Source organism: Microbacterium sp. Ru50 (genome assembly GCF_002920555.1).
Taxonomy (GTDB): Bacteria; Actinomycetota; Actinomycetes; order Actinomycetales; family Microbacteriaceae; genus Microbacterium; species Microbacterium arborescens.
The window spans coordinates 1-57,671 of the sequence record NZ_PQSV01000006.1 but is presented as its reverse complement, the minus strand read 5'-3'; the positions used below and the strand labels follow the sequence as shown (position 1 = coordinate 57,671).

Here is a 57,671-nt window from a genome sequence, read left to right as displayed (position 1 = left end):
GTGGCGCGCGACCCCCGCGTCTCGGGAGAGTTCCTGTCGGCCGCTGTCGCGGCCGGCCTCGCCTCATCGGGCGTCGACGTGCTCGACGCGGGCGTCCTGCCCACTCCGGCCGCGGCGTTCCTCGTCGGTGACATCGACGCGGACTTCGGGGTCATGGTGTCGGCATCCCACAACCCCGCTCCCGACAACGGCATCAAGATCTTCGCGCGCGGCGGCGTCAAGCTCCCGGACGAGGTCGAACGCCGAATCGAAGAGGCCCTCACGGGCCCCAAGCTCCAGCCCACGGGCGCCGACGTCGGCCGCATCCGGGTGTTCGCCGACGCCGAGGACCGCTACGTCGTCCACCTGCTCGGCTCGCTGCCGCACACGCTCGACGGCATCCACGTCGTCATCGACTGCGCGCACGGCGCGGCGTCCGGGGTGTCCCCGCAGACGTTCCGCGACGCCGGCGCGAAGGTCACCGTCATCGGTGCCGACCCCGACGGCCTCAACATCAACGACGGCGTCGGGTCGACCCATCTCGACCGGGTGGCCGCCGAGGTCATCCGCACGGGGGCCGACATCGGCATCGCGCACGACGGCGACGCCGATCGCTGCCTCGCCGTCGACGCTGAGGGTCGCGTCATCGACGGCGACCAGATCATGGCCATCCTCGCGGTGGCGATGAAGCAGCGCGGACGCCTGCCCTTCAGCACCCTCGTCGCGACGGTCATGAGCAACCTCGGACTGCACCGCGCGATGGCCGAGCACGGCATCGCCGTCGAGCAGACCGCGGTCGGCGACCGCTACGTGCTCGAGCGCATGACTCAGGGCCGCTTCGGTCTGGGCGGTGAGCAGAGCGGGCACGTCATCATGAGTCGCTACGCGACGACCGGCGACGGTCTGCTGACCGGGCTCCACCTCGCTGCCGAGATGGCACGCCAGGGCAAGACCGCGGCCGAACTCGCGTCTGTCATGACCGTCTATCCGCAGGTGCTCGTCAACGTCCGCGAGGTCGATCGCGAGCGTGTCGCCAGCGACACGGGCGTCCAGGATGCCGTCGCCGCAGCGACCGCGCGCCTCGGTGATTCCGGTCGCGTGCTGCTGCGTGCCTCCGGTACCGAGCCGCTCGTGCGCGTCATGGTCGAGGCCACGACGGAGGACGAAGCCCGGGCCATCGCCGACGAGCTCGCGGCCGTCGTGGCCGACCGCCTCGCGCTCAGCTGATCCGGCCGCGCAGATCCGCCGTGCCGGTGGGCGACTCGGCGAGTACGAGGCGTGCGGCATCCGTGGCGCCGGCGACGTTCCAGAGCAGCACGCCCACCGGCGCGCCCGTCTGGTCGCGGTAGTACACCACCGTTCGCGGGCCCGATTCGTCCTGGCCGACGTCCACGATGAGCGTGTCGAGATCGGGGTCGAGGGTGCCGACGGCCTCCCACCGGACGCCGAACACCTGCGAGTAGAAGTACGGGGTGTGCCGGTAGGCCTCGCCGCTGCCCGCCATCGCCCGCCCGGCCGCGCGGCCCATCTCCTGGGCGTTGTCGACGTGCTCGACTCGGGTGCGGCCGAGCAGGCGGTCGGGGTACGAGGCGATGTCGCCCGCCGCCCAGATCGCATCATCGCTGGTAGCCAGCAGCTCGTCGACCACGACGCCGTCGGCGACGGTGAGACCGGCGGCTTCGGCGAGGTCCGTCACGGGCGAGACGCCGAGCCCGAGCACGATCGCGTCGCCGCGCAGGCGCGACCCGTCGTCGAGGAGGATTTCCAGAGCGTCGTGCGGTGACGCGCCCTCGACGACCTCGGCGACCCGACGTTCCGCGACCAGCCGGACGCCGGCCGCTCGGAACAGATCCTGGTAGCGCTCGGCCAGCTCGAGCGGAAACGTGCCGTCGCCGAGCACAGCGCTCGGGAAGACGAGGTCGACCGCGACGTCGTTCTGCACGAGCGCGGCCGCGAGCTCGGCGCCGATGTAGCCGCCGCCCACGACGATGATGCGCCCACCCGCGGCGGCGAGCTCGCGCAGCCGGCGGTAGTCGTCGGCTGAGCGGAAGAAGAGCACCCGGTCGCTGTCGGGCACATCGATCTCGTGCGGACGCGAACCGGTGGCGAGGAGCAGCCGGCGGTAGCCGATGCGCTCGCCGGCTTCGTCCTCGACCGTGCGGCCGTCGCGGTCGATCGCGGTCACGAGCGTCCGCAGCCGGATCTCGGCGCCGGTGTCGTCGGCCGTGCCGAGCGGAACCTGGTCCCAGGTGAAGTCCGGGTCGGTCCACAGCTTCTTCGTCAGCGCGGGGCGCGTGTACGGTTCGTCGACGTCGGCGCTGAGGATGCCGATCGTGCCGCTCTCGTCGAGTTCGCGGATGCCGCGGGCGGCCGCGTCGGCGACCATCCCGCCGCCGACGATCAGATAGTCGTAGCTCTGCATCGGGCCACCGTAGAGCGCGACGGCGCATCGATCCCACCGCCTGCCCTGCCCGCGGCGGAGGCGTATGATTCGCCGCCGGGGTCCACTGTCCGGACGCTCTTCCCCAATCGCGTCCGGACAGTGAGACTATCCGACACGCCGGCCCCAAACCGGCGAACGGATCCGAGTAGCGGGTCTCATCGGATGTCGACCCGGTCGGCCTCGGAACGATCTTCAGAGTATTGCGTCGCGTCGTGTGAAACGAGGGCTTCGGGCAACGTTGAGCCAACGTTGCGGTTGCCTTCGCATGGCCTTGCGCTTCGGGAAGACGCCGGAGCATTTGGTGCGGTCGATGCTTCGTGGCACACTCGTGGAGATTGCTGGGGGAGGGACTTGGCGGGCGGTAAGCGCTCGTCAAGGTGATTGTTACCCACGAGGAAGACATGAAACCCGACAATCAAGATCCCCACAGCTCGCGCCGACGACGTTCGGGGCGGGCAATTCTCGCGACCCTGTCCACACTCGCACTGCTGCTCGGCGGAACCAGCGCGGCTCACGCGTCGGGCGGCCACGTCGCCGAAGCGGCGACGCCGCGCCCGGTGACGGTCACTCTGTCCACGAGTGATACGGCCACCGTCTCGGCGCGCACGCCCCGGACCGTGCTGGGAACGCAGCCGCTCAGCGCGACCTCGACGCAGGACCGCAGCTATGCGCGCTTCACGTTGCCGGCCGATGTCGACACCACGCGTCCCGTCTCGGCATCGCTGTCTCTGACGGTGAGATACTCGACCGCGTCGACGGCCGGTGTCGACGTGTACGCCGAGCGCGGCTCGTGGGCCGGAGCGACTCTCACCTACGCCACCCGGCCCGCGGAGTCGGGTGACCTGCTCGCCGGGTCGACAGCGACGGCGCGTGCCGGCTCGTCTGTGACGGTGCCTCTCGGCGACGTCGCGCAGGTCGCGCAGGACGGCCAGCTGTCGGTCCGGCTGGCCTATCGGCAGAAGAGCGTCTCGACCACGTTCTTCCGCACGGGAGACAAGGCGCCCTCGTTGCGGTTGACGTACACGCCGAAGCCGGCCCCGGCCCCGGCCCCGGCCAGCGGGGCACGGATGGTGTTCGCGCACTACTTCCCGCCGTACCCGATCTCGATCGACAATCGGCCCGCCGACACCGACTACTACACGCGCAACTATCTGAGCCCCGATGGAGAGAACGGCAAGCATGCCGAGTACGGCGGGCTCCTGCGCGACCGTCCGCTCGGCGTCGCGCCATCGAGCTCCTCGTCCTGGAAGGTCGACAACCTGCGGCGCGAAGTCGCTCAGGCTCAGGGCGCCGGTATCGACGGGTTCACCGTCAACATCATGAGCGTCAGCGGCGGCAACTGGGACGCCACGAAGAACCTCTTCACCGCGGCCGAACGGCAGGGCGGCTTCGCCGTGGTGCCGATGGTCGACGCCTCAGCGTCGGTGGCCGCGGTATCCCCCGAGACCGTGGCGGACCGCCTGGCCGAGCTCTACCGGTCGAAAGCGGCTTTCCGCGTCGGAGACCGGATGCTCCTGTCATCCTTCGCCGCCGAGAAGCAGAGCGTGGAATGGTGGTCGCGGATCATCCAACGACTGCAGCGCACGCACGGTGTGCAGGTCACCTTCCAGGCCGTTTTCCTCAATCCCTCCGACGCCAACATGTCCGCCTTCCGCGCGATCGCCGACGGCTACGGCAACTGGGGTGTGCGCACTCCGTGGCACACGGCGAACGGCCCCGACTACGCGGCACGTGCCAGGGCTCTCGGGAAGACCTGGATGGCGCCGGTGTCGGTGCAGGATTACCGTCCGCGCGCGGGCGTGTTCGCCGAGTCGGGCAACACCGACAACCTGCGGGCCTCATGGCGCCGCGCGATCGATTCCGGTGCGCAGTACGTGCAGCTCGTCACGTGGAACGACTACAGCGAAAGCACGCAGTTCGCGCCGTCGGCCGACCACGGCGATACGTTCCTCGACATCAGCCGGCCGTACCTCGACTGGTTCCATGCCGGGGCGGAGCCGAAGGTGACGCAGGATCAGGCATTCCTCGTGCACCGTACGCAGTTCGCCGGCGCTCGTCCGAGCCTCGGTCACACGCTGGCCACCCCCACTCTCGGCGGCACGTCGAGCACGCCCACCGACGAAGTGGAGGCTGTGGTGTATCTGACCGCGCCCGCCACTGTGACCGTCACCGTGGGAGGCACCGCCACGCGATTCGACGCTCCCGCAGGTCGATCGGTCTACACGGTGCCGTTGCGACAGGGTGCGGTGTCGGCGAGCATCGATCGTTCCGGCAAGCGGGTGATCTCGCTGACGTCGCCGTACCGCGTCGTCGGCACGCCGCGTGTGCAGGACCTCAGCTACTACGGGGTCAGCAGCCTCGGCTGACGCGCTGCACGACGGATCAGCGGCGCCCCGCTGTCGAGGTCTCCGAGCGGAGCCCGTCGGCGGCGGGGCGGCTCCCGTCACCGGCTCCGGAGACGCGCGGCACGCGCGATTCGCGCGAACTGTTGCGCGTCGACGTTCGCGAGCCGTCCGCCCGTCCCTCTCGTCCGCTCTCCGGCACCATCGAGTACGTCGAGTAGCTGCGGCGGTCGGCTCGCGTCGGACGCGCCAGGTTGAGCACCGCCCCGTGGATCGTGGCTCCGACCGATGCCAGGCGCGCAACGGCGCGGCGCACGTCGCGCTCTCGGGCGCGCCCGGCACCGACGACCAGTACGGCGCCGCCGAAGACACGCGCCAGGACGGCGGCGTCGGTGACCGGATGCACCGGCGGCGCATCGATGATGACGATGTCATGGGCCGACCGCAGGCTCTCGAGCAACTCGAGTGCGCGCTCGGACTCGAGCAGCTCCGACGGGTTGGGTGGCACGGGGCCGGCCAGCAGGACGCGGAGCCGGTCCGGGCCCCAGGCGACCAGCGCGTCATCCAGCGTCGCCTCCCGCGCGATGACGCTCGTGAACCCGAGGTCGGGCGGGAGATCGAGGATGCGCCCGAGGCTGGGGCGGCGCAGGTCCGCCTCGACGAGACAGACCGACGCGCCGGTCGCGGCGAATGCCACCGCGACGTTCGCGGCGGTCGTGCTCTTGCCCTCGCTGGGGACCGACGAGGTGAAGACGAAGACGCGGTGATCCTGCGATGCCTGCACGAAACGCAGATTCCCGCGCAGGCGGCGGTAGTCCTCGGAGCGCAGCGACTGCGGGGCCGACATCAGGGCGAGGGGCGCGCGTTCGGCGGTGCGATCGGTGCTCACCGTACCGATGATCGCGGCGTCCGCCGCCTCTTCAGCCTGCTCGACGGTGCGCACGCGCGTGCCGAACGCCAGACGCAGGAGCACGACGGCGGCCGCGGCGACCAGGCCGCCGAGCGCACCGAGGATGACGAGCATCGGGATATGCGGAGCGGAGGGGAGGTTCGGCGGAACCGCGTTCTCGATGACGCGCAATCGAACCGGCGAGGTGCCGTCGACCTGGGGTGACAGTGTCGGCACGACCTCGGCGAGTTTGGCGGCGACGAGGTTGGCGATGCGCGCCGCTTCGCGCGGGGATGCGTCCACGGCCGAGATCGAGATCATCGAGGTGTTCAGCGGCACCGAGGTCGATACTCGGGAACGCAGCTTGGCGGTCGAGTCGGGCAGCCCGAGCTCGTCGATGACCGGGGCGAGCACGATCTCCCGCGTCGCGACGGTGCTGAGATTCCGTGCCTGCTGCTGAGAGAAGTTGCTCCCCTGGGCGAGTTCACCCGTCGTCGAGCTCCCCGTCACGGCGACGAAGACGTCGGCTCGCGCGGTGTACTCCCGCGGCACCGTCCAGGCGTATGCGAGCCCGATCGCGGCGCCGAGCGCCGTCAGCACGACCACCGTCATCCAGTGGTATCGGATCACCCGTAGAACACGGTTGGACTCCATAGCGTCCCCCATTCGCGCGTCGACGAATCGACGCGGCCCCAATATGCCGCGTGTGACCACGCGGACCCCCGTCTGCCATGATATGCGAGGGGGAGGCTCGTGGGGAAGCAGACCGGAACCATCGGCGACGCGGTTATCCGCGGTGGCGCCGAGTCGTCGCTGCGCGGTGGCGCGCGGATCGCCCTCGTCGCGCTGTCGATCGGTGTGCTCAGCATCGTGCTGCCGGTCGCCCTCGTCTCGGACATCCCTGACCGGGGACGCAGCGAGGCGTGGATCATCACGCTGCTGATCATGATCTACGGCGGCGTCCGGCTCTCGGCGTCGTGGGTGTCGGGGCGTCCTCACCTGTTCGACTTCTTCTTCTGGGTTTTCGCCTACATCTTCATGGGGCTGGCGCCGACGGCGCAGATCCGTGCCGACGCCGTCTCGACGACGACCCCGGGCATCGATCCGGCGTTCGACCTCCCTACGGCGGGGATCGTCGCGCTGGGCCTCGGCTGCTACGAGCTCGCTCGCGCCGCCTGGATCCTGCTGCAGCACGTACGTCCGCCGCGAGCGGCGGGCGTATCCCGTCCCGTGAGCGCGGCCCGAGCGATCGGACTCGCCGTCGTCGGGCTCGGTATCAGCGCGTTCTTCGTCGCCCAGCTCGGTCCTGCGGCCGCCCTCGGCAGCCGCGAAGCGGCCTTCGCCGCGCGTGAGGCGCGCTGGCCGGACCCGGCTCTCCGCGCCGTCATGTACGCCGCGTCGGTCTACCCGTTGCTCATCGCGACCGGGGCGCTGGCCCAGCTTCGACGAGTCGCCCGATCCCGAGCGGGTCGCGTCGGCTTCACCGTCGCGGCTCTCGCCGCCGCGGTCGTGCTCCTGCTGATCGTCAACCCGATCGCGAGCGCCCGTTACACCTTCGGAACCGTCGCGGTCGCCCTGGCCGTCTTCGCCGGCGCCGTCGCCACCCGTTCCCGGGCCCGCCTGACGATGCTGCTCGCGATCGCGGCCTTCCTGTTCCTCTTCCCGATCGCCGACGCGTTCCGCACCGACGAGGTGCGGGTGAATCGCACCAGCTTCTTCGGCGAGTACCTCGGCAATCCCGATTACGACGCCTTCTGGCAGGTCGCCAACTCGCTCGCCTACTGGCTCGACGGCCTCGTCGAGCCGGCGCGACAGTTCCTGGGCAGCATCCTGTTCTGGGTTCCCCGCGCGGTCTGGCCGGACAAGCCCACCGACACGGGCATCGTCCTGGCGGAGTATCGCGGGTACAGCTTCGACAACCTCTCAGCGCCGATGTGGGCCGAGGCGATGGTCAACGGCGGCATCGCCGGTGTCGTGGTCGTGTTCGTAGCGCTCGGCATCCTGCTGCGGGCGATGGACGTCAGGATCGCGACCGCCTTCGCCTCCGGCGGCGTCTGGGCCATCGTCGGTGCGGTGCTCCCGGTCTACATGACCATCCTCATGCGAGGCTCGCTGCTGCAGGCGACCGGTGCGACGACGGTGATGGTCGCGTGCCTCCTCCTCGTCGCCGGGCGTGGTCGTCCGCCCGGCGACGAGTCAGGCGGCGCGGAGCTCGGCGTGGCTGCGGCGGTACCAGGCGACCGTGCGGGCCAGGCCCCCGCGTAGTCCGACGCTCGGCGCCCATCCGGTCGAACGCAGCAGCGAGATATCCAGCAGCTTCTGCGGCGTGCCGTCGGGCTTCGTCGTGTCCCAGCGCGTCTCGCCGTGGTAGCCCGTGATGTGCGCGATCTGCTCGGCGACCTCGCGGATCGTCGTGTCCTGGCCCGTGCCGATGTTGACGTGCGATGCGCCGTCGTAGTGCTCCATCAGGTGCACGATCGCCGAGGCGAGGTCGTCCGCGTGCATGAACTCCCGCCGCGGCGTGCCCGACCCCCAATTGGTCACCAGCGGGCTGCCGGCGGCGGCTGCCTCGTCGTAGCGGCGGATGAGCGCGGGCAGGACGTGCGACCCGAGCGGCGAGAAGTTGTCGTTCGGGCCGTAGAGGTTCGTGGGCATGACCGAGATCCAGGGGAGCCCGTACTGTCTGCGCACGGCCTGGACATTCAGGATGCCGGCGATCTTCGCGATGGCGTAGGCATCGTTGGTCGGCTCCAGATGGCCCGTGAGCAGGCTGTCCTCGCGGAGCGGCTGCGGAGCGAGCTTCGGGTAGATGCACGACGATCCGAGGAACACCAGCCGCTCGACTCCCGTCTCGCACGCCGCGTCCATCACGTTGGACTGAATCCGGAGATTGACGCTCAGGAAGTCGACCGGGTACGTGCTGTTGGCGAGGATGCCGCCCACCTTCGCCGCCGCCAGGACGACGTAGCGCGGGCGGTGCGTGCGGAAGAAGCGGAAGACGTCGCCGCGTTCGGTCAGATCGAGGTCGGACGAGGCGCGGGTCAGGATCCGATCGAAACCCTCGGCCTCGAGACGACGGACCACCGCGCTGCCGGCCAGACCTCGATGCCCTGCGACGAAGAACGTCGCATGACGATCCAGGCGGCGAGGTGCGAACGCGCCCTCGTCGATCACGCTGCCCATCCCGAGAGGGCGACCGTGTCGATCCACGGCCGGCCCGCGAACTCGAGGGCCCGGATGTCGGCGTCCACCATGATCCGCGCCAGCTCGAGCGGGCCGACCGTGGCCTTCCAGCCGAGCTTCTCCTCGGCCTTGCTCGGGTCGCCGATCAGTGCGTCGACCTCGGTCGGACGCAGGTAGCGCTCGTCGAAGCGGACATGGCGTCGCCAGTCGAGACCGGCGTGGGCGAAGGCGGCCTCGAGGAAATCACGCACGGTGATGCCGATGCCGGTCGCGAGCACGAAGTCCTCGGGCTCGTCGGCCTGCAGCATCCGCCACATCCCCTCGACGTACTCGGCGGCATATCCCCAGTCGCGGACCGCGTCGATGTTGCCGAGGTACACGTGGTCCTGGACACCGAGCTTGATCGCCGCGACGGCACGGGTGATCTTGCGCGTCACGAATGTCTCGCCGCGGCGTGGCGACTCGTGGTTGAAGAGGATGCCGTTGACGGCGAACATGTCGTACGCCTCGCGGTAGTTCTTCGTGATCCAGTAGCTGTACAGCTTCGCGGCGGCATAGGGCGAGCGCGGGTAGAAGGGCGTGGTCTCGCTCTGCGGCGGGGGAGTGGCCCCGTACAGTTCGGAGGACGACGCCTGGTAGAAGCGGGTCTGCACACCCGACATGCGGACGGCATCCAGAAGCCTCACCGAACCGGTGCCGGTGGTGTCGGCGGTGTGCTCGGGCTCGTCGAACGAGACCCGCACGTGCGACTGAGCGCCGAGGTTGTAGACCTCGTCGGGCTGGATCTGCGCGAGCAGAGTCGTCATCCGAACGCCGTCGCTGAGATCGCCGTAGTGGAGGAACAGCCGTGCCCCCACCTCGTGCGGGTCGACGTACAGGTGGTCGATTCGCGATGTGTTGAACGTCGACGCCCGGCGGACCAGGCCGTGGACCTCATAGCCCTTCGCGAGCAGAAGCTCGGCGAGATAGGAGCCGTCCTGGCCCGTGATACCGGTGATGAATGCACGCTTCATGAGCGTTCTCCCCCAAAGCCTCGGCGCTGCAGCCCCGTCGCGCGACCCGAGCGGACCCCTCCGCTCGGCGCGTGCCGATCCCCAAATCGACGGTGGTGCGAGTATAGGGACGCCGAGCTCCTCACCACAAGCGCGCGTCACCGCGCATAGAGCTCGACGAGCCTCTCCGCGATCGCCGGCATCGTGAACCGCTCGCGCGTCATCATCCGGCCGCGCTGTCCGCGCCGGTGCGCATCCGCCGGGTCGGCGAGCAGCCGGCGCATCGCCGTGACCAGAGAGGAGAAGCCGCCGTCGGTGACGAACCCCGCCTCGGCGTCTCGTACGGCGGCCGCGAGCCCGCACGTGTCCGTGACGACGACCGGCAGACCCGCCGACATCGCCTCGAGGACCGACATCGGATAGGGCTCGTCGACCGCCGGGAGCACGTAGCCGCTGGCCCGCCGCATCCGCTCTCCGGTGCGGGCGGGCTCCAACGCGCCCTCCCAGCGAATGCGCTCGCCGTGTCCCGAGGCTTCGATCGCGGCACGGACGGCGTCGCCCTCGCCCTCGTCGGGGCCGACGAGGCGGAAGCGGGCGTCGGGGAACTCCGGCGCCAGCCGTGCAGCGGCCTCGACGAACTGCACCGGCCGCTTGCGAGCGGCGAGCCGGGCGAGGTAGAGCAGCTCGCGTCCCGTCGGGGAGGCTGCGGGTGCCTCCGGAACGCCGTTGGGCAGCTCCACCAGCCGCGCACGTCCTCGGCTGATGGTTTCGAGCGACGCGCGTTCCCGGGCGGTCAGGTAGGTCACGGCGCGAGCCGAAGCAAGCGCCGGACGAGTCAGCGCTGCGTCGAGGGGGATCGCGAGCGGATTCGCCGACTCGTCGATCATCCCGTGCGTCTGCAGCACGGTGGCGACCCCGCGTGCACCGGCGACGCGGGCCGCGGGCAGGGTGACGAGATCACGCGCAGCGTGCACATGCACGATGTCGAACTCACCCACGTGGCGCCGCAGCGAGCGCAGCAGCGCGGGTGACCCGATGCCCGCGAACCCGATGCCCGGGATCAGCGTGCGGGCGGGGAACAAGCGGGCGGGGATGCCGTCGACGTCGGAGGGGAGCGAGTCGTACCCGCGTGCTGCTCCCGCAATGACCACGTCGTGGCCCAGATCCCGCAACGCTGCGAGCTGATTGAGTGCGACCCGCACCGGCCCGCCGTACTCGCCGTGCGGGCTGACGAGAGTGACGACGCCGAGAACCTTCACGATCGCACGATCGCGGCGGGGGCGAGCACCGTCGCCCCGGCGGGCACGTCGCGAACCGCGAGAGCGGTCGCTCCGATGACGGCGTCGGCGCCTACCCGGACCCCCCGCAGCACCGTCGCCCGTGCGGCCACCCAGGCGCCGTCCTCGACGACGATCGGCGCGTTGTCGAACTCGAAGGTGGGGGATCGGCGGTCGTGGCTGCCGGTGCACAGCAGGGCGCCCTGCGAGATGCACACGTCGTTGCCGATCGTGACCGGCTCGAGGTTCAGGATCCAGACGCGCTCGCCGACCCAGGTGTCGTCGCCGATCTCGAGCTTCCACGGCCAGTGGACGCGCACGCCAGACCGCAGATTCACGCCGCGTCCGATGCGAGCGCCGAAAGCGCGCAGCACCGCGATCCGCACCGGCACCGGCACGAACCACGGCATCACCGCGATCGCCGATGCGAGCTGCCACGCCGCCTGCCAGACGGGCCCTCGGCCCTTGTCGTATCCCCTGCCGCTGAAGCCCGCCAGCCGTCGCCGTTCCCCCATGGCGCCTCATCGTACACACGGCTGCGGGATCGGTTGGAGACAGATGGGGGGCCGATGCGGTACCGTCTCCTCCGAACGGGCAGGCGTGGGGACGCGGCTCGGATTCGGGGGTATCGGGGGAATGTCCGACGTGCGGCGGCGACTGCGTCGTCTCTCGGGCGGGCTCGGCAGGATGTCGGGTTTCGCCCTGTCCATCGGGCTGCTGGCGATCGCGTCGTTGGCGGCCATTCCGGTGATGATCGCGGCAGAGGGCGATCGCGGTTGGGGTGCGATCGCGCTCGGACAAGCCGTGGGGGCCATCGCCGCCGCCGCGATCGGATTCGGCTGGGGTGTCTCGGGCCCGGCCCGCATCGCCGTCGCCGACGAGCCGTCGCGCCGCACGGCGTACATCGAGTCGGTCCGGGCCCGGCTCGCCCTCTTCGTCCCGATCGTCCTGGCGACCAGCCTCGCCGCAGCCGCGATCGCACCGCAGTCGTCGGGCCTGGCGGCGCTCGGAGCCGCGACGGCGGCGGCAGCCGGTGTGTCGGCCAACTGGTACTTCGTCGGACGCGGGGCCCCGTTCTCGCTCCTGCTCGCCGAAACGCTGCCGCGCGTCGCGGGTACCGGCGTCGGCATCGTCCTGATGCTCGGCGGCGGGGGAGCCGCGGCGGGGCTGGCGGGCATGCTCGGCGGCATGATCGCCGCGTTCGGATGCTCGACCGCGTGCATCCTCGTGTCATCTCGACACCACCGCGCATCCGCGCCGCGTCCCGCGAGACTGCTGCGAATCCTGGCCGATCAGCGTCACGGCATGGGGTCGGCGCTCGGATCAGCCGTCTACATCGCCCTTCCGGTCGTCGTCGTATCGATCGTCGCCCCGGCGGCACAACCGGTCTTCGCTCTCGTCGACAAGTTCCAGCGGCAGGTCGGCGTCGCCTTGCAGCCGGTCATCACGGTCGCCCAGGGGTGGGTGCCCCGGCGGGACGGGGCCGAGAGCGCCGCGCGGGCACGGAGCGTCCTGCTCGTCGGCGGCGGGATGTCGCTGGCGATCGGCCTCGCGGTCGTGATAGCGGGGGGTGCGGCGCTGGGCTGGCTCGGCAACGGCGAGATCGAGGTCGTGCCGGTGGCCATCGTCCTCATGGGGCTCTTCGTCGCGGTCAACTTCTTCGAGTCGCTCGTCGCCAAGGCGCTGCTGCCATCGCTCGGACGCCTGCGCATCGGCGCGCAGGCCACGCTCGTCAGCACCGTCGTCGTCGTCCCGCTCGTCGCCCTCGGCGCCATCCTGTGGGCCGCGCCGGGCGCTCTCGGGGCTGTCGTGGTGGGGCTCGTCACCCGCGGCGCCGTCGAAGCGGGTGCGGCCTCGCGCACCATCCGATCCAACAGAACCGTCATCCGGGAGGAGATCGATGCCTGACAAGGTTCGCGACCTGTTGAGGCTCGCGCTGTGGCTGCTGCCTGCGAGCCCTCTGAAGAATGCGCTCCTGCGCCGCGCCGGTCACCGCATCCACGCCACTGCGCGGGCACGGGCGAGCATCGTGTGGCGCGTCGCGTCATTCGAACTCGGGCCGGGGGCCTCGTTCGGTTCGGCGAACGTGGTGAAGAACATGAGCGAGATCCGGCTGGGACGTGATGCGATGCTCGGTCGCTGGAACCTCGTCTCGTCGCACCCCGTCTTCATCCGGCATCTGCCCGGCGGGGGGCGCCTCGTGCTGGGTGATCACGCGAAGATCACCAGCCGCCACCAGCTCGACTGCTCCGGGTCGCTGACGCTCGGAGCCTTCGCCTCGCTCGCCGGACACCAGAGCCGGGTGATGTCGCACAGCGTGGACCTGCGGCGCAATGCTCAGGCCGCGTTCCCGGTCACCATCGGAGAACGGTCGTTCGTCGGCACACGCGTGCTGATTCTCGGCGGCGCCGTGCTTCCGCCGAGATCCGTTCTCGGCGCGGGATCGGTCCTCACGCGTGCCCGCGGCGTACCCGACGCGGGGCTGTGGGCGGGCGTGCCGGCCACCCTCCGCGGCGCCGTGTCGGGCGCTTGGTTCGACCGGGACGAGACCTCGACCCACGACGTGTGGATCCCGGCGACCGACGAGATCGTGACCGGACGATGAGCTCCACCCGGCGCGTGGGGCGCGGCGGCGCACGCTGGTGGTCGGCCGACTGGGGAGGGATGCCTGTATGGGCTGTCGCCCTCTCAGCGCTGGCGATCGGCGGCGTGCTCGCCGGCGGCGCCGCGCTGCGGCCGAGCTCGGCCGTTGACGGCGCTCCTGATCCGATCGTGGTGTTCCTCGGGGATTCGTACACTGCCGGTACCGGAGCGTCCGACAAGTCGCTCGGGTGGGCGAGTCTCGTCGGCGAAGCCGAGGGCTGGCGGGTGCGCAACCTCGCGCGTGGCGGTACGGGCTACGGCGCGCGGGTGACAGGCGAGGGCGCGCCAGCGGCGTGCGGCCGGGACGAGTGTCCCACCTTCGGCGAGATGGCTCGCGAGGGCGCGGCCCTCGTGCCCGACATCGTTGTGGTGTCCGGCGGACGCAACGACGTCGGCGGGTCCCCGGTGGATGCCGAGGTCGCCGCGTTCTTCGACACGGTCGCGGCCGTCTACCCGGAGAGTCGCGTCTACGTCACCGACGTGCTGTGGCATGACGACGCGCCGGAGGGCGTGCAGCAGCTGTCGGAGCTCGTACACGCCGACGCGCAGCGAGTCGGGGCCACCTGGCTCGACATCGGTCAGCCCTTGGCGGGCGGCGACGGTCTGCTGGCGCCCGACGGGGTGCATCCGAGCGACGCAGGGCACGAGGCGATCGCACGGGCAGTCATCGCGGCGCTGCGCTGATGAGCCTCGGGTCTAGAACGTCCGTGGCGAGACGGCGTCGATCGGCGCAGACAGCGAGCGGAACCATTTGCGAGTGAGCAGCACCGTGACACCGGCGGTGGCCAGCAGCAGTGCCGCATAGACGATGACGAAGACCTCGGGCGTTCCCCACAGGACGAATGCGACGGCGAGGACGCCGTAGTCGGCGGGCAGGAGGAGCACGGCTCGGAGCGTCGACGGCGGTGGTGCGGCGCTCGAGCGCGGTGCCAGCAGTGCGTAGAGCGTCAGACCCGAGAAGAGCACGACCGACACCAGCGCGTACGCGAGCGGCAGGAGCATCCACGCGCCGCCGGAGCGACCGCCCGCGGTGAAACCGATGAGCACGGCCGCATGCACGCCGACCATCTTCCCCGCATCGACGACGTGGTCGAGCCACTCACCGGCGCGCGACGATGCGCCCGTGAGGCGGGCGACCTGGCCGTCTGCGGCATCCAGCGCGAAGCCGACGACCAGCAGCGCCGAAGCGGCGACGCCGCTCGCGACCGTGGCAGGCACGGCCCCGATGACGACGAGGCCGGCCACGGTCGCCAGCGCGGAGACCGCCGTCACCGCGTTCGGGCCGATCCCCGCCGAGGCCGCCGCGGCGGCGAAGACCCGCCCGAGCGGCCGATTGACCCACCGCGAGTACAGCGAGACGCCTCGCTTGCCCTTCTGAGCCTGTCGCAGGCTTCCCCAAGCGTCGCCGAATCGCATTGTCTCCCCCATCGCGCCGGTCGGCGGAATCCGACCTATGCGTCCCCTGAGCCACAGTGTACGATGCACGAAGTCGGACTGGTGCTGGGGCATCGATCCGGGCTTGGGGGAACGACGTGCGGCGGGGGCCGCGCGTCTTGGGGAGCGTCCGCGAGGGCGCGCAAAATTGGGGAAAACTCGTGCGTACACGCATCGCGGCCGTCGCCGCTGTCGTCATGGCTCTCATCATCGGGGCGGGGGTCGCCGGGGTCTCCGCGCCGGCATCCGCTCTTTCGCCCGGAGTCTCATTCGCCGCCGACGATCAGTCGACCTGGCAGACCAACGGCACCGTCTACGCGCTGGGTGCGGCCGGCGGCAAAGTCGTCGCCGGTGGCACCTTCTCGCAGATCCGCCCGCCGGCCGGCCGATCAGATGCGGCTCGAGCGCGCAACGCCCTCGTCATCCTCGATGCCGAGACCGGTGAGCCCGACGCATGCCAGTTCGGCGTCACACTCAGCGGCGGTACCCCGACGGTGCGGGCCATCACGGTCAGCGCCGATCAGTCGCGTGTCTACATCGCCGGCAACTTCTCCACCGTGGGCGGCGTCAACGTCGCCCGGATCGCGGTGCTCGACGTGCAAGCGTGCACGGTCGCCCCCTTCCGGGCGCCGCTGCCCGGCTCGACGGTGACCGCACTCGCGCTGCACGGCAACGTGCTCTACGCCGGCGGGCTCTTCACGACCGTGGGCGGCCAGACCCGTCAGGCCTTCGCTGCTTTCGACGCCACGAGCGGTTCGCTGCTGCCGTGGACCGCCAACGCGGTGCGCGGCCGCACCGATCTGCCGCCGCAGGTCAACGAGGGCCGCGCCATCGCCGTGTCGCCCGACGGCGCGAAGGTGGTCGTCGGCGGCGACCTCTTCTCCATCAACGGTCAGTACTCGCACTCGATCGCGATCGTCAGCGGCGCGAGCATCGCCGACGGCAGCGGCGGTGATGTGCTGCGCACCTACGGGCCGGGCTTCATCCCCGACACGTCGGTCACCAAGACCATCATCGACGGCGGGGACGGACGCTTCTACATCGGCAACGAGGGCACGGGCGGCGGGGTGTTCGACGGCAAGGCGGCCTTCTCCTGGGCCACGGGTGACCAGGTCTGGCGCGACACGTGCCTCGGCGCGACCCAGTCGCTCGTGATGTACCAGGGCACGCTGTACTCGGCCAGCCACGCGCACGACTGCAGCGGGATCAACGCCTTCAACGACGGCATCCGTCGGTATTTCATGGCGCAGAACCCCGACTCGATGGAGGTGCTCGGCTGGCTCCCGCTCGGCAACGACGGCATCGGCGAGGGCATCGGGCCGCGCGCCCTCGCCGTCGCCACCGGCAACGCGAGCGGGCAGCGCTACCTCTGGTCCGGCGGTGACTTCACCACCATCAACGGCCACGCCCAGCAGGGGCTCACCCGGTTCGGCCCGCAGGACACCGGTGCTCCGCCCACGCCCGTGGCCAGCGCGCAGGCCACGAGCGACGGCACCATCCAGGTGCGCTTCCGCACGGTGGTGGACGCCGACGACAGCCACCTGACCTACAGCGTCTACCGTGGCAACGCGACGGATCCGATCTGGAGCGGCACCGGCAAATCGCTGTGGTGGGAGCGCCCGCAGGTCACCTTCGTCGACACGAACGTGACGCCGGGTGCGAGCTACTCGTACCGCGTCACCGCCAGTGACGGCACCAACACCTCGGCCCGCTCCGCCGCTGTCAGTGCCACGGCTCGCGCGGCCGGTGCCGACTATCCCGCCGCCGTGCGCGCCGACGGGCCGGTGAGCCTGTGGTCCGGCGCAGCCAACAGCACCTGGGTTCACGACTCAGGGGCCGCGCAGACCCGCACCGATGCGGTCCCGGCGATCCTGATGGACGGGGCCACCGTCTCGACCGACGGTGCGGTGCCCGCCGCGGGCGGCTCGCTGAAGTTCGACGGCGTCGATGACTACGCCATCACCGATCAGCTGCGGCTCGGGCCCTCGACGTACACCGTGGAGGCGTGGATCAACACGACGACGACCGCGGGCGGCAAGATCGTCGGCTTCGGCAACGGCCGTCCCCGCACCGGCTCCAACATCTCGAACCTCAGCGGCTCGTACGACCGCCACGTCTACATGCAGAACGACGGGCGCGTCACCTTCGGCGTCTGGATCGGGAGCGCGTCGACCGTCACCAGCCCGCAGCCGCTCAACGACGGTCAGTGGCACCACATCGTCGCGACCCAGGGAGCGAGCGGCATGGCGCTCTACGTCGACGGCCTCCGCGTCGGATCCAACAGCAACCGCGACCAACAGTCGTACTGGGGCGTGTGGCGAGTGGGTGGCGACCAGCTGGGAGGATGGCCGGGGCAGCCTTCCAGCAACTTCTTCGGCGGGCTCATCGACGAGGTGGCGATCTACCCGAGCGCCCTTGCGCCCGCCCGCGTCGCGGCGCACTATCAGGCCTCGGGACGCACGCTCGACCTGAACGCGGCGCCGGCGGACGCATACGGGGCCGCCGTCTTCGGATCCGAGCCCTCTCTCTACTGGCGCTTCGACGACGCCGGAGCTGTGGCGGACGACTCGTCGCTGTTCGGCACGAGCCCCGGCGCCTACAACTCCGGGGCGCAGAGGCAGCCCTCGGGTGCGGTCCCCGGCAGCGGATCGGTCGCGCTCCCGGGCAACGACTCCGGCACCGTAGCGCTGGCTCAGCCGACCGCTCCCTCGCCGACCACCTCGGGCGAGATCTGGTTCCGCACTGACACGACCGCGGGCGGCAAGCTGTTCGGGTTCGAGAACGTCCCGACCGGCAACGGATGGAACTACGACAAGCAGCTGTACATGACGAACGACGGGCGCCTCATCTGGGGCTCGTACCCCGGTTATGTCGCGACGGTCGAGTCCTCGAAGTCGTACAACGACAACCTCTGGCACCACGCCGTCGCCGTCATCGACGAGACGGGACGCAAGCTCTATGTCGACGGCGAGCTCGTGGCCGCGAACGGACAGACGGGCGCCGAGACCGGCGAGGGCTACTGGCGCATCGGCGGCGGCAACCTCGGCGGCTGGCCCGGCCAGCCCCAGTCGTTCTACTTCGACGGCGAGCTCGACGAGTTCGCGATCTACCCGACGACGCTCGACGCGGCGACGGTGGCCCGCCACCACGCGATCGGAATCGCCGACACCACCCCGCCGACCGCGCCGACGGCGCTGTCCGCGCAGGCCCTCGCCGACGGCGTGCACCTGTCGTGGACGGCCGCGACCGACGACCACGCGGTGACGTCGTACACGGTCTACCGCGGCGCGACGGCCGATTTCGCCCTCGGCGAGGACACGCGGCTCGGGTCGACAGCGACGACCGTATTCGTCGACACGGCGCAGGTGCCCGGTACGCGGTACTACCGTGTGGTCGCGGTCGACGCCGCAGGCAACGTCGGACCCGCGACGGACGCCGCGCAGGTCGACCTCCCCGACACGACGGCTCCGCAGGCGCCCGCAGCCCCGGTCGCGACGGTCGCCGCCGACGGGATCTCGGTGACGTGGGACGCGGTCGCCGACGACGTCGCGGTCACGGGCTACACCGTCCACCGCGGCCCGACGGCGGACTTCACGGCGAACGCCGCGAACGTCGTCGGCGCAACGGCGACCACCGGGTTCACCGACCCGGCGCCGGAGCCCGGCACGTACTACTACCGCGTGACCGCATCCGACGCGGCCGGCAACGTCAGCGCGGCCTCGCCGGCCTCGCTCCCGGCGACGGTGGCCGCGCCCGACACGACGCCGCCTTCGGCGCCTGCCACCGCCACGGCCGCCCTGGTCGACGGCACGGTGCAGGTGCGGTGGACCGCGGCCACGGATGACCGCGGCGTCACCGGATACCGCGTGCATCGCGGCTCCGACGCGGCCTTCGTCGCCGACGACACCAACCGCGTCGCCGAGGTCACCGACCTGAAGTTCGACGACGCGGGCCTCGCGCCCGGCGTCTACCACTACAAGATCACGGCGGTCGACGCCGCCGGCAACGTCGGTGCCGCGGCATCCGTCGCGGTCACGATCGAGTCGGTCGAGCCGGTCGTGGTCACGGTCCCGGTGGCCGAGGACGCGATGGTGGTGCAGGGCGTGCCCGGCACGAACTATGGCGCGAGCACGCAGCTCTCCAGCCGAGGCGGCACCAGCCAGATCGAGTCGCTGCTGTCGGCCCCGCTGCCGACGGCTCCGAACGGCACGGCGCTGACGCGCGTGACACTGAAGCTCCGTACCTCGACGGACCCGTCTGCGGGCACCGTCGAGCCGACCGATTTCGCAGTCATCGGAGACGCCTGGAACGAATCGACGGTCACGTGGAACTCGCGTCCCACCACGCCGGGAACCGCGGCGGGGCGCCTCGGACAGGCACCCGCCGTCAACACGGCCTACAGCGTCGATCTCTCGACGGCATCGCTGCGGCCGCTGCTCGGACAGAACGCGACGCTGCGGATGACGGGCTCGGGTGCCGACAACCTGCGGCTGTGGTCGTCGGAGGCGGCGAACAGCTCGTACCGTCCGGTGATCGTGCTCGAGTTCACACCGCTGTCGGCCCCGGACACGGCGGCTCCGACCGCGCCCACGGGCGTGCAGGCGAACGCGACGGGATCGACGGTCGGCCTCTCGTGGACCGCCGCGACGGATGACCGCGGAGTCGTCCGCTACGACGTCCACCGCAGCACGACGCCCGGGTTCGCGGTGTCGGCCGGCAACCGGGTGGCGCAGACGGCCGGGACGGCCGCTCAGGACGGCCCGCTCGAGCCGGGCACCTATGTGTACCGGGCCGTTGCGTTCGACGCCGCCGGCAACGCCGGTCCCGCGTCGAGCGAGGTGACGGTCACCGTGACCGCGCCCGACACGACGGCGCCGTCCGTGCCGGGGACACCGGCCGTGACGGTCAGCGGTGGCTCAGCCCAGCTCTCGTGGCCGGCGAGCAGCGACGACGTCGGGGTATCCGGCTACGAGCTCTACCGCGGCACCAGCGCCGACTTCGCCGCCGACCCTTCTGTCCGGATCGCCACCGTGACGACCACGAGTCACACCGATGCCGGACTGGCATCCGGAACGTACTGGTACCGCGTGGCCGCCCGCGACGCCGCGGGAAACGTCAGCGCGGCATCGGCAGCGGTCTCGGCGACGGTCGTGCCCGCGGTGCAGACGGCGACGGCGACGGTCGCGGTCGACGCGGACGCCGCCGGATACGCCAACACGCCAGCGCAGAACTATGCGACCTCGAACCAGCTCGTCTCGCGGGGTGATGTCGGCCAGCAGAGCTTTCTCCGGCTCTCGCTGCCCACCCTCCCTCCGGGCGCGACGCTCGTCTCGGCCACGTTCGGCGTGCGGACCTCGACCGACCCTTCGGCGGGAAGCACCGGGGCGCACGACGTGCATCTGATGGACGGCACCTGGGACGAGGCGACGCTGACCTGGAACAATCGACCGACTGCGATCCGCGGGACGGGGCCCATCGGAACGCTGTCGGGGGCGTCCGCCACCAACACCGCGTACACCGTGCCACTCGCCGTCGAGCAGCTCGCCCCGCTCCTCGGGCAGGCTGTCACGCTCCGGCTCTCGACCACCTCAGCGGACAATCTTCGGATCTTCTCGCGGGAGGCGACCTCGGCGAGCCAGCGCCCGACTCTCACGCTCACGTACACCCTGCCCTGACGCGGCGGGGGCGGCGCTCGCGTCGCACCCGGAGGCCCGGCCGACGACCCGAACGTCGACCGGGCCTCCGACGTGTCCCGCGGACACACCTCTTTATAGGGCCGCGCGACGCGGGGAGGGTCCGTCCGACGCGTCCGGTAACACCGAAGCGGGGACTGCAGCCGCAGCCCCCGCTTCGTGGCGAGAGAACGTCGTCGGTCGCTCACCGTGGCGCACGGTGCGCCGTCCGGGCCGCCGCGGCTCCCGCCCGACGGCTGCCGCGGGTGGCTCCTGCAGTCGCGGTGCGCCCCGCCCCATCGATCGCCGTGAAGAGCGTCCGCTCGAACGCTGCGACCGCGGCTTCCTCCGTCAGCCGCCGCCGCCGGTAGCTCTGCGCCTCAGCGCCGAAGCGCGCCGCCCGCTCCGGGGCGGCCGCGAGCGCTTCGGCCGCAGTGACGAGAGCATCGGGGTCCGCGGGCGGCACGATCGGGCCGGCGCCGGCAGCGTCCATCTCGGCATAGGTGGTGCTGGTCTCGTCCACGGCGGCCAGCACCGGCTTCCCGACCGCGAAGTACGAGGTGAGCTTGCTCGGCACCGACATCTCCGTCAGGCCCGGCCGTTCGTTGACGAGCAGGATGTCTGCGGCTGCGAGGACGTCGAGGAACTCCGACTCGGGAAGCGGGTCGACGAACGAGACGGCGTCGGCGCCTGTGCGCTGCTCGAGCGCGGCGCGCTGGCCGCCGTCCCCGACGAGCACGAAGCGCACGCGCGACCCGCGCTCCCGGGCGACGACGGCGGCATCGACGACGTTCTCCAGTCCTTGCTTCGCCCCGATCGCGCCGGTGTGCAGGACGATGACGTCGTCATCGGCCCAGCCGATTCGACGACGCGTCGCGGCGGTGTCGCTCGCCTCCGGCTCGGGCACGTGCGACCAGTTGCGCACGACGTCGACCGGACGCGTGACGCCCAGCCTGTCCTCGAGGGCGGTGCGGAACCGGCGATGGATGACGACGACCCGCTCCGAGGCCGCGAACAGGCTCGCCTCGATCGCCCCGATGGCTCCGGCGCCGGTCCCTGAGCCCGCCTCCTGCACACCGAGCGCGTAGATGTCCTGCACCCAGGTGACGACCGGGATGCGATGCACCCGCGCGCGCAGAGCCACCAGGCGAGAGGCCAGCAGCGCCGGTGAGACGACGACGACGGCGGCGGGACTGTCCCATCGACACGTCACGGCGCGCAGCCCGAACGATATCTCGAACAGGGCTCGCTTGATCGTGCTGGGCACCCGCGGCACGTAGTGGCGCAGCCGCCGGATGTCCACCCCCGCCGCTGCCGACCGTGCCGGCAGGTCCCGGAACTCCTCCGGCACGCGCCACCATGGATAGTGCGGGTACGACGTGAGGACGCGGACGTCCCAGCCTTCGCGGGCCAGCCCTTCGGCCATCCCTGTCGTGTACGGACTGACACCTGTCGGCTCCGGGCTGTAATTGATGCCCACGAAGAGGACGGATGCCGGCACCGGCTCGGGTCTCGGGCTCATCAGTACGCTCCCACGGGTCGGAGCATCACCTTGACGGTGCGCCACATGATCATGAGGTCGAGGGTCACGGACCAGTTCTCGACGTAGCGGAGATCCAAGGCGACGCTGTCCTCCCATGACAGGTCGCTGCGTCCGCTCACCTGCCACAGGCCCGTGATGCCGGGCTTGATGTAGAGCCGGCGGAACACCCGGCCCTCGTAGTTGCGGACCTCGGACGGCAGTGGCGGACGCGGACCCGAGATGCTCATGTCTCCGCGGAGGACGTTGAAGAACTGGGGCAGCTCGTCGAGCGAATAGCGGCGCAGGAATCGGCCGACGCGCGTCACACGCGGGTCGGCGCGGAGCTTGAACAGCGGTCCCGCGCCGTCGTTCGCCGGCAGCAGCTCGGCGAGCTCCTGCTCCGCGGTGTCGGTCATCGAACGGAACTTCAGCATCGTGAACTCCCGCCCGTCACGGCCGACGCGGCGCTGACGGAAGAACACCGGGCCGGGGGAGTCGACCTTGACGGCCAACGCGATCGCCGGGGTCATCAGCGCCACGACGGTGCACGCGACGGCGCTCACGACGAGGTCGAGGAGCCGCTTGAGCGTGTGGGCGGCGCCCTCGAAGACCGGGATCTTCACATGGATGAGCGGCAGGCCCTCGATCGGGCTGAGGCTGATGCGGGGGCCGGCGACGTCGGCGAGCCGGCTCGACACGATGAGCTCGGCCGCGGTTCCCTCCAGCTGCCAGGCCAGCGAGCGCGTGAAGTCCGGGTCGTCGTCGGGAACGCTCGCGATGACGAGGGTGTCGGCGCCGACGTCACGGGCGACTCGGGCGATGTCATCGGCGGTGCGGGCACGGAACACCCGACCGGGGTCATCGGCGACCACCTCGTCGGTCAGCGCCAGCGCGATGACGGAGTAGCCGTTGTCCGCGAGGGCGAGCTGACGCGTGACGTAATCGACGTCGCGGCGCTTTCCCGCGATGAGCGTCGGTGACGCGTATTCCCCCAGACGCCGTCGCATCCGCAGCCACGAGCGCCAGCGCCAGCGCGCCACGAGCAGCGCGAGCAGGCCGATGGGCAGTGCGACGACCATCTGCATGCGCAGACCGTCCCACTGCGCGACCTCGAACCCGACCGCGAGGATTCCGAAGGCGACGCCCGTCGCGTTCGCCACCCGCTTGTACTCGCTCGAACCGGCACCCATGACGCGCGGCTCCCGAGATCCGAAAAGGGTGAGCCCGGCGAGCCACACGATCAGGGTCGCCATCGCGATCGGGGCCGCGACCGACGGTGTCTCGCCCAGACGCACCGATGCGGCGCCCGCCGCCGACACGGCGGCACCGGCGACGAGGGTGTCCGTCACGCGCAGGCGACGCGCATATCGCCGTTCGCGCTGCGTCCGCAGCTCGAGCGACGGCAGGCGCCGCGGCGAGACCGCGGGGTCCCGTGACTCTCCTGAGCCCAGGCCGGCGCGGTCCTCGACGGCGGTCATCGAATCGATCCGATGACGCGTGCTCTGATGCGCCCGACGACATGATTGACGCGCATGATGTGCTCCCCCCAATGGAACATCGCGACGAGATCGCTCGGAACGGTCACGAGTTCCCAGGCTCGAGACCGAGTGCGTCGGATTTCTCCGTGGCCGTTCCCACACGGCCCGCCCTCGATTTCTACACCATCTCCGAGCCTGACGGAAGTCCTGGGGCCGCCGCGCGACACGCCGACTTCCGCTGACGCCCCGGATCGGTGTACTGTCACTCGCACCGGCATCATGTCGGTATTGGGGAATGCGCTCGGCGGGTGGGACCAATGGGCGGGTCACGAGCGTTTTGGGGGCGCCATGACACAGCGAATCGGGTACGCCGCGGGGGCGTTCGATGTGTTTCACATCGGTCATCTGCAGATCCTTCGGCGTGCTCGCGAGCACTGCGACATCCTCATCGCCGGGGTGGTGAGCGACGAGATGCTCCTGCGCACCAAGGGCATCTCGTCGTTCATCCCCACGGAAGAGCGCGCCGAGATCGTGCGCCACATCGACTTCGTCGACGACGTGCACATCGAGCGTGTTCCCGACAAGCTCGACGCGTGGCGAGAGGTCGGCTTCACGCATTTCTTCAAGGGCGACGACTGGCGAGACACCGAGAAGGGGCGCGCGCTCGAGAAGCGCTTCGCTGACGTCGGCGTCGAGGTCGTCTATTTCCCGTACACCGCGCACACGTCGAGCACGCAGCTCCGGCGGGCGCTCTCGGCAGCCGCCGACCGCGGGCGGGCCGCGACCGCCTGACGGCACGTCCTGCCGCGGCAGCGTGAGTTGTCGTCATCGCGGTTCGCTAGTATGTCCGCCAGCGAAGGATCGACCCGTCGGGTTCGAGGGGGCGGGTGTGGGCTGGGGACGACAATCGCGACGCCGTGCGCGGGTTCGCCCGGGTGTCGTGATCTGGTGGGACGCCGTGTCGGGCGGGCGGTTCTTCACCGTGTGGAGCGCACTCGTCGCTCTCCCCACGGCGACCGTCGTGCTCGCACCCTACGCGACGGTCGACACGTTCTCGGAGGCCCTCGCCGCGCAGCTCGCGGCGGCTCTGGTCGCCGTGGCACTCAGCATCGCGCTGCTTCCGATCGCGTTCCTGGAGAGACGCATCCCGTCGCCTCCGGTGCGCGGGGCTCTGGTGCTCACCGCAGTCCTCGTCGCAGCCACGAGCCGCCCCTTCCTCAACGACGTCGTAGCGGTCGGAGCCTTCGGCCTCGGTACCGACCCTGCGTGGGGTGAGCGGATCGTCACGAACATCGTCGTCTGGATCAGCATCCTGTCGCTGGTCGCCGTCACCGAGCAGCTCTACGTCAGCTCTGGGATAGCTCGAGCGCGTCTGCTCGACGCGTTGCGGACGGTCAGCGATGAGCAGCGCCGCGCGAGCCGATACGAGCGGGAGAGCCGCGCGTTCCTGGCCGCTGAGATCACCGTCCTCCGAACGGCGCTGTCGGCTCTGCTGGCTGCGGATGTCGACTTCGACCGCGTGCGAGAGTTCTCCGACACCGTCCGCTCCGCCAGCCACAGTGCACGAGCCCGTGCCGGCATCGATCTCGCGGAGGTCGCGCCCGACCTCGCGGATGCCCCGACGCCCCGAGGCGCGCGGACATTCTTCGAGCGGCTCCGACCGCCCGCGGTCGGCCTCGTCGGGGTGATCTTCGCCGCGGGGAGTGCGCCGTTCGCGCTTCGTTCCGCCGGGCCAGAGCTCGCCGCCGTCATGGTGGTGGGCGTCGTGCTGCTCTGTCTCGCAGCCGACCACGTCAGTCGTCGCGTGTCGCACCGTTGCGCGGCCCATGCCCGAGGCCTTCGGCTCGTCGTGGTCTGGACGGGCGCCGCCGTCGTGGTCGCCGGCGCGGCGCTCGCCCTGATGGGGGCGCGCACTCTGGTTCCGCTGATCCCCGTCATCGCTCTCCCCGGCGTCGCCGTCGTCGCGGCGCTCTGCGCTGAGGCCGTTCATCGCGGACGGGTCGAATCGCGCCGCCTGGGGCGTGCGCTGAGAGCAGTGGTCCGCTCGGCAGCGGACCAGGCATCGAGCACCCGGCAGGAGCTGCTGCGTGCTTCGGACCTGCTGCACGGCCGCATCCAGAGCAGCTGCGTCATGCTCGCGGCCCGGGTCGACGACGATCTCGCGACAGGGGCGGACCTCATCGCCTTCGAAAAATCGATCGGAGACGGGCTGTCCGAGGCGGCCGATGCCGGCCCGCGGGTCCCGGCCCGGCCGGCCGGTCTGTCCGAGACGGTGGCGATCTGGGCTCCGGTGCTGTCCGTCTCGTCGGATGTCGACCCCGCGGCGAGGAGCGCCATGACTGACGACCTCGTGTCCACGCGCGTCGTCGCGGTCGTCGCCGAGGGGCTCGTCAACGCGGTCAAGCACGCCGCGGCGAGATCCGCCGCCATCGAGGTGCAGTCCGACGAGAGCGGGTCGACCCTGTCCGTGCGTGTGCGTGCGCCCGGTCGCCTGCGTGCTGATGAGAGGACCCCCGGCCTCGGTGTCGCCGGGCTCGGCCCGTCGGCCCGTGTGTTCCAGCTCGGGCGTGAGGTGGTCCTCGAAGCCACTGTCCCGACCCGTGGACCGTCACTCGTGGCAGGTCACGTCCGCGGGGCGCTCCACGACAACGACTCGATGTAGCGCAGGAGCACACCCTCGCGCAGGGCCCAGGGTGAGACCTCGAGCTCGTCGACGTCGAACGCTCGCATCGCCTCGTGCAGCACGACGGCCCCCGCGACGATCTGGAAGGTGCGATCGGCCGTGATGCCGGGGAGCTCCTGCCGTGCGGATGCCGGGATGCGGGCGAGTCGCGGGATCCACGAGCCGAGCGCCGCGCGGGGCAGTGTCATCCGCTCGATCCCCGACCAGCCCGGCACCGGGTATCCCGCGAGCTTCGCGAGGGAGCGGATCGTCTTGGACGACCCGACGACGTGATCCGGCCGGCGACCGGCCGACATCGCGGTGACCACGGGTGCCAGCGTCGCCCTCGCGTGCTCGCGCAGGAGCTCCACGGCTCCCTCGCCGGGCGGATCGGCGGGCAGGAACTGCACCGTCATGCGGCCTGCTCCGAGCGGCACGGAGGCGGCGGTGTCGGGCAGCTCGTCGCTGCCGGCGGCGATCTCGAGCGAGCCGCCGCCGATGTCGAACAGCAGGATCTCGCCCGCCGACCAGCCGAACCAGCGACGCACCGCGAGGAAGGTGAAGCGGGCCTCGGACTCTCCGCCGAGGACCTGGAGGTCCTGTCCCAGCGCCGCTTCGATCGCCGTGATCACCTGCGGTCCGTTCGTCGCGTCGCGCACGGCGCTCGTGGCGGTCGCCAGAAGCTCGGCGACGTTCTCGGTGCGCGACACCGCGACCGCCTCGGCCACGGCCGCGACCAGCGCCCGGACCCCCTCGTCGCTGATCGATCCGTCGGGCTCGAGGTAGCGCATGAGCCGCAGCACCGTTCGCTTGCTCGTCCGGGCCAGCGGGCGCCCACCGGGGCGGACATCGGCGACGAGCAGATGGACGGTGTTCGAACCGATGTCGAGGACTCCCAGACGCACGAGTTCACAGTAGTGGCAGGCCGGGTGCGCCGGCGGGGCGGGGCGCGGGGACTACGATGAGCGCGATGTCCCCTGAAGATGTGCAGGCGCTGGCGCCGCTCGCCCCCGCGCTGTACCGCGAGATTGACCGCGCGGACTGGTCCCGTCTCGCGGCGGGTGTCGCTCAGCCGCTGACCGAGACCGAGATCGTCCAGCTCCGCGGTCTCGGCGACCGCATGGATCTCGGCGAGGTCTCGCAGGTCTACCTCCCCCTCAGCCGGTTGCTGTCGCTCTACGCCAGCGCGACTCGGCGTCTCGGTGCCGACACCGATGCGTTCCTCGGCGAGGAGGACAGCACGACGCCCTTCGTCGTCGGCGTGGCCGGTTCCGTCGCGGTCGGCAAGTCGACCGTGGCGCGTCTGCTCCGCGAGCTCATGAGCCGCTGGCCGGGCACACCGCGCGTCGAGCTCGTCACGACCGACGGTTTCCTCTACCCCAACGTCGAGCTCGAGCGCCGAGGTCTCATGGCGCGCAAGGGATTTCCCGAGAGCTACGACCGTCGCGCGCTGATCGAGTTCCTGACCGAGGTCAAGTCGGGTGCACCCGAGGTGCACGCGCCGTTCTACTCGCACATGCGGTACGACATCGTCCCCGATGCGCAGATCACCGTCCGCCGCCCCGACGTCGTGATCGTCGAGGGGCTCAACGTGCTGGCGCCCCCGCCTGCGCCGCACGAGGTGGCCGTCAGCGACATGTTCGACTTCTCCATCTACGTCGACGCGGATGCCGAGCACATCAGCCAGTGGTACGTCGACCGCTTCATGGCGCTGAAGGCCGGGGCGTTCAACAATCCCTCGTCGTACTTCAACACCTTCGCCGATCTCGACGACGACGAGGCGGCCGAGATGGCTCGCGGCTTCTGGAACGACATCAACCTCCCGAACCTCGTCGAGAACGTCCTGCCGACGAAGCACCGCGCGACCCTGATCCTCCACAAGGGGGCGTCGCACGCTGTCGAGCGGGTGCTCCTGCGCAAGGTCTGATTCGCCCGTGAGAAGAGCGGCGTGCCCGCCATCCGTGAGGACGACGGGCACGCCTGGGTGTGGACGGCCCCCACTCAGGGGGAGGGGTGCGACCCGCAACCGCGCGGTCCGATCGGACGAGCCGGCGTGGCCGGGGCCCGGGTCGCGGTGATCGAGCGTGAGCCGCCACATCCGAACGGCGTGTATCGGTGGGCCGGCAGCCGCCGACGGGATGAGGTCGGGCCGTCACGGTCGACGCCGTCGCGTCGGCTGCCCCCCAGCAGCCGTGCGAGCGCGTGGAATCGCCTCGTCATGGTCATCCCCCAAGTCCCCACGAGAGCGGACCCACGTCCATCTCTCGTCCCCAATACCGCCGGGTCCAGCACGCCGGGTCCCATCCCGGCGAGTCTTCTTCCCTGCGTTGTGCCCGGGCTCTGCCGCGGGCTGCGCTCAGTATGTCAGAGTGTCCTGCTCCCCGGAAGCGTCAATCTCCGAGGCATCTTCTCGACGGCGGCGCGCGTTGTGCAGTGCGCGTGCGCGGATGCGCACTGCACAACGCCCTCACAATGCACAGATCCCCATCGACACCGTGAGTTTGACGCCCATTGTGACTCCCATACCCCCCAAAAGCAGGGAGCCTGCGCGCCGTGGTTGATCGTACAGCCGATGGTCGTGTCCGCCAATAGGGGGACAAAGATGCTGACGCAGATCGGCGTTCTCTTCACGCGGATCCGCTAGGCTTCATTCGCCTGCGCAGCGCTCGAACCGTTCCCCAAGCGGTGATTCGGTCGCCCGCCGTCCCCAACGGCCCGACCGAGAGCCCGTAGGTGTAGCGGGGCCCTCTCGAGTAAATCAGTCCCCAAATGGCTGACTCGAGAGGGCCCTCGTCATTTTCATCGCAAGGTGGCTCCCGGTGTTCCCGCACGCACGAGTCGCCGCAACCTGCTAGGTATGAATCCATGGAACTGGGGCGGCGTTCACGCGCGCTCGTGCGCGCTGTGATACGCGCGCGCTCGCGAGTGCGGCGGCGGCGCTCCCGGTGGCGTCCGTTCGTGGCGTTGAGCACGGTCGTCATGCTCGCCGCCACGGCCACGCTCGCCCCCGCGGCGGCGTCGTCGGCGTTCGCGCCGGCCGGGTCGGGAGTCGCGGCCGCGCTCGGCGATCGCGTCGTGCGGTTCAGCCAGGAGAGCGAGCAGGACTCGCGGGCGGTGCTGCTGGTGCACGGCTGGCTCAGCACGGTGCTCCCGGCCTCGGACGGACAGCGTTCCTACGCGCGATCGCCGTTCTCGCGTCCCGTGCAGTGGCGGGACGGTTCGGGCGCCCCCGTGGCACGCGGGATGACGGCGTCGCTGCAGGAGCGGCTCGAGGCCCAGCCCGGCGTCGCGGTGTACGCCTTCGACTACTCCGCGAACTCGGCGGGATGGGTGGGCTCGAACGGGTCGGCCGACAACCTCGCCGCCGCCATCCGGTCGATCGCCGACAGCGTCCACGGTCCGGTCGACATCGTGACGCACTCGATGGGCGGGCTCGCGCTGCGCTACGCGCTGCGAGACGACCCCGGGATCGCCGCCCTCATCGGCGAGGTCGTCACCGTCGCCGCTCCCTCGCAGGGGTCAGACATCGCAAACGTCGCGGTCGACATCGCCGCGGCGATCCGCGCCACGATGTCGACGGTGCCGGTGCTGCAGAACCTCGTGCTGCCCTGGATCGGCGCCGTCTGCAACAACCAGCTCGCCACCGACGCCCGCGGCGGGTGCGACCTGCCGCCCATCATCCGGACGGGGATCGCGGCCCTGGGGCCCGCCGGCACCGCGCTGCGCGCCGGGTCCGCCGACATCGCCGGCCTGCCCGACTGGCCCGCGGGCCTGCACGTGCACGCGATCGCCGGATCGGCCGTCGTCACGATGCCGCTGCCGACGGGCAGGATCGCAGAGGCCCGCCTCGGCGACGGGCTCGTGGCCGAGGACTCCGCGCTCGCCGGCGCGAGCGAGACCACCGTCATCACGTGCCGCACGGACCTGCCGCCCGGCACCGCGGGGATCGGCATGGTCCTGTCGGGCCAGGTCGCCGCGCCGCCCTTCGGCGGGGCGTGCGGACACGACGCGATCTTCTCGAACCTCGAGGTCGTCGACGCCGTGCTGGCCGCGCTGCGCGGCCCCGCACCGACCTGACACGAGCGCACCCGGGCTGCCGATCTAGGATGGAGCCCATGTGCGGAATCATCGGCTACGTGGGCCCCCGTCCCTCGCAGGACATCCTTATCTCGGGTCTGGCTCGTCTCGAATACCGCGGCTACGACTCGGCCGGCATCGCCGTGATCGACGGCGAGGGGGGCCTCGGCACACGCAAGCGCGCCGGCAAGCTCCAGGTGCTGCGCGACGACCTCGCCGCTCATCCGCTCGCCGACGGAACGACCGGCATCGGCCACACCCGGTGGGCGACCCACGGCGGTCCCACCGATGCCAACGCGCACCCGCACCTGGCCGACGACGACAAGCTCGCCGTCATCCACAACGGCATCATCGAGAACTTCGCCGAGCTGAAGTCCGAGCTCGTCGCCGAGGGATACACCTTCCGCAGCGAGACCGACACCGAGGTTGCCGCCGTGCTGCTGGGGCGCGAGTACCAGGCATCCGGCGATCTCGTCGAGGCGTTCCGCGCGACGGTGTCGCGCCTCGAGGGGGCCTTCACCCTCCTCGCCCTGCACCGCGACCAGCCCGGGCTCGTCGTGGGCGCCCGTCGCAACTCGCCGCTGGTGATCGGCCTCGGCGACGGCGAGAACTTCCTCGGCTCCGACGTCGCCGCCTTCGTCGAGCACACCCGTCACGCCCTCGCCATCGGTCAGGACGAGATCGTCGCGATCACCCCGCAGGAGGTCACGGTCACCGACTTCTCCGGCGACGCCGTCGACGTCGAGCCCTTCGAGGTCGTGTGGGATGCCGCGGCCGCCGATAAGGGCGGCTGGTCGTCGTTTATGGCGAAGGAGGTCTCGGAGGAGCCCGAGGCCGTCGCCAACACGATCCGCGGTCGCGTCCACGACGGCTTCGTCCAGATCCCCGAGCTCGACGGTCTCGACGAACTGTTCACCGGCATCGACCGTGTCATCGTCATCGCGTGCGGCACGGCCGCCTACGCCGGCATGGTCGGCAAGTACGCCCTCGAGCAGTGGGCCCGCGTGCCCGTCGACGTCGAGCTGGCCCACGAATTCCGCTACCGCGACCCGGTCATCGGACCCCGCACCCTCGTGGTGTCGATCAGCCAGTCGGGCGAGACGATGGACACCCTCATGGCCGTCAAGTACGCTCGCGAGGCCGGCGCGAAGACTCTCTCGATCTGCAACACGCAGGGAGCCACGATCCCGCGCGAGTCCGACGCGATCGTCTACACCCACGCCGGTCCCGAGGTCGCCGTCGCGTCGACCAAGGCCTTCGTCGCGCAGATCACGGCGCTCTACCTGCTGGCTCTGCACGTCGGCCGCGTGCGCGGCGCCCTGACCGACGAGGCGATCGCCGAGCAGGTGGCCCAGCTCGAGGCCGTTCCCGAGAAGATCGCGCGCGTGCTGGCCGGCGAGCAGGAGCACATCGAGCAGTTCGCGCACTGGATGGCCGACACGCGTTCGGTGATCTTCCTCGGCCGCCACGTCGGCTACCCGATCGCGCTCGAGGGCGCGCTCAAGCTCAAGGAGATCTCCTACATCCACGCCGAGGGCTTCGCCGCCGGCGAGCTCAAGCACGGTCCGATCGCCCTCATCGAGCCCGGTCAGCCGGTGTTCGTCATGGTGCCCTCGCCGACGAGCTCCCCCCTGCTGCACGCCAAGGTCGTCTCGAACATCCAGGAGATCCGCGCCCGCGGTGCCCGCATCATCGCGGTGGCCGAAGAGGGGGATGCCGCGGTGCTCCCGTTCGCCGACGAGGTGCTGCGCATCCCGCTCGCCGAGCCGCTGTTCGAGCCGCTGCTGGCCGTCGTGCCGCTGCACATCTTCGCTATGGGCCTGGCGACCGCCAAGGGCCTCGACGTCGACCAGCCGCGCAACCTCGCCAAGTCGGTCACGGTCGAGTGAGCCGGTCCGGGCGGAAGGGGATGCCGTGATCGTCGGCATCGGCGTCGACCTGGTCGACGTGCCGCGCTTCGAGCGCTCGCTCGAGCGCACGCCCCGCCTGCTCGACCGACTCTTCTCGCCGAGCGAGCGCGCGCTCAAACCGCGCTCACTGGCCGCTCGCTACGCCGCCAAGGAGGCCCTCATCAAGGCCCTGGGCGGTTCCGAGGGCGTGCACTGGGTCGACATCGAGGTGGCATCGGAGACGTCGGGGCGCCCGGTGTTCGCGCTCACCGGCGAGACGGCGGCGACCGTCGCCGCGCGCGGCGTCATCGCCCTCCACCTGTCGCTCTCGCACGATGCGAACCTCGCGACCGCCTACGTGATCGCCGAGACGGCATCATGACCCCGCGGCCGCTTCGCGAAGCGCTCATCGACGTCGAGGCGATCGAGCACAACGTCCGTCATCTCCGGCGCCTCGTCCAGACCGAGGTCATCGCCGTCGTCAAAGCCGACGGCTACGGCCACGGCGCGGTGCGCGCCGCGACGGCGGCCCTGTCGGGGGGAGCCTCGCGCCTCGGCGTCGCCGACATCGCCGAGGCCGTCGCGCTGCGCCGGGCCGGGATCACTGCGCCCCTCGTGGCCTGGCTGCACGGCCCCCAGACCGACTTCCGCGAGGCCGCGGAGCACCGCATCGAGCTCGGGATCTCGAGCCTTGTTCAGCTGCAGGCCGCCGCGGCCGCGGCATCCCCCGGTCAGCCGGTCGGAGTCCATCTGAAGGTCGAGACCGGCCTCGGGCGCAACGGTGTCGAGCCCCGCGAGTGGCAGCGCGTCTGCGCGGAGGCGGCCCGTCTCGAGCGCATCGGACAGCTGCGGGTCATCGGCGTGTTCAGCCACCTGTCGAACACGAGCATCGACGAAGACCGGGCTGCGCTCGCCCGATTCCACGACGCTCTCGCCGAGGCGGCGGCGGTCGGCGTGCACCCGCCGCTGCGCCACATCGCCGCGTCGAACGCCGCGATCGCGCTCCCGGAAGCGAGGCTCGACTGCGTGCGCCTGGGGCTGGCGATCTACGGCCTCTCGCCGCTTCCGGATCGGTCCTCCGCCGACCTCGGGCTCCAGCCCGCGATGACCCTGCGCACCGCGGTCGCCGCCGTGCGCCGCGTGCCCGCGGGCCAGGGCGTCTCGTACGGGTACACCCATCGCACCGCGAGCGAGACGACGCTCGCCCTCGTACCCCTCGGCTATGCCGACGGCGTGCCGCGGCAGGCCTCCGGCCGCGGACCGGTCGTGATCGGCGGCCGGCGGTTCACCGTGTCGGGGCGGATCGCGATGGATCAGTTCGTCGTCGACGTCGGAGACGCCGACGTCGCGATCGGCGACGAGGTCGTTCTCTTCGGCGACCCCACGCTGGGGTTCCCCGCGGCGGCCGAATGGGGCGACGCCGCCGACACGATCGACTACGAGATCGTCACGCGGATCGGCCCGCGCGTGCACCGCACGGCGGTATCGTCCGAGATGACGGGAGGCCGGTGATGAGCGGAATCGACGAATACCTGGGCGAGCGCGAGGTGACCTCCGCCGATGAGATGGAGGCGTGGGGGCGCGAGATCGGATCGCGGCTCCGCGCGGGCGATCTCGTGGTGCTGACCGGGCCTCTGGGCGCCGGCAAGACGACGCTCACCCGGGGGATCGGCGCCGGCCTCGGCGTGCGCGGACCCATCCAGAGCCCGACGTTCGTCATCGCGCGCACGCACCCCTCGCTCGTCGACGGGCCGCCGCTGGTCCATGTCGACGCCTACCGCCTCGGGTCGCCCGCCGAGCTGTCGGACCTCGACCTCGACCTCGACGCCAGCGTCACCATCGTGGAGTGGGGGCACGGCATGGTCGACGGGCTGCGCGAGAGCTGGTGGGAGATCGAGCTCGAGCGCGGCTGGAGCGGCACGGGCCTCGACAACGCCTGCGGCACGAGCGGTCCGGCGGCCGCGGAGATGGCCGACGCCGCCCCGCGGATCGTCACCGTCACGCGGCGCCCCTGAGCGCGCGGCATCCCGGCCCGGGCTACCCTGGGTGACGTGATTCTGGGCATCGACACCTCGATCGGCACGGCCGTCGCGATCGTCGACCCTGCGGGGCGCGTCCGGGCCGAGGCCGTCAGCTCCGACCCCCGCGGCCACGCCGAGGTCATCGGCGATCTGCTCGTGCGAGTCTTCGGCGAGGCGGGCGTCGAACCCGCCGAGATCACGGCCGTCGCCGCAGGCATGGGCCCGGGACCCTTCACGGGACTGCGCGTCGGGATCGCGGCCGCGCGGGCGTTCGCCCTCGGACGCGGCATCCCCGTGGTCCCCGTGGCGAGTCATGACGCGGCCGCCCGCGCTCACGTCGACCCCGGGTTCGCCACCGCCGGCGCGGCCCCCGTCGAGGGCGAGCCGATCGCGATCGTCACCGACGCGCGTCGCCGGGAGCTCGCCGTCTCGGTGTACCGCGTCGAGAACGGGATACCGGTGCGCATCGTCGATCCCCACCTCGTGACGCGCGCGTCGACCGAGCCCCTCGATCTCTTCGGCACCCCGGCGGCCGAGCTGCCCGAGACGACGGCGATCAGCGCCGCCGCCCTCGCTCGCGTCGCCGGCGAGCGGCTCGCCGCGGGCGACGCAGGCGCCGACGCCGCCGACGTCGAGCCCCTGTATCTCCGGGCCCCGGATGTGACCGTACCCGCGGGGCCGAAGAAGGTGGGCACGTGAGCCTGCGCACGGCTACCGCCGATGACCTCGACGCCATCATGGCGCTCGAGGAGGCGTCGTTCCCCACCGACGCATGGAGCCGCACCGCCATGTCCGCCGAGATCTCGTCGCCGCACGGCCGGTACCTCGTCGACGTCGAGGACGACCGGGTCGTCGGGTACGGCGGAGTCCGCGCCGTGCCGGGCGCGGCCGACGCCGACATCCAGACCCTCGCCCTCGACCCCGCCTGCCGGGGGACGGGCCGCGGCCGCGGCCTGCTCCGCGCGCTGATGGCCGAAGCCCGCGACCGCGGGGCACGGGAGCTGTTCCTCGAGGTCCGCGCCGACAACCCCGTCGCGCAGGGGCTCTACCTCTCCGAGGGATTCGTCGAGATCGCCCGTCGCCCGCGCTACTACCAGCCCGACGACGTCGATGCGATCATCATGCAACTGAACCTCCGCGGTGAGGGAGGGACCGACCGATGACGACCACCCCGACCCGTTCCGAGCCCCTCGTCCTGGGCATCGAGACCAGCTGCGACGAGACCGGTATCGGGATCGTGCGCGGACGTACCCTGCTGTCGAACACGATCGCGAGCTCGATGGCAGAGCACGCCCGCTACGGCGGCGTCGTGCCCGAGGTCGCCGCGCGCGCCCACCTCGAGGCCCTCCAGCCTGCGATCGAGGCCGCCGTGGCCGAGGCGGGCGTCTCGCTGCAGGACCTCGACGCCGTCGCCGTGACGAGCGGGCCCGGGCTGGCCGGTGCGCTCATGGTCGGCGTCGGCGCCGCGAAGGCCCTGGCCGTCTCGCTCGGGAAGCCGCTGTACGCGGTCAACCACCTCGTCGGCCACATCGCCGCCGACATCCTGACCGGTGACGACGTCGAGTACCCGACCGTCGCCCTCCTGGTCAGCGGCGGACACACCTCGCTCCTCCTCGTGCGCGATCTCGTCTCCGACGTCGAGATGCTCGGCGAGACGATGGACGACGCCGCCGGCGAGGCGTTCGACAAGATCGCCCGCATCCTCGGCCTGCCCTATCCCGGCGGCCCCGAGATCGATCGCGCCGCCGCGAGCGGCGACCCCGACGCCATCCGGTTCCCCCGCGGCCTCTCCCGCGCCTCCGACCTGGCCGCGCACCGATACGACTTCTCCTTCTCGGGGCTCAAGACCGCCGTGGCGCGCTGGGTCGAGCAGCGCGAGGCCGCCGGCGAAGCCGTGCCCGTCGCCGACGTCGCGGCATCCTTCCGTGAAGCGGTCGTCGACGTGCTCGTCACCAAGGCGCTCGACGCGTGCGCTCAGCACGGCGTCCCGCGTCTGCTGCTCGGCGGCGGGGTGATCGCCAACCGGCGACTGCGCGAGGTCGCCCTCGAACGCGCTGCAGCCGCCGGCGTCGCGGTGCGCATCCCGCCGCTGAGCCTGTGCACCGACAACGGGGCGATGATCGCGGCGCTCGCCGCCGAGCTCATCTCTTCGGGTGCCGAGCCCTCCACCCTCTCGTTCGGCGCGGACTCGACGCTTCCGGTGACCGAGATCCAGGTGCGCGGGTGAGCGACGACCGGCTGCGCAGTCGGCGCCCCACGGTGGACGCGCCGACGGGCGATGTCGCTGCGGCGCCCGAGGCCGCGCCGCTTCCGGGGGAGCACCGTGGCGGGTTCCAGCGCGAGTTCACGCAGCCGACCCCGCTGCAGTTCGTCCCCGCGGCCGAGCGACCGGCCGAGCCCGTCGTGCCCGAGCCGCGGGTCGAGTGGGCTCCGGCGCCCGAGATCCTCCCGCGGTCGGGAGCGTGGGCGCTGGCCCTGGGGATCGTCGCGCTCGCGCTGTCACTGTTCGTCGGGTGGGCGTTCCCGCTCGGCATCGCCGCCGTCGTGATGGCCGTGCTCGCCCTCCGTCACCCGTGGGAGAGTCGCACCGTGGCCGTCTGGGCGCTGGGCCTCGCGGCGCTGTCGATCCTGTACAGCGCGGGCTGGCTCGTGTGGGCGGCGGCTCAGGCGGGGCTGCTGGGCTGACTCGCGCCACCGGGCTCGTCCTCGACGCGATCCGCGAGGACGGCGACGCGGCGATCACCGATGCGCGTGAGGAACAGCGTCGCCGACGCGCTCCCCGACAGGCGCAGCTTCTTGCGGAACTGCGCCGGATCGATGTCGACGCCGCGCTTCTTGATCTCCAGGATGCCGATGTCGGCGCGTCGGAGGGCGGCCTCGATCTCACGCGGTTTGAGCGGCAGCACGTCACGAACGCGGAACGTCGTGGCGAACGGGCTGGTGCGTCCGGCGTCGGATGTCATGTACGCCGTCCCACCGGCGAGCATGCCGGCCTCGAGCGCGCGGGCCACGTCGCCGATCAGGCGCGCACGGATGACGGCGCCGTCGGGCTCGTGCAGGTAGGCGCCGAGGTCGCGGGGGTCGGCGTCGGCGGTGTCGGCGGGCGCGGTGAGCTCGGCGGCACGGTCGCCGCGCAGAACGAGGGCCGAACGGCGCACGCCCGCGCGGGCGAGGGAGCCCGACCACACCACCAGCTCGATGGTCGAGCCGTCCGCGCTGATCCACTGCGCCTCGCCTTCCGGCGGGAGGTCGTCGCGGTCGAACGCGGGCCCGAGCTTGATCCCTGTCGGCATCCGCCGCGCGAGGTCGAAGGCCCAGTCGAGCGACGGCGTGTAGTCGGATGCCGCGACGCGCCGCGTCTCGCTGTGGCCCGAGGTGCGGCGGGCGGGATCGAGCCAGACCGCATCGATACCGTCGAGATCGGTCTCCTCGGCGCGGCCGTGGCGCACCCGGGCGGACGAGCCGAACGGGGCGAGGTTGTAGGCGGCCAGGGCGGCGGTGATCTCGTCGGCGTCGACGGCCAGAACCTCGAGCCCTATGCCCGCGAAGCCGAGTGCGTCGCCGCCGATCCCGCAGCCGAGGTCGGCGACCCGCGCGATGCCGGCGTCGCGGAACCGGCCGGCGTGGCGTGCGGCGACCGCGAGACGCGTGGCCTGCTCGAGACCCGCGCGGGTGAACAGCATCCGGTCGGCGAACGGACCGAACTTCGCCCGCGCGCGCTCGCGCAGCCGGGCTTGACCGACGACCGCCGACACGAGGTCGGGGGAGAGGCCTTCGCGCCGCAGCCGTGACACGGCCGATGCGGCATCCGCGGTCGAGGAGATCCGGAGGGTGTCGACCAGACGGAGTCCCTCGGGGGTCAGCAACGCGGAGAGCTCGGCGTGATCCACCACGACAGCCTACGCGCGGGGTCGGATCGATGCCGCGGCAGGTTGGCACTCGCGTTGCGTGAGTGCCAACGTCCCCCTAGACTCGGAGTTGGCACTCTCAGGGTGAGATTGCCAACAAGTCTTGTCGAAGAAAGAGGTAGACCGTGTCGGTTTCCATCAAGCCGCTCGAGGACCGCATCGTCATCAAGCAGGTCGAGGCCGAGCAGACCACTGCGAGTGGTCTGGTCATCCCCGACACCGCCAAGGAGAAGCCCCAGGAGGGCGAGGTCGTGGCGGTGGGCCCCGGCCGCATCGATGACAACGGCAACCGTGTTCCGCTCGACGTCGCCGTCGGCGACCGCGTGATCTACAGCAAGTACGGCGGAACCGAGGTCAAGTTCGGCGCTGACGAGTTCCTCGTGCTCTCGGCGCGCGACGTCCTCGCCGTCGTCGTCCGCTGACGCAGAGCTCTTCCACGAAGGCCCGGGTGCACCGCATCCGGGCCTTCGTCATGGCAGGCGCGCGGCGGCGGATGGCAGTCCGCGACCGGCGCAGCATGTCATGACCGTCCTATGCTTGGCTCGTGACACCCCTCGATCCCGCCCGTGAACGCTCTCTCGGCGGGATCTACGCGTTCTCGGCGTACGTGCTGTGGGGCTTCATGCCCCTGTACTTCCTCACGCTCGCCCCGATGGGCCCGTTCGAGGTCGTGTCGTGGCGCATCCTGTTCTCGCTCGTCTTCTGCGCGATCCTTCTCACGGTGCTCCGCGCCTGGGGCAAGCTGATCGCGATCCTGCGCACGCCGCGCCTCGTGCTGTGGACCATCGTGGCCGGCCTGCTCATCTACGTGAACTGGCAGGTCTTCCTCGTCAGCACCCTCACGGGGCACGTGATCGAGGGGAGTCTCGGGTACTTCATCAACCCGATCGTCACGGTGCTCCTCGGCGTCCTCGTCCTGAAGGAGCGGCTGCGGGTGGCGCAGTGGGTCGCCATCGGCATCGCCGCCGTCGCCGTCGGCGTGATCGTCGTCGGCTACGGAGCCTTCCCGTGGATCGCGCTGACGCTCGCCGCGAGTTTCGGAACCTACGGCCTCGTGAAGAAGCAGATCGGGCCGTCGGTCGACGCCGTCAGCGGCCTGACGCTCGAGTCGCTCTGGCTGGCGCCGGTCGCGATCGTTCAGGCGATCATCGTCGCGCTCACCGGCGGGCTGGTGTTCGGCTCGGTGAGCCCCGGACACACCGCGCTGGTCACCCTCGCGGGTGTCGTCACCGCCGTGCCCCTGCTCTTCTTCGCCGCCGGCGCCCGGCGCAGCAGCCTCACGGTGATCGGCCTGCTCCAGTTCGTCGCGCCGATCCTGCAGTTCATCACGGGAGCCTGGATCCTCGGCGAGCCGATGCCGCTCGAGCGATGGATCGGCTTCGGGCTCGTCTGGCTCGCCCTCGTCGTGCTGAGCGTCGACTCTCTCCGGGCCGCACGTCGCCCGAAGCGCATAGACGAGGCATCCGACGTCGCTCCCGTCGTCTGAGGCTCCCGCTTCGCATTCCGGCTCGTCGGCTCGGCGCGATGACGGTCGTGACAACGGTCCCAACCGCGGAATGACAGGCCGCACGCGAGGCCGCAGATAACGATTGGGTCGCGTAACAGACCGTTAACACATCGCAACATCGCCGACGCGGACGCGCCACTAGGTTTGACCCAACCTCGCGGGGCTTCGGTGCCGCGTTCCCACTCATCAAGGAGCACAATGGGCGTTCTCACCCGTTCCCGCACCGCGAAGGTCCTCGGCGGTATCGCCGTGATCGGCGCGAGTGCCCTCGTCCTCGCAGGCTGTGCCGGAGACAGCGAACCCGCTGCGTCGGGCGACGCCGGCGGGAACACCTCGGCCGATTTCCCCATCGACTGCGAAGCGGCCGAGCCCGCGTCGTACACGCCGGAGTACACCTCGACCTCGACGGGTCCCGGCACCGACCTCACCTACACGATCGGCACGGCGCTGCCCGTGACCGGCAACCTCGCGTTCCTCGGCCCGCCGGAGATCTCGGCGACCGAGTTCGCCGCCTCCGAGATCAACGCCGCGGGCAAGGGCATCACGATCGACCTCAAGCAGGGCGACTCGGGTGACACCGACAACAAGGCGTACGAGACGGAGATCCCCCGACTGCTGGGCGAAGGTGCCACGGCGATCATCGGAGCGGCATCCTCGGGCACGTCGCTGCAGTTCATCGACCAGGTGATCGCGGCCAACGCCATCCAGTTCTCGCCCGCCAACACCTCTGCCGCGTTCACCGGGTACAAGGACAACGGCCTGTACTGGCGCACCGCTCCCTCCGACGTGCTGCAGGGAGAGGTGCTCGGCAACCTGATCGGCGCCGACGGCAACGAGACGCTCGGCATGATCGTGCTCAACGACGCCTACGGAACCGGCCTCGCGTGCTTCACCAAGGCCGCCTTCGAGGCCGCCGGCGGCGAGGTCGTCGCGACCTCGCTCTACAACACCGGTGACACGAACTTCTCGGCCCAGGTTGAGGACGTGCTCGCGGCCGGCCCCGACGCGATCGCCCTCATCACGTTCGAAGAGGTCAAGACGATCATCCCCGAGCTCATCGGCGCCGACGTGTCGCCCGAGCAGCTCTACCTCGTCGACGGCAACCTGGCGAACTTCGGCGATGACTTCGAGGCCGGCACGATGGCCGGCGCGAAGGGCACCTACCCCGCCGTCGACCCCGCGTCGATCGCAACCTTCCGCGACAACCTGCAGGCGTTCTGGACCGGTGCCGGCAACGCCGAGCTGCAGGACTTCACCTACGGGCCGGAGTCGTACGACGCGGTCGTGCTGCTCGCCCTCGCCGCGCTGCAGGCCGGATCGACGGCCGGCCCCGACGTCGCGGCGAACCTGCAGGCGGTCTCGGGCGGCTCCGGTGACGGCACGAAGTGCACGAGCTTCGCCGAATGCGCCGACCTGATCATCGCCGGTCAGGCCGCGGACTACGACGGCGTCTCGGGCCCGATCACCTTCAACGAGGTGGGCGACCCGACGGAGGCCTCCATCGGTGTCTTCGAGTACGGCGACGACAACAACTACGAGTTCGTCCGCGTCGGCTGATTCCCACGCACGAGGGCCCCGGTCTCCCGGCCGGGGCCCTTCGTCGTATTCGCTCGGAGGCGGGGTCGCGCCCCCGCTCGGGTTGGCAGTTCCCGCCCCTTCCAATGCCTCGAGTGGGCGCGAGCTACCAGCTGAGCTGCGGGTTCAGGTTTGAGTTGGCAGTCGATGCCCCTTCTTATGCTCCGAGTGGGCATGAGCTGCCAGCTGAGCCCTGAGCTCAGGTTCGAGTTGACAGCTGATGCCCCTTCTTAGCTGAGGAGTAGGCGTGAGCTGCCTACTGGGCTGTGGGGGTCTGAGTCCCGAGCATGAGGGGACGAACCCCAGGGCGGGCGAAGCGGGCTTGGTGTGGCGGGCGGTGCCCCATCCCGGGGGGTTGAGGGGGCGCGAGCTGCCATGCCGGGGGAAGTCAGCGCGGCGGAGACCAGCCGCGACGCCGGAGCGCTCCCCGTACGAGGGTCACGGCTTCCCAGCCGGTGGGCCTGATGTGCGCCGAGGTGAGCCGCACGACCTCGAAACCGAGGGCGACGTAGGCGGTGTGCTTCTCGATGTCGCGCGTCCATTGACTCCGCGACGTGCGGTGATGGTCGCCCTCGACCTCGGCGATGATGCGGTACTCGGGCCAGACGGCATCCGCGATTCCCGCCAGCCGCCCCGAGCCGTCGCGGATCTCCTGGTCGAGCAGGGGTTCCGGCAGCCCGGCCGCCACGAGGCCGAGCCGGAAGTCGGTCTCGAGCGGCGACATCGCGCCCTCGCGGATGAGCCCCAGCGCTTCGACGAGCTTCGCGGAGCCGACGCGCCTTCCGGCGGCGACCGCAGCGGCGAGGTCATCGAGCGTGCACAGCCGCGCCTCGGACCGGCGCCGCCCCCGCTCACCGCGCGGCACCCGCACGAACGCGTCGCCGATGCGCACGAGCTCGCGCACGCCGGCATTCCGCCCGAGCATCGCCCACGTCGACGCGGGCGACGACACGCGCAGGCCATCGAGAGTCGTGACCTCGACGTGCGTCGGAGCGAGCTGACGCCCGCGGATGCCGCGCCGCCGCGGCGCTCGATCCGGCGCAAGCACCCCGACCTCGAGCTCGCCGGGGGAGTGGGCGCCCGTTCCCCACAGCACCGCCGCGGTCCGGCCGCAGAAGAACGCCCGACCGCCCATGATCGAGGCGTAGGCCCGCGCATCCTCGAGAACGCGGTGCCGGATGGCCTGATCCTCCGCGAGCGGTCCTGCCGCCGCAGCATCCTCTGCTCCGCGCCTCCGGCGCACGCCGCGGAAGGGTGTGTCGAGGTCGGCTGCACGCAACCGCTTGCGTGAGACGCCCGCGGCCGCCGCGTCGGCACACGAGAACGCTCCGCCGAGGGCTTCGGGGAGAGGGTCGGGTCGTCGCGGCATCCCCCGATCCTTCTCGTGGACTCCGCCCCGCTGGGCTCAGCGCCCCCGGCATGTGGATCCCCCGCGCGCCCGCTCCGCGGGGGAGGAGCCCCTAATGCAGTTCGCCTGGCAGCTCACGCCCCCTCCGCGCGAGCGAAGAGGCGAGAACTGCCAGGCGAGCCAGGTGAACCAGCCGAGCCAGGCGAAGCCCGGGCTCAGGTGCCCAGGGTGCCGAGGTAGAGACCGATGACCTTGGGGTCGTTGAGCAACTCGCGGCCGGTGCCCGTGTAGGCGTCGCGGCCCTGGTCGAGGACGTACCCGCGGTCGCAGATCTGCAGGCAGCGGCGGGCGTTCTGCTCGACCATGATGGTCGTCACGCCCGCCTTGTTGATCTCCGACACCCGCAGGAACGCCTCGTCCTGGCGGGACGGCGACAGGCCCGCCGAGGGCTCGTCGAGAAGCAGCACGTAGGGGTCCATCATCAGCGCGCGCCCCATCGCCACCATCTGGCGCTCGCCGCCCGACAGCGATCCGGCCCGCTGCTGCAGCCGCTTGGCGAGGTCGGGGAAGATGGATGTCACGAAGTCGGTGCGCTCCGCGACGACCTTCGGTCGCTGATACGCCCCCATCTGCAGGTTCTCCGCGATCGTCAGGCTCGGGAACACGTTGTTCGTCTGCGGCACGAAGCCGACGCCCTTCGACACGAGCTTGTTGGCACGCAGCCCCGTGATCTCCTCGCCGTTCAGCTTCACGGAACCGGAGCGCACCTTCACCTGCCCGAAGATGGCCTTGAGCATCGTCGACTTGCCGGCGCCGTTGGGGCCGATGATCCCGACGAGCTCGCCGGGAGCCGCGGTGAGGTTCGCGCCATTGAGGATGTTCACGCCGGGCAGATAGCCCGCGTGCACGTCGGTCAGTTCGACGACGTTCTCGGTCACTTGCGGTCCCCATCCTCGTCAGCGCGCGCAGCGCCCGCGGCATCCGTCGTCGGCGCCTCGTCGATCGCCTGGTCGAGCTCGTGCACCGTCTCGACGAGCTCCTCCGCCTCGGGCGGCAGCTCACCGGCGTGGCGGCCCGTCACGACGCCGAGGTCGACGTCCTGATGTGCACCGAGGTAGGCGTCGATCACGGCGGGATTCTGCATCACGGTGTCGGGCGGGCCCTCGGCGACGACGCGGCCTTCGGCCATCACGACGACCCAGTCGGCGATGTGACGCACCATGTGCATGTCGTGCTCGACGAAGACGACGGTCATGCCGAGGTCCTTCAGATCGAGGATGTGGTCGAGCAGCGACTGCGTCAGGGCGGGGTTCACGCCGGCCATCGGCTCATCCAGCATGACGAGCACGGGATCGCTCATGAGCGCCCGCGCCATCTCGAGGAGCTTTCGCTGACCGCCCGAGAGCGACGCGGCGAAGTCCTTCTCCTTGGCGTCGAGCTTGAAGCGGGCGAGCAGACCGCGCGCCTTCTCCTCGATCTCGGCTTCCTGACCCCGCCACAGGAAGGGCAGGATGCCGGCGAAGATGCCCTCGCCCTTCTGCTTCGGAGCTCCGAGCTTCATGTTCTCGAGCACCGTGAGCAGACCGAGCGACTTCGTCAGCTGGAACGTGCGCACCTGGCCCATGCGCGCCGCCTTGAAGGCGGGGATGCCGGCGAGGTTGGTCCCGTCGAACGACCACGATCCCGCGTTCGGCTTGTCGAAGCCGGTCAGCAGATTGAACAGCGTCGTCTTGCCGGCGCCGTTCGGGCCGATGAGGGCGGTGATCGCGCCGCGCGGGATCTCGAGGTGCTCGACGTCGACGGCGGTCAGGCCGCCGAAGACGCGCTTGACGCCGTCGGCGACGATGATCGGGTCGTTCTTCGCGACGCCGGGGCGGACTTCGCCGCTGCCGTCGTCTTTGTGCAGGCCGGTCGTCTTGGGGCGCGGCGTCGGGGGTACGACATCAGCGGACAAAGGTCAGCTCCTTCTTGCTTCCGAGGATGCCCTGCGGGCGGAAGATCACCAGCAGCATGAGCGCGACGCCGACCAGCACGAACACGAGCATCTGGCTCTGCTCGGTGGTCAGGAACGGCAGCCAGCCGATGTTGACGAGGGCCGGCAGCAGGTTCGACAGGAACGCGCGCACCACCCAGAACAGCACGGCGCCCAGCACCGGGCCGAAGATGGTGGCCGCGCCACCGAGCAGCAGGGCGGTCCAGACGTAGAACGTCTGCGAGGTGACGTAGACGTTCGGGTTGACGTTGGTGCCCATGGCGGTGACGATGCCGCCGGCCGCGATGATGACACCGCCGACGATGAGCGCCTGCATCTTGAACGCGAAGACGTTCTTTCCGAGCGACCGCACGGCGTCCTCGTCCTCGCGGATGCCGCGGATGACGCGGCCCCAGGGGCTGCTCATGAGCAGCCAGACCAGGGTGACGACGATCGCGATCGTGATCAGGCCGACGATGATGACCCACCACTGGTCGGACTGGTACGTCCACGGCCCGAAGCCCCACCGTCCGGGAGGAAGCGGGTTGCTCGCCCGGAACCCGGCCTGGAAGCCCGAGAGGCCGTCGGCCGATCCCGTCTGGTTGCGGAACGCCGACGTCAGGAAGAGCAGGCGCAGCACCTCGGCGGCCGCGATCGTCACGATCGCGAGGTAGTCGCCGCGCAGCCGGAGGGTGGGGATGCCCATGACGAGCGCGAAGACCACGGCGGCGATGAGGCCGATGAGTGCGGCCACCGGCCAGGCGAGACCGAAGGTGAGGATCGAGATCGCGAACCCGTAGGCGCCGATCGCCATGAAGCCCGCGACGCCCATGTTGAGCAGGCCGGCGAAGCCGAAGTGAACCGACAGGCCGATGGCGGCGAGGATGTACCCGAGGGTCGCCGGGGCGAGGATCTGCGCCGCGGTGTTGCTGAGGATCTGAAGGAAGTTCACGATGCCTATCCGATTCGCTCTCGGCGCCCGAGGAGACCCTGCGGGCGGAACAGCAGGATGACGATCAGCACGACCAGCGCGCCGACGTACTTGAGGTCGGAGGGGATCCACAGCGTCGACACCTCGACGAGGAGCCCCACGATGATGGCGCCCACGAGCGCGCCGAACGCGGTCCCGAGACCGCCGAGCGTGACGGCGGCGAAGATGAGCAGCAGGATGCTGGTGCCCATGTCCCACTTGATGCCCGGCCGGAAGTAGGCCCACAGCACACCGGACAGGCCGGCGAGCGCCGCGGCGACGACCCACACGACCCGGACCACCGCATCGACGTCGATGCCGCTGGCGGCGGCGAGCGACGGGTTGTCCGAGACGGCCCGCGTCGCGCGGCCGATCCTCGTGCGCATGAGCCACCAGGCGAAGCCGGCGATGACCACGAGCGAGACGCCCATGCTGATCACGTCGGTGAGGGTGAGGCGGATGGGGCCGAGCCCGGGGATGACCGAGGTCGAGCCGCCGGGGAGCTGGGCCGTGCCGCCGCCGACGAACATCTGGAAGATGTAGCGCAGCGCGAGCGAGAGACCGATTGAGACGATCATGAGCTGCACGGTGCCGAGGCCGCGGCGTCGCAGCGGTCGCCAGAGGCCGGCATCCATCGTCAGGCCGAACAGCGCCGAGACGGCGACCGCCAACGGGATCGCGATCCAGATCGGCAGGCTGAACCCGGCCGAGAACAGCAGCGCTGCGAGCGCTCCGAAGGTGACCATCTCGCCGTGCGCGAAGTTGGACAGGCCCGTCGTGCCGAACACGAGCGAGAGGCCGATCGCGGCGAGGGCGAGCATGAGGCCGAAGTTCAGGCCGTTGACGGCGCGGGAGAGCAGCTGATCGACGAAACTCGTCGTCTGCCGTTCGGCCGCCTCGAGGGTGAAGTTGCGCGTGATCGTGCTCGTCGCTCCGAACTCGACCTCGAGCGTCGACTCGAAGCCCTCCGGGACGGTGACCCCCGAGGGGAGGCTGTCCTCGACGAGTTCGACGGTGTAGGCGACATCCTTCGTCGGGACGCCGATCGAGAAGCTGCCTCTGTCGTTCGTCTCGCCTTCGGCTTCGAAGTCGCCGCCGGTCACGACGATGGTGGCCCCCTCGACGGGTTCACCACCGGTGCGGACGTTGCCCGCGATCGTGAAGGGCAACGACTCGGCGTCGTCTCCTGCGGCCAGGGCGGGGGAGGCGATGCCCAGGAACGCCACGGCGGCCAGGAGGCCGGCGATCAACGTCGAGAACATGCGCCTCGGGCGACGAGCAGCGCGCGTCATCGAAGTGATCGCCACTGGCACCTCCTGAGATAAGTGGACGAACGCCGAGAGGTACCGGTTCTGCTGGTGGCTTCGGCGACACCTGAACGTATGCGCTGATTGTTGCTTGCGTGTTTCCGGTGCGCAACAACGAATGCGGTGTGTCGTTTCGTGGATCTCGGGAGCGGGAATGCCGTGGGGCGCCGGGCGCTTAGAATCGTTGAGACTTTCAAGGAGTGCGCATGAGCGACTACAACGACCCGTTCGGATTCGTCGGCCTCACCTACGACGACGTCCTGCTCCTGCCGGGGCACACCGACGTCATCCCGTCCGAGGCCGATACATCGTCGCGCGTAACGCGCCGCATCACCGTGGCCACTCCGCTGCTGTCGGCCGCGATGGACACCGTCACCGAGGCGCGCCTCGCGATCGCGATCGCGCGCGAGGGCGGCCTGGGCATCATCCACCGCAACCTCTCGATCGAGGAGCAGGCGGCGATGGTCGACCGGGTCAAGCGGAGCGAGTCGGGCATGATCACCGACCCGATCACGACGACCCCCGACGCCACCATCGAAGAGGTCGACGCGCTCTGCGGGCAGTACCGCATCTCGGGCCTGCCCGTCGTCGACGACGAGGGACACCTGCTCGGCATCGTCACGAACCGCGACATGCGCTTCGTCTCGGGCTTCGAGCGGCAGACCACCAAGGTGCGCGACGTCATGACGAGCGAGAACCTGGTCACCGGTCGCGTCGGCATCGGGGCGAACGAGGTCATCGCGCTCTTCGCCCACCACCGCGTCGAGAAGCTCCCGCTCCTCGACGAGGAGGGCAAGCTCGCCGGTCTCATCACGATCAAGGACTTCGACAAGAGCGAGAAGTACCCCCTCGCCACCAAGGACGACCAGGGGCGCCTCCGCGTCGGTGCGGCCATCGGCTTCTTCGGAGACGCGTGGCAGCGGGCCGAGGCACTGCGTGACGCCGGTGTCGACGTCATCGTCGTCGACACCGCGAACGGTCAGTCCGCGGGCGTCATCGACATGGTCAAGCGCCTGAAGGCGGATGCATCCTTCGAGCACATCGACGTCATCGGCGGAAACGTCGCGACCCGCGAGGGCGCGCAGGCGCTCATCGACGCGGGTGTGGATGCCGTCAAGGTCGGCGTCGGCCCGGGCTCGATCTGCACCACGCGCGTCGTCGCCGGTGTGGGTGTGCCCCAGGTCACCGCGATCTACGAGGCGTCGCTGGCCGCGCGCGAAGCCGGCATCCCGATCATCGCCGACGGCGGTCTGCAGTACTCGGGCGACATCGCCAAGGCCCTCGTCGCCGGCGCCGACTCGGTCATGCTCGGGTCGCTCCTCGCCGGAACCGACGAGTCGCCGGGCGAGATCGTCTTCCAGGGCGGCAAGCAGTTCAAGCAGTACCGCGGCATGGGATCGCTGGGCGCGCTGCAGACCCGGGGCAAGAAGACCTCGTACTCGAAGGACCGGTACTTCCAGGCCGACGTCCCGAGCGACGACAAGCTCATCCCCGAGGGCATCGAGGGGCAGGTCGCCTACCGCGGCCCCGTGTCGGCCGTGGCATACCAGCTCATCGGCGGCCTGCGTCAGTCGATGTTCTACGTCGGCGCCCGCACCGTCGAAGAGCTGAAGGCCCGCGGCAAGTTCGTGCGCATCACTTCGGCCGGGCTCAAGGAGTCGCACCCCCACGACGTCCAGATCGTGGTCGAGGCGCCCAACTACAAGCGCTGACCCGCGCGCGCCTGTGCGCGAAGCTCGGAGATTCTGACGAAGGTCGGATCGATCGCCCCAGATCGTCCGACCTTCGTCGTATTCTCCGAGGTACGACGGGCATGGGTCGTCCTCCCCAGGGAGAGAAGCCAGGTGGCTCTCCCCACAACCGGGGGAGGGATGCCGCGGGGCCGCGGCGCCGCACGAGGATGACGGCATGCCCCGCCGTCCCACAGCATCCGATGTCACCCGATGGGTGGAGGGAGCCGGAGGCATCGCGCATCGCAGCGCGGTCCTCGCCGCCGGGTTTCCGGTGCGGGTGATCCGCGACGCGGTCGCTGCTGGCGGCCTGCGGATGGTTCGCCGCGCCTGGTGCGTCTCTGCCGGCGCACCGGGAGACCTCCGTGCTGCGGCATCGGCCGGCGGAAGGCTGAGCTGCGTCTCGCTCGCGCGACGGCGCGGGTGGTGGGTGCCCGACGGCATCCCGTCGCAGCACCACGTGCACCTCTTGCCGCACGCCGCATCCCCGGGTACCGACGACGCCGACACTGTGGCGCACTGGACCCGGCCGCTCTGCCCGGTGGCGCGGACGGATCTGCAAGCCGGTGTCGAGGACGCACTCGGCCACATCGCCCAGTGCCTGCCGCGGGAGGACGCGCTCGTGGTGTGGGAATCGGCCGCCCGCACCGAAGCCCTCGCCCCGGAGACTCTCCGGGCCGTGCCGTGGCCGTCGGTCGCGGCGCGCGAGCTCGCCGGCGCGGTCACGGGGCTGTCCGACTCCGGTCTCGAGACCCTGGTATTCGCGCCGCTGCGTGACCGCGGGGTCCCGGTCGTCCAGCAGGCGAAGATCGCGGGTCGATTCGTCGACGGCCTCGTCGGGGACCGGCTCGTCGTGCAGATCGACGGTTTCGCGTTCCACGCCTCGAGTGCGCAGCGCAGCGCCGACGTCGCCCACGACGCCGAACTGCGGCTACGCGGCTACACCGTGCTGCGCTTCACCTACCGGCAGGTCGTGCACGAGCGGGCCGCCGTCCAGCGCACCCTCCAGCGCGCCCTCGCCCAACGGCTTCACCTGCGGTCGTGAGCCCGAGCTTGCGCCCCACCGCGTTCACGGAAGTCGGAGATTCGTCGCAAGACCGGAGAGATCGTGCCGCTCGATCCGAGCGACGTGACATCCTCCGAAGCTTGCGCCCGGTCGCGAGCCCGAGGGCCCGACTCACCCTCGCGGCAGCCGGAAGGGCGCCGCGGCGCGCGCCGTCGCATCCAGCGCGAGGTCGGCGAGGGTCGCGCCGATGCCGGGGGCGAACTTGAAGCCGTGCCCCGAGAAGCCCGCTCCCACCACCACCGAGCCGACGCGATCGAGCACGAAGGCGCTGTCGTCGGTCGAGGTGTAGGTGCACGACAGGTGCACGGCAGAGTCGGGGTCGAGCCCCGGCATCCATTCGCGCACGTAGTGGACGAGCGTCTCGTGGTGCGTCACCCGGTGGGTGCGCGCGTCGGGGTCGACGACGTCCCCGACACGGTGGAACCCGACCTTGACGCCCTCGCCCGGCGTCGGCATCCCGTAGACCGGCGCCGGGTAGCGGCTGGGATCGAGCCGGTGGTTGAACGACGGCCACGGGCCCGCGGTGGGCGCGAAGTGCGCCGGGGTCTCCTCGGTCACCGTGAGTCGCGGCAGACGGATGCCGGGCAGCAGGCGCTCGGTCCAGGCGCCGACGGTCGCGACGACGACGTCCGCCTCGACCTCGCCGCCGCTCGCCAGCCGCACGCGCGCGCCGCGCTCGCCGAGATCGTCGATGCCGGCGACGGGCGCTCCCCAGCGGACCTCGCCGCCGCCGTCCTGCACGCGCCGCTCGAGCTCGAGCATCGCGGCCGACGCGCGCGCCACCCCGGCATCCGCGGAGTAGAGCACGTCGGTCTCGAACCGCATCCCCGGCCAGCGCGCACCCGCCTCCGCAGCCGAGAGCATCTCGGCGGGGATGCCGCGCGCGCCGAGTCTCCGCGCGATCGTCTCGAGACCATCGGCGTCGTCGGCGCCGCCACCGAGGTCGCCGCCGACGCCGTGGGTCACGAGCCCATGCCGCCGCAGCAGCGGCTCGCCGTCGACCTCGCCGAGCGCATCCCAGCCCTCACGCGCTCGCTGCAGCAGGTCGAGGTAGTGGCCGTCGGCGTAGGCGTTGTTGAAGTTCCGCGTCGCGCCGTGCGAAGCACCGTGGGTGTGCCCCCGCCCGAAGCGCTCGAGGACGAGAGGACGTTCGCCGCGACGGACGAGGGCCCACGCGGTGGCGAGGCCCATGACGCCCGCGCCGACGATCACGATGCGACTCATGCGGCCAGCATCCCACTCCGTGCCGCGCCGCTGTGCATAGCTGCGACCGTCCTCGGAGAATCGCGTCATCTTCGGCGGCATTCGCCCTCAGCATCCGAGCCCCGTGCGAGTCTCCGAGCTGCGCGGGCACCCGCGCCGAGGTGCGATAGCCTGGTCGGCTCCGCAGTGGAGCGGAAAGGCCCGGTCCACGATGGGATCGCTCGACATTCAGGGTGTCTCGTACACCCTCCCCGACGGCAGACCGCTGCTCGACGAGGTCACGTTCCGCGTCGGTGCGGGATCGACGACCGCGCTGATTGGTCAGAACGGCGCAGGCAAGACGACGCTGCTGCGCATCATCCGCGGGGATGCCGCGGCCCACGGCGGTGTCGTCCAGATCGACGGCGGCCTCGGGGTCATGGACCAGTTCGTCGGGCACGGTGGTGCCGGTGAGACCGTTCACGACCTGCTCATCTCGGTCGCGCCCGAACGCGTCCGCCGTGCGGCGCGTGAGCTGGACGACGCCGAGAACGCCGTGATCGCCTCGGACGAGCTCGACACCCAGATGCGCTACGCCGCTGCGATCGCCGACTACGCCGACGCGGGCGGCTACGAGTACGAGACGGTGTGGGACACCTGCACGACGGCGGCCCTCGGCGTGCCGTTCGAGCGGGCGCGCTACCGCGAGCTGACGACGCTCTCGGGCGGCGAGCAGAAGCGGCTGGCTCTCGAGGCGCTGCTCCGCGGGCCCGACGAGGTGCTGCTCCTCGACGAGCCGGACAACTATCTCGACGTTACGGGGAAGCGCTGGCTCGAGGAGCGGCTGCGCGAGACGGCGAAGACGGTCCTGCTCGTCTCGCACGACCGGGAGCTGCTCGCCCGCGCCGCCGATCGCATCGTGACGCTCGAGGCCGGGGAAGCGGGCAGCACCGCCTGGGTGCACGGCGGAGGATTCGAGACCTATCACCGCGCCCGCGACGAGCGCATGGCGCGGCTCGACGAGCTGCGCCGCCGGTGGGACGAGGAGCACGCGAAGCTGAAGCGGTTCGTCGCCGACATGAAGGCGAAGGCGGCGGCCAGCGACGAGTTCGCGTCGCGATACCGCGCGGCGCAGACGCGGCTGCGCCGGTTCGAGGAGGCCGGGCCGCCCGAAGAGCGTCCGCCGGAGCAGAACCTCGAGCTGCGCCTGCGCGGCTCGCGCACCGGCAAGCGCGCGGTCGTCGCCGACGGGCTCGAACTCACGGGGCTCATGCGGCCCTTCGACCTCGAGGTCTGGTTCGGCGACCGGGTCGCGGTGCTCGGCTCGAACGGCTCGGGAAAGTCGCACTTCCTGCGTCTCCTCGCCGCGGGCGGCACGGAGCCCGACGCTCTGCTGGGGCACGTCACCGCCGTCGGCTCGGCGCTCGAGCCGGTCGCGCACGCCGGGACGGTGACGCTCGGTGCGCGGGTGGTCCCGGGCTGGTTCGCCCAGACCCACCGGCATCCGGAGTTCACCGGCCGCACGCTGCTCGAGATCCTGCACCGCGGAGACGACCGCCGAGTCGGGATGCCGCGGGATGCCGCGAGCTCGGCGCTCGACCGCTATGGGCTCGTCCGCCAGGCCGAGCAGACCTTCGACAGCCTGTCGGGCGGTCAGCAGGCGCGGTTCCAGGTGCTTCTGCTCGAGCTCTCGGGTGCGACGCTGCTGCTGCTGGACGAGCCCACCGACAACCTCGACCTCACGTCGGCCGAAGCCCTCGAACGGGCGCTCGCCGCGTTCGAGGGCACGGTGCTCGCGGTCACCCACGACCGCTGGTTCGCGCGCTCGTTCGACCGGTTCGTCGTCTTCGGCGGCGACGGCCGCGTCTACGAGTCGAGCGAGGCGGTCTGGGACGAGCAGCGGGTCGCCCGCGCGCGCTGAGCGGACGGCCGGTCCGGCTGTCGTGTCCGGACCGGCCGGTAGGCTGGAGGGGTGACCATGGAGATCGAGCTCGGCCGCGCCAAGCGCGCCCGTCGGGCCTACGCGTTCGACGACATCGCTGTGGTGCCCTCGCGGCGCACCCGCAACACCGAGGACGTGTCGACCGCCTGGTCGATCGACGCCTTCCAGTTCTCGATCCCGGTGCTCGGCGCCCCGATGGACTCGGTCACGAGCCCCCGGACGGCGATCATGCTCGGTCAGCTCGGCGGACTGGGCGTCCTCGATCTCGAAGGACTCTGGACGCGGTACGACGACCCCGAGCCGCTGCTCGCCGAGATCGCGGGGCTGCCCGACGCGTCGGCGACGCGACGCATGCAGGAGCTCTATGCCGAGCCGATCAAGCCCGAGCTCGTGCGCGACCGCCTGGCCGAGATCCGCGCGGCGGGCGTCACGGTCGCCGGCTCGCTGACTCCGCAGCGCACGCAGGAGCTGTACGAGACCGTCGTCGCCGCGGGCGTCGACCTGTTCGTCATCCGCGGCACGACGGTGTCGGCCGAGCACGTCTCGAGCGTCGATGAACCGCTGAACCTCAAGAAGTTCATCTACGACCTCGACGTCCCCGTGATCGTCGGCGGTGCCGCGACCTACACGGCGGCCCTCCACCTCATGCGCACCGGTGCGGCGGGCGTGCTCGTCGGCTTCGGCGGCGGCGCCGCCTCCACCACGCGCGCGACGCTGGGCCTGCACGCTCCGATGGCGACGGCTGTGGCCGATGTCGCCGGAGCACGTCGTGACTACCTCGACGAGTCGGGCGGACGCTACGTCCACGTCATCGCCGACGGCGGCGTCGGCACCTCCGGTGACATCGTCAAGGCGCTCGCGATGGGTGCCGACGCGGTCATGCTGGGGGTCGCCCTGGCTCGTGCGACGGATGCTCCCGGCCAGGGGTTCCACTGGGGTCCCGAGGCGCACCACGCTCAGCTGCCGCGCGGTCGCCGCGTGGCGGTCGAGCAGGTCGGCTCCCTCGAAGAGGTGCTCTACGGCCCGGCCCCGGTCGCCGACGGCACCGCGAACCTCATCGGCGCACTGAAGAAGTCGATGGCGACGACCGGCTACTCCGACCTCAAGGAGTTCCAGCGCGTGGAGGTCGTGGTGGCGCCGTACAGCGTGCGGTGACATGACCTCGACCGATCCCGCTCCGCCCACCCCGCCGTCGGCCGCGTTCGCGCCGACGCTGCGCGAGGTCATGCTCCGGCCGTGGTGGCTCGGCATGCTCGCGTTCGCGCTGCTCGTGGCCGCGGTGTTCGCGTGGCTCGGGCAGTGGCAGCTCTCGCGCGCCGTCGACACCTCGCCGCCGCCGCCGGGGCAGACCGAGCAGGTGCGCCCGCTCGCCGATGTGACCGAACCCGGCGCGTACCTGCCCGAACCGCTTGTGGGCCAGCGCGTCGAGGTACGCGGTTCGTTCGTCCCCGACGACTTCGAGGTCGTCTCGTCGCGGTTCGATCGTGGCGAGGAGGGGTACTGGGTGACCGGCCAGCTCCGCGTCGACCCCGAGTCGGCCCGCTCGTCCGACCCGACCTCGCTCGCCGTCGCCGTGGGGTGGACGGCCGATCGCGCCGAGGCGGACGCCGCGGCAGCTGCCCTCGCCGCCGACCCGCCACAGGATGTCGCCCTCACGGGGCGCATCATCTCCGACGAAGGCCCTGCGCTGCCGGGGCGTGGCGCCGATCCGCAGGAGATGACGCGGATGTCGCCCGCCGCGCTGCTCAGCCGCTGGCACGACACCGCGGGGCTCGACGTCTACCGCGGCTATCTCACGTCCGCGGAGTCGTTCGGGGGTCTGACCACGATCCACTCGCCGGCGCCCGACGAGCGCTCCAACGTCAACTGGCTCAACATCTTCTACGCCGTCGAGTGGGCGGTGTTCGCCGGCTTCGCCTTCTACATGTGGTACCGCCTGGCGAAGGACGCGTGGGAGAAGGAACTCGAAGACCTCGAGGACGAGCGCGAGGACGCTGACGTCGCCGCCGCGGGAAGCGCCCCGCCGGGCCGCGACTAGACTGGACGCCATGCCTCGCGCCCCGAAACTCGCCACGTTCCCGGCGATCCGGAACGCTCTGCGCTTCTACCAGATCTGTTCGGTGATCACGGGTGTCGGTCTGCTGCTCCTGCTCGCGGAGATGATCCTGAAGTACACCCCGATCCACACCGAGCTCTTCGCCGGCGGCTCGGGCGGCCTGCTGTGGTTCGCCCCGGTGATCGCCGGCGCCGATTGCGAGTGGTGGTCGCTGTTCCTGCCGCAGACGAACTCGTGCGAGATGCTCTCGACGGGTGACGGGTTCAACGTCTCGCTGGCGATCCTCGTCGTGCACGGCTGGTTCTACGTCGTGTACCTGTTCTCGTGCTTCCGCGTGTGGAGTCTCATGCGCTGGTCGTTCCCCCGCTTCATCCTGCTCGCGCTCGGCGGAGTCGTTCCCGCCCTGTCGTTCTTCATGGAGGCCCGCGTCGCACGCGAGGTGAGGACCTACCTCGCCGAGCGCGAAGCCGCTGAGGCAGCCGCATCCATCCCCGCCACGGAAGGCACCCGGTGACCACACAGACCGAAACGTCGCAGCGTCCTGTCCTCGTCGTCGACTTCGGCGCGCAGTACGCCCAGCTCATCGCCCGCCGTGTGCGTGAGGCGGGCGTGTACAGCGAGCTCGTCCCGCACACCGCGACCGCCGAGGAGATCGCCGCGAAGGAGCCGGTCGGCATCATCCTCTCCGGCGGTCCGTCGTCGGTGTACGAGCCCGGCGCCCCGGCCATCGATCCGGGTGTGTTCGATCTCGGGGTGCCGACCCTCGGCATCTGCTACGGATTCCAGGTGATGGCGCAGGCCCTCGGCGGCGAGGTCGCCAACACGGGGCTCCGCGAGTACGGAGCCACCGACGCGACCATCGTCACGGAGGGCACGCTGCTCGAGGGGCAGCCCGCCGAGCAGAACGTCTGGATGAGTCACGGCGACCAGGTGTCGCGCGCGCCGGAGGGCTTCGAGGTGCTTGCCCGTACCGCCGCCACCCCCGTGGCCGCCTTCGCCAACGATGTGCGCAAGTTCTACGGCGTGCAGTGGCACCCCGAGGTGAAGCACTCCGACCACGGACAGAACGTGCTCGAGAACTTCCTGCACAAGGCGGCGGGGCTCCCCGCCGATTGGAACAGCGGCAACGTGATCGCCGAGCAGGTCGAGCGCATCCGCGAACAGGTGGGCTCGGGGCGGGTGATCTCCGCGCTGTCGGGCGGTGTCGACTCGGCGGTCTCGACGGCCCTCGTGCACAAGGCGGTCGGTGACAAGCTGACGGCGATCTTCGTCGACCACGGTCTGCTCCGGAAGGGAGAGCGGGAACAGGTCGAGAACGACTACGTCGCCTCGACCGGCGTTCGGCTGATCACGGTCGATGCGCGCGAACGGTTCCTCGAGGCTCTCGCCGGCGTCAGCGACCCCGAGCAAAAGCGGAAGATCATCGGCCGCGAGTTCATCCGTGCGTTCGAGCAGGCCGAGCGCGACCTGATGGCCGAGGCGGCCGCCGATGGCGAGCCGATCCGGTTCCTCGTGCAGGGCACGCTGTACCCGGATGTCGTGGAGTCCGGCGGTGGCGCCGGCACGGCGAACATCAAGAGCCACCACAACGTCGGCGGCTTGCCCGAAGACCTGCAGTTCGAGCTCATCGAGCCGCTGCGGACGCTGTTCAAGGACGAGGTCCGCGCGATCGGGCGCGAGCTGGGTCTGCCCGAGGCCATCGTCGGACGCCAGCCGTTTCCGGGGCCCGGCCTCGGAATCCGCATCGTGGGCGAGGTCACCGCTGATCGTCTCGAGATCCTGCGTGACGCCGACGCCATCGCGCGCGCCGAGCTGACGAAGGCGGGACTGGACGCCGAGATCTGGCAGTGCCCGGTCGTGCTGCTCGCCGACGTCCGGTCGGTGGGCGTCCAGGGGGATGGGCGCACCTACGGCCACCCCATCGTGCTGCGTCCCGTCTCGAGCGAGGACGCGATGACCGCCGACTGGACGCGGCTGCCCTACGACGTGCTGTCGAAGATCTCGAACCGCATCACGAACGAGGTCCGCGAGGTCAACCGCGTGGTGCTCGATGTCACGTCGAAGCCCCCGGGGACGATCGAGTGGGAGTGAGCGCGCCAGCGACGCTCCACAGGGAAACGGCGGATGCCGCGGCCGAACGAGTCGCGGCATCCGCCGTTTTCCGCGTCATGACGCGGATCGCGAGCTTCTGGCAGCTGCGCGACACGCCCGGGATGTCACGCCGCTTTGCCACGATGCCGGGAGCCGCGTAACTTATTACTCGTTCGCCCCACAGGGAAGAGCGAAGGGCCGGAAGGCTGACGCCCCCTCAAGCGGAGAACGAATCCCATCCCAAACCTCTTGCGAGAACAAGACGCTTGCGTCTAGGATGGAACCTCCACCCCGAACAGCAGTCCTCGACTGTCACGGAACCTCGTTCCGAAGGCAGATCGAAGCGCGTCGCGGGTGGGGTATGGTTGTGAAGTTGCCCTCTGGGCTGGCTGTGAGGTCAGTTGGGGGAGCGTCCGATCCTTGAGAACTCAACAGCGTGCACTTGTCAAATGCCAAATAACCTCGACTCCACTTCGGTGGGGTGAGATTCCTTTGGATCAAAGACCTCCTCTTT

At 70.8% G+C, this 57,671-nt stretch carries 46 protein-coding genes (1 of these 46 running past the window's edge); 29 read left to right on the top strand and 17 right to left on the bottom strand.

Annotation, left to right across the window (positions count from 1 at the left end; genetic code table 11):
* Positions 1-1,206 carry the 3' portion of a phosphoglucosamine mutase gene (gene glmM / locus C3481_RS15280; protein WP_103843186.1) on the top strand. The gene continues 156 nt to the left of window position 1, outside the view, so only the last 1,206 of its 1,362 coding nucleotides appear in the window; its start codon lies off the left edge, out of view; the stop codon is at positions 1,204-1,206.
* Here the strand turns inward: glmM and C3481_RS15275 are convergent.
* Positions 1,199-2,401, bottom strand: coding sequence for an NAD(P)/FAD-dependent oxidoreductase (locus C3481_RS15275; protein WP_103843183.1), 1,203 nt, complete (start codon positions 2,399-2,401; stop codon positions 1,199-1,201). The two genes, glmM and C3481_RS15275, sit on opposite strands and share 8 nt — an antisense overlap.
* A 422-nt stretch (positions 2,402-2,823) precedes the next feature.
* On the opposite strand from C3481_RS15275, the gene C3481_RS15270 reads away from it, so the two are divergent.
* Complete coding sequence (locus tag C3481_RS15270; RefSeq protein ID WP_103843181.1) at positions 2,824-4,788, top strand: endo-1,3-alpha-glucanase family glycosylhydrolase; 1,965 nt, start codon at positions 2,824-2,826, stop codon at positions 4,786-4,788.
* Between the two features lie 16 nt (positions 4,789-4,804).
* Here the strand turns inward: C3481_RS15270 and C3481_RS15265 are convergent, their stop codons facing one another.
* Entirely contained in the window at positions 4,805-6,283 is a 1,479-nt protein-coding gene (locus C3481_RS15265) for a polysaccharide biosynthesis tyrosine autokinase (RefSeq protein WP_172407869.1), read from the bottom strand.
* Between the two features lie 123 nt (positions 6,284-6,406).
* Between C3481_RS15265 and C3481_RS15260 the strand changes: the two genes are divergently transcribed.
* Complete coding sequence (locus C3481_RS15260) at positions 6,407-7,918, top strand: hypothetical protein (protein WP_103843179.1); 1,512 nt, start codon at positions 6,407-6,409, stop codon at positions 7,916-7,918.
* Here the strand turns inward: C3481_RS15260 and C3481_RS15255 are convergent.
* The 4 genes from C3481_RS15255 to C3481_RS15240 all read right to left on the bottom strand — a co-directional run bounded on the left by C3481_RS15255 (position 7,850) and on the right by C3481_RS15240 (position 11,620).
* Complete coding sequence (locus tag C3481_RS15255; protein ID WP_064955376.1) at positions 7,850-8,836, bottom strand: GDP-L-fucose synthase; 987 nt, start codon at positions 8,834-8,836, stop codon at positions 7,850-7,852. The two genes, C3481_RS15260 and C3481_RS15255, sit on opposite strands and share 69 nt — an antisense overlap.
* Entirely contained in the window at positions 8,824-9,849 is a 1,026-nt protein-coding gene (gene gmd / locus C3481_RS15250; protein WP_036304794.1) for a GDP-mannose 4,6-dehydratase, read from the bottom strand. The genes C3481_RS15255 and gmd overlap by 13 nt, the downstream gene beginning before the upstream one ends.
* A gap of 137 nt (positions 9,850-9,986) precedes the next feature.
* Positions 9,987-11,087 (bottom strand): glycosyltransferase, encoded by a 1,101-nt coding sequence (locus C3481_RS15245; protein WP_071919125.1) that lies wholly within the window; start codon positions 11,085-11,087, stop codon positions 9,987-9,989.
* Positions 11,084-11,620: a DapH/DapD/GlmU-related protein gene (locus tag C3481_RS15240; protein ID WP_023954346.1), complete on the bottom strand. Its 537-nt coding sequence runs from the start codon at positions 11,618-11,620 to the stop codon at positions 11,084-11,086. The genes C3481_RS15245 and C3481_RS15240 overlap by 4 nt, the downstream gene beginning before the upstream one ends.
* A gap of 121 nt (positions 11,621-11,741) precedes the next feature.
* Between C3481_RS15240 and C3481_RS15235 the strand changes: the two genes are divergently transcribed.
* Genes C3481_RS15235 through C3481_RS15225 form a run of 3 tightly spaced genes read left to right on the top strand, consistent with a single transcriptional unit; the run spans position 11,742 to position 14,432 of the window.
* On the top strand, positions 11,742-13,013 hold the full coding sequence (locus tag C3481_RS15235; protein ID WP_103843177.1) for a hypothetical protein: 1,272 nt from the start codon (positions 11,742-11,744) through the stop codon (positions 13,011-13,013).
* A complete protein-coding gene (locus C3481_RS15230; RefSeq protein WP_023954350.1) occupies positions 13,006-13,710 on the top strand; it encodes an isoleucine patch superfamily protein in 705 nt (234 codons plus the stop codon). Before C3481_RS15235 ends, C3481_RS15230 begins: the two co-directional genes overlap by 8 nt.
* Positions 13,707-14,432: an SGNH/GDSL hydrolase family protein gene (locus C3481_RS15225; protein ID WP_023954352.1), complete on the top strand. Its 726-nt coding sequence runs from the start codon at positions 13,707-13,709 to the stop codon at positions 14,430-14,432. The genes C3481_RS15230 and C3481_RS15225 overlap by 4 nt, the downstream gene beginning before the upstream one ends.
* Before the next feature lie 12 nt (positions 14,433-14,444).
* On the opposite strand, the gene C3481_RS15220 is transcribed toward C3481_RS15225, so the two are convergent.
* On the bottom strand, positions 14,445-15,164 hold the full coding sequence (locus C3481_RS15220; protein ID WP_023954354.1) for a CDP-alcohol phosphatidyltransferase family protein: 720 nt from the start codon (positions 15,162-15,164) through the stop codon (positions 14,445-14,447).
* Between the two features lie 179 nt (positions 15,165-15,343).
* Here C3481_RS15220 and C3481_RS15215 point away from each other — a divergent pair, with 179 nt between their 5' ends.
* Positions 15,344-20,857, top strand: a complete 5,514-nt coding sequence (locus C3481_RS15215) for a LamG-like jellyroll fold domain-containing protein (RefSeq protein WP_103843175.1) — start codon at positions 15,344-15,346, stop codon at positions 20,855-20,857.
* 202 nt (positions 20,858-21,059) lie between these two features.
* Here the strand turns inward: C3481_RS15215 and C3481_RS15210 are convergent, their stop codons facing one another.
* Together C3481_RS15210 and C3481_RS15205 are read right to left on the bottom strand one after the other, a co-directional pair.
* Positions 21,060-22,376 carry a glycosyltransferase gene (locus C3481_RS15210; protein WP_103843173.1) on the bottom strand — a complete coding sequence of 439 codons (1,317 nt, stop codon included), beginning with the start codon at positions 22,374-22,376 and terminating at the stop codon, positions 21,060-21,062.
* On the bottom strand, positions 22,376-23,854 hold the full coding sequence (locus C3481_RS15205) for a sugar transferase (protein WP_023954360.1): 1,479 nt from the start codon (positions 23,852-23,854) through the stop codon (positions 22,376-22,378). The genes C3481_RS15210 and C3481_RS15205 overlap by 1 nt, the downstream gene beginning before the upstream one ends.
* 348 nt (positions 23,855-24,202) lie before the next feature.
* Here C3481_RS15205 and C3481_RS15200 point away from each other — a divergent pair, with 348 nt between their 5' ends.
* A complete protein-coding gene (locus tag C3481_RS15200) occupies positions 24,203-24,646 on the top strand; it encodes an adenylyltransferase/cytidyltransferase family protein (RefSeq protein ID WP_036304797.1) in 444 nt (147 codons plus the stop codon).
* A gap of 148 nt (positions 24,647-24,794) precedes the next feature.
* Positions 24,795-26,516, top strand: coding sequence for a hypothetical protein (locus C3481_RS15195; protein ID WP_103843171.1), 1,722 nt, complete (start codon positions 24,795-24,797; stop codon positions 26,514-26,516).
* Here C3481_RS15195 and C3481_RS15190 read toward each other — a convergent pair.
* A complete protein-coding gene (locus tag C3481_RS15190; RefSeq protein ID WP_023954366.1) occupies positions 26,477-27,421 on the bottom strand; it encodes an exopolyphosphatase in 945 nt (314 codons plus the stop codon). The genes C3481_RS15195 and C3481_RS15190 overlap by 40 nt on opposite strands.
* A gap of 65 nt (positions 27,422-27,486) precedes the next feature.
* Here C3481_RS15190 and coaA point away from each other — a divergent pair, with 65 nt between their 5' ends.
* The 10 genes from coaA (at position 27,487) to C3481_RS15140 (ending at position 37,188) form a co-directional block, all read left to right on the top strand.
* Entirely contained in the window at positions 27,487-28,443 is a 957-nt protein-coding gene (coaA, locus tag C3481_RS15185; RefSeq protein WP_023954368.1) for a type I pantothenate kinase, read from the top strand.
* 1,031 nt (positions 28,444-29,474) lie between these two features.
* Positions 29,475-30,593, top strand: coding sequence for a triacylglycerol lipase (locus C3481_RS15180; protein WP_137750695.1), 1,119 nt, complete (start codon positions 29,475-29,477; stop codon positions 30,591-30,593).
* A 38-nt stretch (positions 30,594-30,631) separates the two neighbouring features.
* Positions 30,632-32,482, top strand: a complete 1,851-nt coding sequence (gene glmS / locus C3481_RS15175; protein ID WP_064955367.1) for a glutamine--fructose-6-phosphate transaminase (isomerizing) — start codon at positions 30,632-30,634, stop codon at positions 32,480-32,482.
* A gap of 25 nt (positions 32,483-32,507) precedes the next feature.
* Positions 32,508-32,864: a holo-ACP synthase gene (locus tag C3481_RS15170; protein ID WP_103843169.1), complete on the top strand. Its 357-nt coding sequence runs from the start codon at positions 32,508-32,510 to the stop codon at positions 32,862-32,864.
* A complete protein-coding gene (gene alr, locus C3481_RS15165) occupies positions 32,861-33,994 on the top strand; it encodes an alanine racemase (RefSeq protein ID WP_103843167.1) in 1,134 nt (377 codons plus the stop codon). The genes C3481_RS15170 and alr overlap by 4 nt, the downstream gene beginning before the upstream one ends.
* A complete protein-coding gene (gene tsaE, locus C3481_RS15160) occupies positions 33,994-34,497 on the top strand; it encodes a tRNA (adenosine(37)-N6)-threonylcarbamoyltransferase complex ATPase subunit type 1 TsaE (RefSeq protein ID WP_023954378.1) in 504 nt (167 codons plus the stop codon). Before alr ends, tsaE begins: the two co-directional genes overlap by 1 nt.
* Before the next feature lie 36 nt (positions 34,498-34,533).
* Entirely contained in the window at positions 34,534-35,202 is a 669-nt protein-coding gene (tsaB, locus tag C3481_RS15155) for a tRNA (adenosine(37)-N6)-threonylcarbamoyltransferase complex dimerization subunit type 1 TsaB (protein ID WP_103843165.1), read from the top strand.
* Entirely contained in the window at positions 35,199-35,666 is a 468-nt protein-coding gene (rimI, locus tag C3481_RS15150) for a ribosomal protein S18-alanine N-acetyltransferase (protein WP_023954382.1), read from the top strand. Before tsaB ends, rimI begins: the two co-directional genes overlap by 4 nt.
* Positions 35,663-36,730 carry a tRNA (adenosine(37)-N6)-threonylcarbamoyltransferase complex transferase subunit TsaD gene (gene tsaD, locus C3481_RS15145; protein WP_064955362.1) on the top strand — a complete coding sequence of 356 codons (1,068 nt, stop codon included), beginning with the start codon at positions 35,663-35,665 and terminating at the stop codon, positions 36,728-36,730. The genes rimI and tsaD overlap by 4 nt, the downstream gene beginning before the upstream one ends.
* On the top strand, positions 36,727-37,188 hold the full coding sequence (locus tag C3481_RS15140) for a hypothetical protein (RefSeq protein WP_103843163.1): 462 nt from the start codon (positions 36,727-36,729) through the stop codon (positions 37,186-37,188). Before tsaD ends, C3481_RS15140 begins: the two co-directional genes overlap by 4 nt.
* Here C3481_RS15140 and C3481_RS15135 read toward each other — a convergent pair.
* Positions 37,167-38,393 carry a class I SAM-dependent methyltransferase gene (locus C3481_RS15135; protein WP_071919135.1) on the bottom strand — a complete coding sequence of 409 codons (1,227 nt, stop codon included), beginning with the start codon at positions 38,391-38,393 and terminating at the stop codon, positions 37,167-37,169. The two genes, C3481_RS15140 and C3481_RS15135, sit on opposite strands and share 22 nt — an antisense overlap.
* Before the next feature lie 143 nt (positions 38,394-38,536).
* On the opposite strand from C3481_RS15135, the gene groES reads away from it, so the two are divergent.
* The 3 genes from groES to C3481_RS15120 all read left to right on the top strand — a co-directional run bounded on the left by groES (position 38,537) and on the right by C3481_RS15120 (position 41,475).
* Entirely contained in the window at positions 38,537-38,833 is a 297-nt protein-coding gene (gene groES, locus C3481_RS15130) for a co-chaperone GroES (RefSeq protein ID WP_023954390.1), read from the top strand.
* Positions 38,834-38,955: 122 nt separating this feature from the next.
* The gene (rarD, locus tag C3481_RS15125) at positions 38,956-39,897 is read left to right on the top strand and encodes an EamA family transporter RarD (RefSeq protein WP_103843161.1); all 942 of its coding nucleotides are present in this window, start codon (positions 38,956-38,958) and stop codon (positions 39,895-39,897) included.
* A gap of 219 nt (positions 39,898-40,116) precedes the next feature.
* Positions 40,117-41,475 carry an ABC transporter substrate-binding protein gene (locus tag C3481_RS15120; RefSeq protein WP_023954394.1) on the top strand — a complete coding sequence of 453 codons (1,359 nt, stop codon included), beginning with the start codon at positions 40,117-40,119 and terminating at the stop codon, positions 41,473-41,475.
* 406 nt (positions 41,476-41,881) lie between these two features.
* Here the strand turns inward: C3481_RS15120 and C3481_RS15115 are convergent, their stop codons facing one another.
* The 5 genes from C3481_RS15115 to C3481_RS15095 all read right to left on the bottom strand — a co-directional run bounded on the left by C3481_RS15115 (position 41,882) and on the right by C3481_RS15095 (position 47,045).
* Entirely contained in the window at positions 41,882-42,862 is a 981-nt protein-coding gene (locus tag C3481_RS15115) for a hypothetical protein (protein ID WP_103843159.1), read from the bottom strand.
* A gap of 194 nt (positions 42,863-43,056) precedes the next feature.
* The gene (locus tag C3481_RS15110; protein ID WP_023954398.1) at positions 43,057-43,779 is read right to left on the bottom strand and encodes an ABC transporter ATP-binding protein; all 723 of its coding nucleotides are present in this window, start codon (positions 43,777-43,779) and stop codon (positions 43,057-43,059) included.
* Entirely contained in the window at positions 43,776-44,795 is a 1,020-nt protein-coding gene (locus C3481_RS15105) for an ABC transporter ATP-binding protein (protein ID WP_071919137.1), read from the bottom strand. Before C3481_RS15105 ends, C3481_RS15110 begins: the two co-directional genes overlap by 4 nt.
* Positions 44,785-45,765 (bottom strand): branched-chain amino acid ABC transporter permease, encoded by a 981-nt coding sequence (locus C3481_RS15100; RefSeq protein WP_023954402.1) that lies wholly within the window; start codon positions 45,763-45,765, stop codon positions 44,785-44,787. The genes C3481_RS15105 and C3481_RS15100 overlap by 11 nt, the downstream gene beginning before the upstream one ends.
* A 5-nt stretch (positions 45,766-45,770) precedes the next feature.
* Complete coding sequence (locus C3481_RS15095; protein WP_172407867.1) at positions 45,771-47,045, bottom strand: branched-chain amino acid ABC transporter permease; 1,275 nt, start codon at positions 47,043-47,045, stop codon at positions 45,771-45,773.
* Positions 47,046-47,296: 251 nt separating this feature from the next.
* Here C3481_RS15095 and guaB point away from each other — a divergent pair, with 251 nt between their 5' ends.
* Both guaB and C3481_RS15085 read left to right on the top strand, forming a co-directional pair.
* Complete coding sequence (gene guaB, locus C3481_RS15090) at positions 47,297-48,802, top strand: IMP dehydrogenase (RefSeq protein WP_023954406.1); 1,506 nt, start codon at positions 47,297-47,299, stop codon at positions 48,800-48,802.
* Between the two features lie 196 nt (positions 48,803-48,998).
* On the top strand, positions 48,999-49,865 hold the full coding sequence (locus C3481_RS15085) for an endonuclease domain-containing protein (RefSeq protein ID WP_064955356.1): 867 nt from the start codon (positions 48,999-49,001) through the stop codon (positions 49,863-49,865).
* 132 nt (positions 49,866-49,997) lie between these two features.
* Here C3481_RS15085 and C3481_RS15080 read toward each other — a convergent pair whose 3' ends face one another.
* Entirely contained in the window at positions 49,998-51,110 is a 1,113-nt protein-coding gene (locus C3481_RS15080; RefSeq protein WP_103843206.1) for an FAD-dependent oxidoreductase, read from the bottom strand.
* Positions 51,111-51,300: 190 nt separating this feature from the next.
* Between C3481_RS15080 and C3481_RS15075 the strand changes: the two genes are divergently transcribed.
* From C3481_RS15075 to guaA, 5 genes are read left to right on the top strand one after another with little or no spacing between them, the layout of a single operon-like run.
* Positions 51,301-52,989, top strand: coding sequence for an ABC-F family ATP-binding cassette domain-containing protein (locus tag C3481_RS15075; protein WP_103843157.1), 1,689 nt, complete (start codon positions 51,301-51,303; stop codon positions 52,987-52,989).
* 57 nt (positions 52,990-53,046) lie between these two features.
* The gene (locus C3481_RS15070; protein ID WP_023954414.1) at positions 53,047-54,165 is read left to right on the top strand and encodes a GuaB3 family IMP dehydrogenase-related protein; all 1,119 of its coding nucleotides are present in this window, start codon (positions 53,047-53,049) and stop codon (positions 54,163-54,165) included.
* 1 nt (position 54,166) lies between these two features.
* On the top strand, positions 54,167-55,048 hold the full coding sequence (locus C3481_RS15065; RefSeq protein ID WP_103843155.1) for an SURF1 family protein: 882 nt from the start codon (positions 54,167-54,169) through the stop codon (positions 55,046-55,048).
* Between the two features lie 10 nt (positions 55,049-55,058).
* Positions 55,059-55,580 (top strand): DUF3817 domain-containing protein, encoded by a 522-nt coding sequence (locus C3481_RS15060; RefSeq protein ID WP_023954418.1) that lies wholly within the window; start codon positions 55,059-55,061, stop codon positions 55,578-55,580.
* Positions 55,577-57,157 carry a glutamine-hydrolyzing GMP synthase gene (gene guaA, locus C3481_RS15055; RefSeq protein WP_023954420.1) on the top strand — a complete coding sequence of 527 codons (1,581 nt, stop codon included), beginning with the start codon at positions 55,577-55,579 and terminating at the stop codon, positions 57,155-57,157. The genes C3481_RS15060 and guaA overlap by 4 nt, the downstream gene beginning before the upstream one ends.
* Positions 57,158-57,671 lie beyond the last annotated feature (514 nt).

Coding starts and splice junctions, on each gene's coding strand:
- C3481_RS15275 (WP_103843183.1), bottom strand. CDS start 2,401: ATGCAGAGCTACGACTATCTGATCGTCGGCGGCGGGATGGTCGCCGAC.
- C3481_RS15270 (WP_103843181.1), top strand. CDS start 2,824: ATGAAACCCGACAATCAAGATCCCCACAGCTCGCGCCGACGACGTTCG.
- C3481_RS15255 (WP_064955376.1), bottom strand. CDS start 8,836: ATGGGCAGCGTGATCGACGAGGGCGCGTTCGCACCTCGCCGCCTGGAT.
- gmd (WP_036304794.1), bottom strand. CDS start 9,849: ATGAAGCGTGCATTCATCACCGGTATCACGGGCCAGGACGGCTCCTAT.
- C3481_RS15240 (WP_023954346.1), bottom strand. CDS start 11,620: ATGGGGGAACGGCGACGGCTGGCGGGCTTCAGCGGCAGGGGATACGAC.
- C3481_RS15235 (WP_103843177.1), top strand. CDS start 11,742: ATGTCCGACGTGCGGCGGCGACTGCGTCGTCTCTCGGGCGGGCTCGGC.
- C3481_RS15230 (WP_023954350.1), top strand. CDS start 13,006: ATGCCTGACAAGGTTCGCGACCTGTTGAGGCTCGCGCTGTGGCTGCTG.
- C3481_RS15225 (WP_023954352.1), top strand. CDS start 13,707: ATGAGCTCCACCCGGCGCGTGGGGCGCGGCGGCGCACGCTGGTGGTCG.
- C3481_RS15220 (WP_023954354.1), bottom strand. CDS start 15,164: ATGCGATTCGGCGACGCTTGGGGAAGCCTGCGACAGGCTCAGAAGGGC.
- C3481_RS15210 (WP_103843173.1), bottom strand. CDS start 22,376: ATGAGCCCGAGACCCGAGCCGGTGCCGGCATCCGTCCTCTTCGTGGGC.
- C3481_RS15205 (WP_023954360.1), bottom strand. CDS start 23,854: ATGACCGCCGTCGAGGACCGCGCCGGCCTGGGCTCAGGAGAGTCACGG.
- C3481_RS15200 (WP_036304797.1), top strand. CDS start 24,203: ATGACACAGCGAATCGGGTACGCCGCGGGGGCGTTCGATGTGTTTCAC.
- coaA (WP_023954368.1), top strand. CDS start 27,487: ATGTCCCCTGAAGATGTGCAGGCGCTGGCGCCGCTCGCCCCCGCGCTG.
- glmS (WP_064955367.1), top strand. CDS start 30,632: ATGTGCGGAATCATCGGCTACGTGGGCCCCCGTCCCTCGCAGGACATC.
- alr (WP_103843167.1), top strand. CDS start 32,861: ATGACCCCGCGGCCGCTTCGCGAAGCGCTCATCGACGTCGAGGCGATC.
- tsaE (WP_023954378.1), top strand. CDS start 33,994: ATGAGCGGAATCGACGAATACCTGGGCGAGCGCGAGGTGACCTCCGCC.
- tsaD (WP_064955362.1), top strand. CDS start 35,663: ATGACGACCACCCCGACCCGTTCCGAGCCCCTCGTCCTGGGCATCGAG.
- C3481_RS15120 (WP_023954394.1), top strand. CDS start 40,117: ATGGGCGTTCTCACCCGTTCCCGCACCGCGAAGGTCCTCGGCGGTATC.
- C3481_RS15115 (WP_103843159.1), bottom strand. CDS start 42,862: ATGCCGCGACGACCCGACCCTCTCCCCGAAGCCCTCGGCGGAGCGTTC.
- C3481_RS15095 (WP_172407867.1), bottom strand. CDS start 47,045: ATGTTCTCGACGTTGATCGCCGGCCTCCTGGCCGCCGTGGCGTTCCTG.
- guaB (WP_023954406.1), top strand. CDS start 47,297: ATGAGCGACTACAACGACCCGTTCGGATTCGTCGGCCTCACCTACGAC.
- C3481_RS15085 (WP_064955356.1), top strand. CDS start 48,999: ATGCCCCGCCGTCCCACAGCATCCGATGTCACCCGATGGGTGGAGGGA.
- C3481_RS15080 (WP_103843206.1), bottom strand. CDS start 51,110: ATGAGTCGCATCGTGATCGTCGGCGCGGGCGTCATGGGCCTCGCCACC.
- C3481_RS15075 (WP_103843157.1), top strand. CDS start 51,301: ATGGGATCGCTCGACATTCAGGGTGTCTCGTACACCCTCCCCGACGGC.
- C3481_RS15070 (WP_023954414.1), top strand. CDS start 53,047: ATGGAGATCGAGCTCGGCCGCGCCAAGCGCGCCCGTCGGGCCTACGCG.
- C3481_RS15065 (WP_103843155.1), top strand. CDS start 54,167: ATGACCTCGACCGATCCCGCTCCGCCCACCCCGCCGTCGGCCGCGTTC.
- C3481_RS15060 (WP_023954418.1), top strand. CDS start 55,059: ATGCCTCGCGCCCCGAAACTCGCCACGTTCCCGGCGATCCGGAACGCT.